Origin of the sequence: Lysinibacillus sp. NPDC096212 (assembly GCF_044763105.1) — a bacterium.
Lineage (GTDB): Bacteria > Bacillota > Bacilli > Bacillales_A > Planococcaceae > Lysinibacillus.
The window spans coordinates 1-45,809 of the sequence record NZ_JBIWFQ010000037.1 but is presented as its reverse complement, the minus strand read 5'-3'; the positions used below and the strand labels follow the sequence as shown (position 1 = coordinate 45,809).

Sequence of the window (45,809 nt, the reverse complement as noted above, 5' to 3'; positions counted from 1 at the left end):
GATCATTGACCAAACGTTTGATTAAATCCTTGATCGTTGGAATACGCTCGACAATGCGAATAATCAGTGATTGAATCATCGCACCATAGTTTAGTTCACGTGGGGCACCACGCAATGTCCTTTTTAAAAACAACTGAAAAATCGGTTGTACGTCGAAAGTGGCAAAAATCGCATCGAAACGACGGGAACTTTCCATTTCCAATAATTCTTGGATGTCAAATAGGCTCATTTGTTTTACAATAGTCATAGGGCATTCACCTCATTCAGTATGTTAGTTTCGTCGCTACCATTATACCGAATTTGGGGAGGTGCCCGTTTTTTATTGTTTCAGAACCCCCGATGCTAAAGGGATTAGAATTATGAAATTAACTCATTCAAATGAACAATTAATTTTTGTAGAGAATGATGCGAAATATACTAAATTATCAATAGAAGATTCGAAAAAATTATTTGATATACTACCAAGCGAAACTTGAAGAGGATCGATAAGGAGACTACAGCAGCAAATATCCACACACCAGTCATACAGGCAAAAGAATTACCAATTGATAAACAAACATAGCCGTGGAAAGATATAGAGATCCCGAAGAGATAAAACAAAATGAATACCTCATCAAAAAACAAAAAACGCGTTTAGACACTCCTTTCAGAAAGTCTAAATGCGTTTCATCGTTTATAATACTTTCTCTAAAAAATCTTTCGCACGCTGTGTAGATGGTGATGTGAAAAACTCTTCTGGTGATGCATCCTCAATTAACTTTCCGCCATCAAGGAATATTATACGGTCAGCTACCTCACGGGCAAAGCCCATCTCATGCGTTACGATTAACATCGTCATCCCAGTATCAGCAAGATTTTTCATAACAGCTAATACCTCTTTTACCATTTCAGGGTCAAGAGCTGAAGTAGGCTCATCAAATAAAATTACTTTCGGATCCATTGCAAGTGCTCGAGCAATGGCAACACGTTGCTTCTGCCCTCCTGATAGACGGCTTGGATATTCATTGCGCTTTTCAAATAGGCCTACCTTCGTTAGTAAATCTTCAGCCTTTTTGATCGCAGCTGCCTTATCCATTCCCTTCACATTAATCGGTGCGTATGTTAAATTTTCAAGTACCGTTTTATGAGGGAAAAGATGAAAATGCTGAAATACCATGCCGACTTCTTCACGGATTTTCATAATGTTCGTCCCTTTGTCCGTTAGAACGTCGCCAGCAATTGTAATCTTTCCGCTCGTTGGTTCTTCTAATAAATTTAAACAGCGCAGGAATGTTGATTTACCAGATCCTGATGGTCCAATAATAGCAATTACTTCTTGTTCTTTAATTTCTGTTGAAATACCTTTTAGTACTTCATTTTTTCCATATGATTTGTGTAAATCTTCAATTTTAATCACTTTTTCTCATTCCTTTCTCGATTCGTTTACCAAGGAACGTTAATACAAGTGTCATAATGTAATAGATTATACCTGCAAATAGTAAAGGCTCAAGATAGCGATATGTTGCTCCACCTACAATGTAAGCACGGCGCATAATATCAAGTGCACTAATAACCGTAACAACAGCTGTTTCTTTATTTAATGTAATAAACTCATTCACTAAAGATGGTAAAATATTTTTTATTGCTTGTGGGATAATAATATCCTTCATCATTTTTGCATATGGAATACCAAGTGCTTGTGCCGCTTCCATCTGTCCTTTATCTACCGCATTAATACCAGCGCGAATAATTTCAGAAATGTAAGCACCTGAGTTTAACCCAAATGCAATAATAGCCGTTGGAACTGGGTCAATTTGAATATCTAATAACTGTGGCACTGCATAGTAAATAATCATTAATTGTAGTACGAGCGGTGTGCCACGGAAGATCGATGTATAAAAATCTGCAAACCAACGCAAAACTTTCACTTTACCAATTTTGCATAACGCTAGTAATATACCAACTATAAAACCGATGATTGATGCACCGATTGCAATTTGAAGTGTAACACCTATCCCTTTTAATATGTAAGGGATAGAGGGAATGATTGCTGTAAAATCTAAATTCACAGTGCCCCCTCCTTTCTTGTGCTCTTTTTAAGAAATGAAAGTATAAGCGATAGCTCGAATAGAGCTATCGCAGTTCAACTTGCTTATTTAACTTTTAACCATTTATCTTCTAGCTCTTTAATTTTACCTTCATCAGCTAATTCTTTTAATGCTTTGTTAATTTTATCTTTAAGATCGCTACCTTTTTGAACAGCAATTGCCTTAAAGTCTTCAGGTTGCTCTTTTACTGGGAACGCTTCTAGTTTATCGTTCGTATCAAGGTAACCTTTTGCTACACCACTTTCTACAATCCCTGCATCTAAACGCTTAGACATCATGTCTTGAACAATTTCAGGAATTCGTGTACGTCCTTCAACTGTTGCATCTACTTCTTTAGCAATTTTGTTGCCTAATTTTTCTTGGATAGAAGCGTTTTGAACACCGATTTTTTTACCAACTAAATCAGCTTCTTTTTTAATTCCACTATCCTTTTTCACGATAAACACTTGCTCTGTTTGATTGTATTTATCAGAGAAATCTACAACTTTCTCACGTTCTTTATCAGGTGACATACCAGAAATAACAACATCCACTTTACCCGATTGTAGAGCTGGTACTAGACTATTAAAGTCAATATCTTGAACTTGCATTTCTGCACCAATCTTGTCACCAACTAATTTAATTAAATCAATATCAAAACCAATAATATCTTCACCCTTTGCAGCGTCAACATACTCAAATGGTGCATAATCAGATGAAGTACCTACTTTTAAAACTTGCTTTTCTTCTGTGCCTTCGCTTGCATTTGATTTTTTATCGCTTGCCTTATCATCTTTTGCGCCACATGCTGCTAATACGCCAATTACTAGAACAAGCATTAGCATGAAAATTTTGTTTTTCATATTCACGATCCCCTTTTTTTATGTTTTATTATCTATGAAAATCTAAGTTCTTGAAAATAATCAAATGGATATTTATTCACTTTAGAGAATAAAAAATCTATCTGCTAATAAGATATACCCTTTTGAAATAATAATCAAGCAAAACTAAAAATTTTCCGATAAAACATTATACACTTAATTTTCTGATAAATCAATCTACTTAGATTCCTCAGAAAAAATAAGCTCATCATTATAACGTATGGTTGATTTCCGTTCCGGCTGGGCCCTTTCCTTGGGGCGTCCGACGAGCCCCAAGGAGTCACCGCGCCTCCACTACAATCAACTTATGCATGGCGTACCAATACAATCTCCAACTTTTGGTAATGAATATATTTAAGCAGTTTTATTCAACAAAAGACCTCCCAAAATGGAGGTCAGCCACTTATTTTATTTTTCATCTGCAAAAAGCTTTTCCTTCAACTCATCCTCCCCGGACCCTTCCGCTAAAGGTACACGAGAGCGATACGCTGCACGACATATTAAATGCCCCGCTACAGGAGCTGTAACAAAAACAAAGCCAATTCCTAAAATTAAACGTACACTAACATACCCATCATGCACCCAAAAGTAAATAAATGCGCCTAATAGACATGTTAAGACCGATAATGTCGAACTTTTCGTTGCAGCATGTGAACGCGTGTATACGTCGGGTAAACGAATCATCCCAAATGCGCTAATAACACTGACAATGGAGCCAATCAATATAAGGATAACTGCCGCCCATTCAATCATTTGATTTACGTTCAACAATCACACCTCTTTCAATATATTTCGTAAATGCAATCGTGCCGATAAAAGCTAAAATACCCAATATTAAAATAGCTTCTAAATATGCCTTTGTTTTCAATATAATGGAGACGATAGCGATTGCTGAAAGTAAATTAACACCTATTGTATCAAGTGCTATGGCACGGTCGGGCAACGAAGGACCTCGAATCACACGAAACAGCGACAACGCAATCGATACACTGAATAATGCAAGAGCCAAAAGTAAAATTTTATCAATCATTAACGTGTCACCTCCATGATTGCTTGTTCAAATTTCCCTATTGAACGAATGACAGCTTCTTTCGATTGTTCAATATCCATTGCATGAATATAAAACAGATCTCCCTCTTCAGAAACTTCCATCACGACTGAACCTGGAGTCAGGGTGAGCAACAACGCAAGAGCTGTTATTTCCCAATCTCCTTTAAGCGCTGTTTTATACGTAAATATTCCAGGAGTAATAGTGAGCTTCGGCGTAGTAATTTGTCTTAATACGCTGTAACTCGATAATAGTAGCTCCCAATTAAAGAGCCATAATAATTTAATGATTGAGAACACACGTCTTAAATAAAATTGTGTGCCGTAAAAGCGGTGCATCGCATATAAGATCCCTATTCCGACGATAAACCCCATTAAAAATGTCGAAAACTGCGGTATAACTTCATCCTGTAACAAGAGCCAAAGTGTTGCGATAAATAAATTCAAGATAAATTGCATCGCCATTATTTATTCACCTCACCTTGCCATGTTGTGCCATCCAGCACTGCATCGATATAGATCGATGGCGTATAGAGCGTCTTTGCTGCATCTGTTACATACGGAGCCATCCATTCAGCTCCAATTCCTAAAGCAATTGTACAAGCTACCAACAATGTTAATGGTAAGACCATACGCTTTGGTAACGGCTTTTCATCCTCTAGACTAATAATCGTTTCACCAAAGAATGAGGAGAGAAATATTCGTAATAGTGAATACAAAACAATTAAACTAGATAAAAACCCTAGCCCTAGTAGAACAAAATTGCCTCCTTCAATAGCTCCTTGTCCAATTAAAACCTTACCTAAAAAGCCGCTCAATGGTGGTATCCCAGCAAGGGAACACATGACAATAAAGAATAACCAGCCAAATAGAGGGTAATTTCGAATAAGCCCACTCATTTTATCAATAACCGTTTCACCGGTAACATACATCATCATGCCAACTGCTAAAAACAGCATGGCCTTAGCTACCATATCGTGCATCAAATAGTATGTTACGCCCTGTAAGGCAGACTCCGTACCGATCGCTAGACCAGCTACTATAAAGCCAACACCAATAAGGACGTTATAAGCGGCAATTGTTCTTACATCTCGCCCTGCTAGTGCTCCCATACATCCAGCAATAATCGTTACTCCCGCCATAATTCCTAGCACCATATGAGTCACTTCAGTATTATTTGGGAAAAGTAATGTAAAAGTGCGGACGAGTGCATAAATTCCAACCTTTGTTAATAATGCTGCAAAAAGTGCTGCTATAGCTGTTGGAGGTACACTGTATGAGCCTGGAAGCCAGAAGAATAATAATAGGCCAGCCTTCAAGCTAAAGACAATTAAGAAAATCAGAGCCACAGTCGTGATCAGTGGGTCAGCTCCTAGCTCCATCACGCGGACAGAAATATGTGCCATATTCAACGTTCCAACGGTTCCATATAAAAAAGCTAGTGCCACTAGGAAAATCCAAGAGGCAACAATATTAATAAGGACATATTTTAATGCCTCTCGCAGCTGAACTTTCTCTCCACCTAAACTAATGAGCGCATAAGAAGCAAGTAACATCACCTCAAAGCACACAAACAAGTTAAAAATATCCCCTGTTAGAAATGAGCCATTCACACCCGCTACCATAAGTAGGACAAACGGGTAAAAATACATCTTTTCAAAGTTCTTACCGATTGTAAAAATGGCATATAACAGACAAATGGCTGCGACAATATTCGCCACTAATACAAGAAGCATTGCGAACGAATCAGCAACAAATAAAATGCCGAATGGTGGTGCCCAGCCACTAAAATCAATACGCATTACACCTTGTTTCTGAATCTCTTGTAATAAAATGACACTAATAAGGACAACAAAGCTTAATGTCAATAAACTAATGATTCGCTGTAAAAAAACATTGTCACGTAAAAACACAAGTAAAATGGCCGTAATAACCGGCACAATTAATGGTAAAACAATCATATTACTCATCCGGCGTACCTCTCAATTCATCAAAATTCGCCGAACCGTTCGTTTTATAAGCTCGGTAACCGAGAACAAGCACGAACGCCGTCACCGCAAAGCTAATCACGATTGCCGTTAAAATTAATGCTTGCGGCAGAGCGTCTGTGTAAGGACCTTCAGATTCCTCTAAAAGTGGTACATTCCCCTTCTTCAGTCCACCCATCGTTAAAATCAGTAAATGTGCCGCATGTGATAAGACCGCCGTTCCTAAAATCACACGTAATAACTGTTTCGAGAGGATTAAGTACGTCGCAACAGCTACTAATACACCAACTAACACTAGTATTAAAGACTCCATTGGCTACTCATCCTCACTTATACTTAGAATAATTGTGACTACAACTCCTACTACCGTTAAAGCCACACCTGCCTCGAAAATGGTTACAGTCGAAAAGCCCATCTTCCCGAAGATCGGTACATTTATATAACTATGTGTCTGCGTTAAAAACGGAACATCAAAAAATAATGAGCCGATTGCTGTGCCGGTCGCCAGTAATACGCCAAGCGCTGCAACTTTTTTAAAATCAAATGGCATCCCTTTATGCACTGTTTCAATGTCATACGCTAAATACAGTAGAACAATGCCAGAGGCTAGCACGAGACCACCTATAAAACCTCCACCCGGCGCATGATGCCCTGCAAAGAATAGATAAATACCAAGAGTTAAAATAATGAAGACGACTGTCTTTGTGACCGTACGTAAAATAACGTCATTTATTTTCATGATCCGCTTCCTCCTTTCGTGGCTTTAGCTTCGTTAATGTATACACCCCTAAGCCAGCAATCAGAAGAACGACAACTTCTAGCATCGTATCAAATGCACGGAAATCGCCTAATATGGTGTTGACGATATTTGAACCACCCGCCAGCTCGTAGGAATCATTGAAGTAAGTAGCTACTGGCTCAAAGTGATCGAAATGGACAACTGCTAAGCCTACTAATGTAACTGTGGCGCCAACGAAAATGGAGATAATCACCTTAGACCATTGCATTTTTTTGCGAGAGGCTTCAGGCATTAAATCAGGTAAATATTTAAAGCATAGAAGGAATAAAGCAGTTGTCACAGATTCAACGACTAATTGGGTTAATGCTAAATCAGGAGCACGGAAAATTACAAAGAAAAATGCGATTGAATAGCCAAGTACGCCATTCAACAACATGGCTGTTACGCGGCCTTTAGCGAAAATCATCCACACTGCAGCGAACATCATCACAAACACTAAAATGAGCTCATAAGTCTCAATTGTGGAATCTTTCGCAAAATTAAATGCAATAGCATCAGACCAAATAAAATATCCTGCAATTAGCGCAACAAAAAATACATAGATATAGACAAAATAATGCGTTAAATTACCTGTCATATAACGATTAGTAAGCTTCGCAGAACTATTTTCACTAAACTCAATCATACGATTGTAATACGTATTAAACGTATATCTTTGCGGGAATATCCGATACAAAGGCTTCCAGCTTTTTAACGTTTTAAATAAGATGATCCCCATAATAATGACACCAAAAGTCATTAACAATTCTGTATTAATGCCATGCCAAGCATGAATATGTGGTGTTAATTCACTAGTTGATGGGAATGTTGGATAAATACTTGCCATAGCAGGCTCTAAAATATAATGCCCTAGCACGTTTGGGAAAAAGAAAATCCCAACTACAAAGACGCACAGAATGATTGGCGAAAATAGCATACCTAACGGAGCTTCATGCGGTTTTTTATCCAACTTATCTAGCTGTAATTTTCCGAAAAACGTTCGACTGATCAAAATCATACAGTAAACAAATGTAAAGATACTTGCTACCCATGCCATTATTGGAAAGAGCAGTCCTAAATCAGCAATTGAAAATGCCTCTACATTGCGAATCGCTAGTACCGCTGTGAAAAACATTTCTTTACTTAAGAAGCCATTAAATGGAGGTAAACCGGCCATAGAAAATCCGCCAATGACTGCAATTGTAAAAGTTACCGGCATTATGGCCATTAATCCCCCAAGACGGCGAATATCACGTGTGCCTGCCTCATGATCGACAATACCGACCATCATGAATAGCGCACCTTTAAACGTGGAGTGATTAATAAGATGGAACAATGCCGCAAAGCTTGCCTGCGTATAAAGAACAGTATCTGCAGCATAACCGTAATAATGGCCTACTGATCCTAGCCCAAATAAACTCATAATCAATCCAAGCTGACTAATCGTTGAAAAGGCCAGCAATGCCTTTAAATCGGTCTGACGCACCGCATTAAACGAACCCCAGAACAACGTTATAAGGCCAATCACACTTACTAGCCAGAACCAAACAGCCTCTCCCCCAAATACTGGAGAAAAACGTGCGACTAAATATATACCGGCCTTTACCATTGTTGCTGAGTGTAAGTAAGCACTAACAGGTGTTGGCGCCTCCATTGCATCTGGTAACCAAATATGGAAAGGAAACTGCGCAGATTTTGTAAATGCACCGATTAGAATAAGGATTAACGCTGGGATAAACAGTGTATGATCTCGTATAACGCCTACATTAGCTACGATTTCACGGATACTAAATGTATCCGAAGCTACATAGAGCATCAAAAAGCCTGCTAACATTGAAAGGCCACCAAAAACGGTAATTGTCATAGCTTTCCTTGCACCAGCACGAGATGCTTTTCGATGATGCCAAAATGCAATTAACAGGAAAGATGACACACTTGTTAACTCCCAAAATGTGTATAAGACCATTAAATTATCTGAAAAGACGACGCCAAGCATAGCGCCCATGAATAGTAATAAATAGCAGTAAAAATGGTGAAGAGATTCTTTCGTTGATAAATAAAAAATAGAATATAAAATGACTAAACTACCCACACCCGTAATCAGCAAGCCAAAAATCATACTGAGTCCGTCGAGATAAGTTGTGAAATTTATATTAAAAGAGGGAATCCACTCATATGTATGAATAAACGTTTTACCCTCGGCAATTTGAGGAATGTAGCGCGCGAGTAAAAGAAACAAGATGAATGGAACGGATAAAACAAACCAGCCAAGATGTGCAACACGCCTTAGTCGCCTATAAAGTAGTGGAATAAGTGCAGCACAGACAATTGGTAAAAGAATCGCAAAGAGAACTGTAACCAAGTGAAAACCTCCTACTAACAATTTCGTTCAGCAACTGTTTGATATGGTGCGAAAAGCTGTGGATATGAGAAAACAACCGATAATAAAGTATTCCCAAATCTACTGAAGTTACTACTGTTTTATACTGTGCTTCACACACAAAAATCTATAACAATTGCTGGAGATCATTTGAAAAACTCACTGAAGATGAATAAAGCTAACTAACATATTAGAAATTCTCTTGAAATTTGATTCATGTAATAAAGTGTGTACTCCTTGAATTGGAAAGTAAGTGGTATGTGTTGAAGTGTCATCAATGATTTAATGAAAAGATCTAGTTCATTCAACATTCAGCACATATTTTATGCAGGCTTTTGGTGATTACACTGCATAAAACCAGGGGAATTTTTCAGGCTATGAGCTTTATTTACTGAGAAGCCTGAATAGCCAATAGCGTATTGCCTTAGAATCTTTTAGAAAATGGCATGACTTTTGGAAAGATTATATGTACACACTATCCATGTCACTATGGCGTACCAAGTCACTTGACTAACTATTTATCTAACTGCATAATAGTGTGGCATATAGAAGCAATTGGTTCAAATGCACGAAATGCATAATTCAAATAACTGTAAAGAATAGAGATATCCCTGTTTCCACAAGGTTTTCTCAATATATTATCATTAACTTTTATACGCTTTTTAGTATACAATATAAATGAGCATAATGCACTGTATCAGTATCGATTTTTGCTGTTTTAGACTAATTTTCTCAAAACCGACTGTAGAAATGACAAAATAACGACAAGATTAAGAGGTGTTAATTTTTATGAAGCATGTAAAAGGGCGTTTAGACGAAAGTATATTAGTTTGTGTCTACTATGGGCTTAATGGTGAGCGATTAATACGACGTGGTCATAAAATGGCTACAATGTTAGATTGTCCGCTCTATATTCTTTCGGTCGATTCGCAACCCCTTGATGCATTTGATGCAGAGAAATCTAGCTACATTGAGCAATGGAAAAAGTTATCTGATGAGCTTGAAATTGAAGAGTTCATATTACAAGATAATGAAAAGCGTCCCATACAAAAAGTTATTGCAGAAGTGGCAAAAAATTATGGGATTTCTCAAATTATCGTAGGTCAAAGTGCACAAAGTCGCTGGGAAGAGATTACAAAGGGTTCCTTCCTAAACGTTTTATTAAAAGAGGTTCCTTTTGTTGATTTTCATATCGTAGCTGTCCAACGTCCAACTGACGATGATGCGAACGATACATATGAAAAAGGTGTGCGTGCTTATTTAATCCAAGATCATGAAGACTTTAAAGTAGCATTTACATGTCCTAAATATGTATCCATTGAAGGTATATTCTTCAAAGAGATTGGTACTGACTTTGATAATGGTATTTTTAAATTCACTTACAATGATAAAATGCATGAAGTTCACATATCAGAGGGCTATATACTAGATAAGGAAAAACTTCCATCTGAATTTTTATCACCATTACGTCAATAATAAAAACGCGTTCCCTTGAGAACGCGTTTTAGCTTATCTATAAAATAATGAATATAAATTAAAGTGTAGCATTAATCAAAAGTTGATTTTCACTCCGAGTTGGCGCTTTCCGCGGGCTTGGAGGAAAATAGACTGTTTTCGATGCTCCTCTCAAAAATCACCATACAGCTTTATGCAATTAGGAGTAGCATTTTTATCTTTCACTCTTACCTGACCGTTACACCGCTGAAGCCGGTTTATCTTTAGGTAAGAAAAATGCTACTAGTAATAATAATGGTAGCAAAGAAACAACCATCATCGTAAAATCAATACCCCTATGATCCATTAATACACCAATGACCATCGCACCGATTGCACCCATTCCGAAAGCAAAACCAGTTGTTAAACCAGCCATTGTACCAATTTTTGTCGGGACAAGCTCCTGTGCATAGACAACTGTTACCGAGAAGCTAATCATAATAAGTGTACCGATAATCACTAAAAATATCATTGCTGCCCATAACGGTACATAAGGCAATGCTAAACAAAATGGCATCGGTACAACAACAGACAGTATAATAACGTTTTTTCTACCAATTCGATCTGATAATGAACCTCCGAAAAATGTGCCCACGACGCCAAAGGCCATAAAGGTGAAAATTAAAATTTGTCCAAGGCGAAGACTAACACCATAATGATCCATTAAATAAAATACATAAAAACTTGTAATATTAGTTGTATAAAATGATCTCGCAAAAATAATAGTAAATAGTAACGTCAACGCAATGCCTACTTGTTTCTTTGTTAATGGGGGCAAATTAGAAACTAATACTCGCTTTTTCTTTGCTATACGTTCTTGCTCCAACTGCTTTTTATACCACTTTGCAATTTTACTTAATAGTAGAATACCAATTGCTGCCACTACTAAGACAATTGCGGCACCACGTTGTCCAAAAATAGCAAAAATATAAGCACTAATTAGTGGTGCGAGCGCTTGTCCCGAATTACCTCCAACTTGATAAATCGATTGAGCAAGTCCTCTTTTTGAGCCTGCTGCCATAAATGAAACACGTGAACCCTCAGGATGGAAAATAGCTGAGCCAAACCCTAAAAATAATACTGCAATAATAATTATCCAATATTGTGATGTGAACGCTATAATAGCAATGCCTATGAATGAGCTTGCCATACCAATCGGTAGTGCGTAAGGCATCGGCTTTTTATCGCTAGCAAAACCAACAATTGGCTGTAATGCAGAAGCAAACATATTTAATGCGAACGAAATAAGACCTATTTGTGTGAAAGTTAGCCCTAAATCACTCTTCAATATCGGGAACATCGCTGGAATAACTGCTTGCATCGTATCATTGATAAGATGGGCAACAGCTATTGCAATCATAATTGGATAAACTGGATTATTTAAATTTTCTATTTTCTTATTCATGTCGCCACCTACTTTCCAATTTTATTCAATCTCCATTTATAAGAGATCGTCGCATACTATTAACCTTTTTGCACAAGCTATTCATTGAAATAGCAGTTTTAAGGGAGTTGATTTATGTATGAATATAGACGAATTTTTTAAAGCTGATTTTTGGGAAATGATACTTAGGTCCACACTTTCCTTCTTTGCGTTACTCATCGTAACCCGACTACTAGGAAAAAAACAGCTTGGACAACTTACATTCTTCCACTATACAACAGGTATCACATTTGGTTCCATTGCATCAGAAATAGCAGCACAGGCTGAGACACCCTTTTTAGATGGACTCATTGCCCTCATTTGGTGGAGCGTTTTAACATATTTAATGACCATCATTACCATTAAATCTAAAAAAGCTCGTGTAATTGTTGATGACAAGCCAACAATCCTCATTCAAAATGGAATTATTTTAGAGTCTGCCTTAAAGAAGAATCGTTTGCATATGGATGAATTAGCGATGATGCTAAGGGAACAAGCCGTATTCTCTGTACAAGATGTACAATATGCGTTACTTGAAACTACGGGTAAACTAAGTGTGCTACCAAGGCCTGCTGAACAACCAGCTACAAAACAAGATGTAAAGGCCGATGTCACACCACCAACCTATATACCAACAGAAGTAGCTTCAGATGGGAAAGTTATTTATGAAAACTTAGTTGAACTCCAATTAACTGAAGATTGGCTTATGAAAAAGCTGAAAAAGCAAAACGTCCAATCCGTAGAAGATGTTTATTTTGCTCAAGTTCAAGGAAACGGTTCCTTATATGTAAGCTTAAAGGATAAAGCAAGACGATCAAGCTCTTAACAGCTTGTCTCGTCTTGCTTAATCTATTTTTACAATATCTAATGGTGTAACAATGCCGATTAGTTTTTGATGGGGTTTCCCATGCTCCGTTATTAATAAAGCTTCAAAGCGGCGTCCCCGCTCTACGCCTTGTTTAAAAATATCTTCAGCTTCGTAAATGTTTATGTATCTACTTACAAATTTATAATTCACTCTATTCTTTTCATGCATTAATATATCATGTAAGGTCGGAATCTTCTTAGGTATTTGATCGCCTCCCATCATCGTAGCTAACCAGTTTGTAATTCCTACTGTCGTCACAAGCCCTTTAAATTGATCTTTATGATATACAGGGAACTGTGTAAATTTACGATGACGTATAACTTTTAACGCATGTTTCAGTGAATCCCTTTCCTGAAAAACTAGTACTTTTTTATGAAACATTTGACCAACTAATGTTGGCTTAGCAAGTGTTGCATCTATATATTCAATTCTTTCCACCACGTCTATATGTGGTTCAGCAATGACAAATTCTAACGACGTGCGATGATGAACAATGGCATTTCGTAAATCTGCATAAGAGCGCAAGTCGTCTTCGTATTTACGAACTAGTACATCCTTCTTCTTAGCTTGATCGATAAGACGATAAAAGGGCATAAAGTCCTTTGCACCAACAATATCTCTTAACCTATGATCTATCCGATTAAACGCCGTAAGAAAGCGATCGGAATTTTCTGTAGCCAATTTATCCACATCCTCCTACTTATATTTATATATGTATTTTCTGAGTTGTTCGACAAATCGCGGGTTATAGCTACATTATATTCCTAAGTTATGGATATTCCAAGAACAGTTCTTAGATAAAAAAGCATCAACTCGGTAGGAATTTACCAGGTTGATGCTCTTAAATATGATTAAACCATTAAAATAAAGTTACTTATGTGTAACGGAATAGCACTTCAACAGACATGAAATTCTTACTTTAACCATGTAGCTAAGTACCCTATAGTTTTCTATTAGCAAGGTATATTTCCTTTAAATTTTCGTCATCGATGCATTTTTCTTCATTGTCAAAATTCCTATACTCACACAAATTATTGAGATAACTAATGTTAGAGATAGACTCCACCAATAATCCGACATCTCCATTGTGCCTCTCATTAATTGAACGCCATATACCGGTAATTTCCACGGTGATATTGTCCAAAATGCTCCCACTAAAGAATCTAATATTTGCCCAATAAATATGACAGCGAATGCACATGTTGTTGCTACCACTGTTTTAAAGGCAGCACTCATCATTAATGTCACCGCTATCACTAAGAGTAGCCAAGAAAAATACGTGAAAAAACTTGCCACAAGTGGCCCTATCTCTAATGTTCCATAAAGCACGACCGTATAGTATATGCTCGCAGCGAAACCAGCTAAAATACTAACAAGGCCAACAGTACTCATGACGATAAATTTGCTCATAAAATAAGCGCTGAACGATATAGGACGGACATACAATAAAGTAGCCATTCCACTTGTTCTTTCTTTACTAATGGCTCCTACGAAAGTAGCCATTAATACGAGTAAACCTATCGTTTGAAACTGTCCAATGGAGGCTTGTATTAGGTCAACCGGCATTAATTCAGGCATCAACATTTCAAAGCCTTCTGGTACGTTACCAACAGCATTTAAAATATCCATCATATAATAGTTTGTTAGTGGATCGCTCATGCCGAGCAAAGCAAATACAAGAGGTATCCATAAAAACTTCCAGCTTCGCCAAGCTTCTCTGAATTCCTTTTGCAGAAGTACAGTAAATCCTCTCATATTTTTCTCGCCACCTTCATGAAAATCTCTTCAAGTGATGCTGTTTGTCGCTCCACTTTTCGTATTTTATAAGGATATCTACTCAAATGTTGAAGCAGATCCTGCATACTCGGTTGCTCATCAATAATTTCTATATATACATGATTGCCCTTTGTCTCTCCTCTAAGTTCAGATTGACTGGCAAAAAGTTGTGCCTCTTTTTCAGTGCTAAATTCTACAACATAATTTGGTTCATCGAAACGTTGTCGAACTTCACGTAATGTCCCCTGTTCTACTAGCTTTCCATCACGTAAAAATAATAATTGATCTGTCATCTCTTCGGCATCATTTAAAATATGTGTTGAATATAAAATAGTTGTTTCTTGCTGTAAGCCCTTCAATAAATCAAGAACTTCCCTACGACCTACTGGATCCAATGCAGACACAGGTTCATCCAATAACAGTAATTTAGGCTTATGAACAATTGCCTGGGAAATTCCAAGCCGTTGCTTCATGCCACCAGAAAACGTGGAAATTTTCTTATTTAAATCATTACCTAGACCTACAAACTCAAGTGTTTTTTGTGCTTCTACTTTTGCTTTTTTTGCTGGCACACCATTTAACTTTGCCGCCATTTCAGTAAACTCTAACGCACTTAACCAAGGATGGAATTGCGGATATTGTGGCAAGAAACCAATATTAGCTCTTACATCACCATCCAGCATTTTTACACTTCCGGAGGTTGGTTTTAATAAACCTGTTAACATCGATAATGTCGTAGTTTTACCAGCGCCATTAGGCCCAATTAAAGCTGTCGATGTGTTTTTTTCTAGTGTGAACTCGATTCCATCCACAACTACTCTCTCTGCAAATTGCTTTGTAAGTCCTGTTACCTGAAATAATATCGTCATGATTGCTTTCTCCCAACTATAAAGTATGCAATCGATCCAATATAACTAGTAAAAACAATAAGAAACACCCATAAAATTTTAGGCCCATTTGTTGCATGGACTTTACGTAAATCAACTAAAGCTACAATCATTAAAATAAATTGAACCACTATTAGTGGTGCTATGACTGCCCATGGAACTTTCGCTAACTCCTCCATCATACAGATTCACCTCATCTTTGTTATATTATCACTATAACAAAATCTGTTCTAATATGTATAGCACAAATTTATGTATCTACAGTTATAAACATTCCGGCTGAGCACTTTCCCGGGGCGTCCGATGAGCCGCATCGCTTGCGCTACAAGATCTCATCAATGATCCTGATTCCCAAGGAGTCACTCAGCCTTCACTCTGATCAATTTAACAAATATCATCCATATGTTTCTTCACCTAAATTGGGTATACATTAATTCGAATCAAAACCGTTAGGACCATCGACTGCTAACGCCATAGCTAAAGCGTAGAATGTGCGACGTGCTCCAGCACAGTTTGGAGATTCTTTATCAGTAGTTGTTAGGTCTGTAGCCGAGCTAACAGTCCCACCTGTATTTGAAGCATCAGCTAATATATCTAAGCGGGCTAAATCCCAAAGACCTGAACGACCGTGTGATGGGAAGGTACTTTGACCATGTAATGCTCGACCAACTTCAAGTTGGAGTTTAACTGCTTCCCCGATTTTATTATTTATACTTGCAAATCCTTGACCTGTGAATCCAGGATAAACATTGAACAATCCGACCATGGCTTGATTGATCCCCTCGCCCTTATTAGGTATTTGCCACGGATTTTTAATCAACTCGGATGAACCTAACATAGCATTTTCCGGAATGTACATACCCCAATATTTAGCTTGGCTAAACAAATTATTAATTAAAGTGTTTTTGATAGTTGAATAGTTTGTAAAAATATCTTGGTAGGTATTAATCATCTGAGCGACCATAATTCCAGAATCCGAATCAGAATTTGGAACAAGATTGTACCATGATGAAACTGTTGGATTTTCAATCAAGCTTGCAAAGATTTGTAAGAATGTCATTGCAAATGTATTATATGCTGGAGAATCAAATCGAGATCGCAGCATATTATTCGTTAAGTTTACTTCGGAATATCCATGAACCGGAAGAACTCTTTTAGCAGTTAATGCATCGTTAAAAGGCTCTTGTTGAAAACACCCTTTAGAATCATTAGCAACTGACGTATTTGAACCCCAATGGGTATAGCTAAGAACATCTCTGATAGCATTTTTCAAGTTATAGGCAGGATTTAATGAAGCTCCAGTCTTATTCACTTTTACATCATAAACATGTGCCGCCATCCATAAAGCAATTGTATTTAGCGATTCGTTAAGAATAAATCGCTGGTTTTTAGTGTTGAAATAGGAATGGTGATCTATATAATCTCTACCACTTGTTCCTGGTTGAATAGCAGCAAAAGAAACTTGTCCTGAGCTGTCAAGAACTGTTGGCATCTCTAAGTATTTTTTTTGAGGATCGGTGGATAAATCTGCGGTAGTTATCCAATATCCTATTTGACCCGAATATGGTCCAGTAGCAAAACGGTACGCTTTTTCTGAATCATTGTATGTCCAAGCAGACGGAGTCCGATGATACATTAAAGCATGGTATTCTATAGAACTTAATACTTCATTAGCAAAATAGTCTCGGTATCGCACTAACAACTCATCTACATTAAAAAGTGATACATCACTTTGAGATTCATCCAACTTCTTAAGCATTGCTACACCAAGATAAAGAAAGCCTGCTAATGGATTGATTGACGGGAAATTATATGTTCTTTCCAAAAGCTTAGGAATAACCGTATTAACCATTTCCTTGTAAACTGCATCACGCTCTCCAACCAATGCCTTTTGTTGAGCGAACTGGGCGCAGAACATCATTAATTGCCCAACACCTTGTTGATATGTGGAAGCATCACCTGTACCATTTAATAAATGATTTTGGAAAAATTTCCGCACTCGTGGATATCGACCTTTATCCTTCTTATAAGGATGGTTTAAAGATTCCTGCTCGTTAGACAATAGAAAAGCTTCTGTAAAGGCTTGAGCCTCTTGTAAGGGTGTAAATGTAGTCAATTGATTCACTCCTAAATTTGTATTTTCAACTTACAAACATTAAAGTGAAAAATATTTCCAAAAATAAACCAATTTATTATTTTTTGTGCTGATCCCCATTATGGGATTGATTTTCGTTTCGACTGGGCGCTTTCCTGAGGGGCGTCTTCTTCTTTCAGCGGATGTTTGGGCACCCGCTGAAAGAAGTTAATTTTTATCGATTAAGTTTCATGTTTTATCACCCAACTTTTAATTTTTATCAACATTCACCCTTCAAAGAGCTAACTAAAAAAGAAGATGTACCAAAGTTGAAATAACCTTTTGGTACATCTTCTCATTTATTTGTATAGCTTCTGCAACGCATCTGCCATTTTTGGACGAATTGTTACTTGTGGGCGGGCGTTCTTTACGGCCACTTCCGCTTCCTCTAGAGAATTGGCTATGCCAAGCTCCATTAATACAGCAGTGGCAGCCACTCCTGCGCGACCTCCCCCGCTTCCGCAATGGAAGTACACTTTCTGCCCATTCTCATAGGCAGAAACAATTTCTTTCGCAACTTTTTGAATAGATGGTGCTACTTCTATGTCCTCATCAGCAATTGGCATATGCTTGTACGCATATGAAGCCGCTTCTTGCTCCTCATTAGATAAGCCATTTACTCGAACATCAATGACGATATCAACCGTTTCTTGTTCAAAAGCTAAATCTGCATCTTTCGCACCGCCAAAGAATAATCGATCCTTCACTAATACATCGTAATTTTTCTCCATTGTATGCACGCTCCAAACGACTATTTAAGTAAATGCTTAATATCATCATAAAATGGAAGAGCCGTTAATGCCCCTGCTTTAGTAGCTGCTAAAGCACCAAGCTTATTACCAAAGCTTACACAACGAACAAGTTCCTCTTCCGTTGTAGGTAAACCATTATAATGAACATCGCGTAATACACCAGCCATAAATGCATCTCCGGCACCTGTAGTATCTACTGGCACAACCTTTTCTGTCGGTACATGGATAACCTCACCATTTAATACCGCATATGTGCCATTTTCCCCTACTGTTACTAAAATAATAGGCACTAAATAACTGTTTAATTGCTCAATGCCCTCTTCCAAGCTAGTTGTTTCTGTCAGGAAAAATAATTCTTCATCAGTTACCTTTAAAATATCTACGTGCTCAAAAAATGACGTGATCGTTTCGCGGCAAACTTGCTCACTGCTCCAGCGTAGAGGACGAATATTCGCATCCATTGCGATAATTGCCCCTTTTTCCTTCGCCATCTCTACAGCAGCGTGTGTTGTATCAAGGGCTGTAGGATGGAACATTGTACCTGAGCAAACAGTTAAAGCAGATGCATGTTTAAAAGCTGCTTCATTTAATTGTGTTGCTTCTACTTGTAAATCTGGCGTCTCATCGACATAATCTTTAAAAATTCGCTCACATGCTTCTGTTAAATGTACATAGACACCGCTAACACGCTTCGTAGGGTTAAATACTGCATAATCCAGGCTTACCCCTTCTTGCGCAAGGCCATCTCGAACAAACTGAGAGCCTTCGTCGTCTCCTGTGATCGTAATTAATGCAGATGGAGCCCCGATACGGCTAATTCCCGCAGCAACATTTACCGTTGCACCACCCATATATTTAGTAAAAGATGTGTTTGTTACATCATCTGCGATATAGTCAATAAAAGCATCTCCATAAACTAAAATATAATCCTTATCTTCCTTTGTCATTGTTGTCCTCCCGAAACTCTAGTCATTATAGATTAACACGAAATCTGATATCGTATAAAGTTTTAAACTTTCGGAAAAATAGTATCAGAATATCACCATTTTCTCAAAAACTTGAGTCATGCTCTATCTTTGTTATACTTGCCTATAGAAAGGTGGGGATTTTGACAATGAGTATTACAATTCGACAAGCGCAACCACAGGATGCCCATGCCGTTGTACCATTAATTATTGATGCGATTGGTGATATTGCCAACCGTTTAACAGGTGAACAAACAGCGAAAGCCGTTGAACAAGAACTTACTGGACTATTCAAGCGTGAGGACAATCGACATTCCTATTTAAATACTTTTGTTGCTATTGAGAATGAGCAAGTATTAGGAACTCTTGTTTACTATAATGGTGTCGAAGCCATTCATATGGATGCAAATCTCGTAAAATGGCTTGAAGAAAAAAATGCGCCATCCATCATCATCGATAAAGAAGCTCATGAAGATGAATATTATATTGATACTATTTGTGTAGCACCAGAAGCTCGTGGTAAAGGGATAGGAACATTATTACTACAATTTGCCATAGAGGAAACACAAAAACGAGGCTATACAAAATTATCATTAAATGTTGAAACGGAAAAAGAAGACGCTCGTCGCCTTTATGAACGCATGGGCTTTGTCATTACAGAGCCATGGTCCATAATTGATGAACCCTTTCATCATATGGTGAAGCAATTTTAGGAAGTGAAACAAAAAACATGAAGAAAAATTTATTTTATCCTCTTTTAATTGTCATTGCTTCTAGTAGCTACGGTGTACTATCGACAATTGTCAAAGTAGCTATGCAGCAAGGCTTTACAACAGGAGAGGCAGTATCAAGTCAATATATTATTGGCTTTATGCTTGTTGCAACTATTTTTATAGTGACACAAAGACAATTACCGAAGCTTTCTAAAAAGGGACTGCTTATTTTGGTGTGCGCCGGGATATTTACCGGAACTACAGGAATTATATACGGCGAATCATTAAAGTATCTACCAGCCTCTCTTGCAGTAGTAATGCTCTTCCAATTCACGTGGATCGGCTTATTAATAGATTGCGCGCTTCATAAACGCTTACCAAGTCGGGCTGAAGTGATTTCCATCATTGTATTATTTGCTGGAACTATTTTAGCTGCTGGCGTACTAAATGTAGATTTAAGTGGTATTGCTATTCAAGGCTGGCTACTAGGTTTTGCTGCTGCCTTTACTTTTGCTTGCTTTATCCAATTTAACTCTCGTCACGTGGAAGGTATTACAACTACATCACGCGTGTTGATTGTTTCCTTTGTCGCTCTGATCATGATTAGTATTTTCCTAAACCCTGAAGTACTTTGGAACGGCAAATTATTCGCCGGGGGATTATGGAAATTTGGACTAGCATTGGGGCTATTCGGTATTATTTTGCCGATTTATTTATTCTCTATAGCTGTTCCGAAAGTGGGAGGAGCTCTTGCCTCTATTTTAAGTGCTATGGAGCTGCCTGTTGCCGTAACCGTTTCAGTTATTGTTCTACATGAACCATTAACTTCTTTACAAATAGCGGGTATTATTTTAGTTATTTTAGGTATGATGTTACCGACAATACTTTCGCAACGACGACAAAAGAAAAAATCTTTAGAGCCTATTAGTAAGTAAATACTTTAATCTACATTAGAAAGGGAGATGTATCATTTTTTGATATATCTCCCTTGTTTCATTATTAACTTTTATAAACCAAGTGCTAGATACATAAACGCCGTAATCTGCGCGCGTGTTAAGCTTTCGTTTAGTCTAAAATTGTCGTTTTCATCGCCTAGTACAATGTTATGTACACCCTTAATTTAAAGTTGATAACAGAGATAAAGTCATAACCAATAAAAAAACGCTAAAAATAATAATACGCTCTCTTCTAAATATGAAACATAAAAAGAATATAATAAACGTCAATTTATAAGTTACCTCTAAATAGAAGCTTTGAAAGACAAAATTGAAAGCCATAGTCAGTAAAGCGATCATCAGTAAAAATTCTTTTGGGCGTTTAAAAAAACGCTTTATTCCATGTTCTCGTATTTTCCAAGTTCCAAATAAATGTGATGTATCTACCAATGGAAATGAATCATCATTTTGTTCATATTTTACATATATAGGTTGTAAGTAAGGAGCTCTCCCGTTAAGGGATTGCTGTCCCCAACAAAAAGGATCCCCATTAATGAGAATGGGATTTAAAGTAAAGGCTTCTTCATCATTCTTATATTTTGGTAGTAACTCTATTTCCGTATCTTTAGAAAAAACCACTCGTTGTCCTTCAGTTTCACCAAAATATTTTTTCCAATGTAACGTCTTTAAAGAACTATCAAAAAACCTAAATGGTTGTTTCTTTTGTATGTAGGCCATACTTGTATCGACTGAAATCCAACCTTCATCTTCTATAAAAAACTCGTTCCAAACATGGGCATTCATTTTCCCATATGCCCAGCTTCCAACTACTGTCCTTGCTGGTATTTTTAATGCTCTACATAGTGCGGTAAAAAGAAATGAAAATTCCCCACAATCACCTTCTTTTGCTTCGAGAAACGAGTGAACACCCCTACTACTCGGGGGATAAATATAGCGATAATTTTCTACTATATAATGAAAAATAGCACGCGCTTTTTCATGATCACTTTTCTGTTGGCTAGTTATTTCTTTTGCTAATTTTGTAGTTTCTGTATTTATTGGTGAAAGAATAGTATTTCTTAAATAAAAATTTCTTTCCTCATCCGTCATTGTCTTCTTTTCATTCTTAGTACTATATAATTCTATTTCATAATTAAGATGTAAGCTCTGATCTTTGTTTAAAATATAGTACCCTAGTTTCTCTCCTGTTGGAATATTTGTAACTTGATCGGGCTTCACATTATTCTCGTTAAATTGAATAGCAGGAGGCATAATCATCCAAGGTTCTAGCTTTTCACACAGTTCATTTCTATAAAAAAAATCAACTGTCACAGTTTTACCCATAGTTTTTATCCTCTTTCATTCATATATTAAAGTTAGAAATTCAGTAAAATATTGTTATTATTTAAATTAATTAACAATATTCACCTTAACCTTATATAAAGCAGAAATCAAATATTGCCTACATAACTAGGAATCAATATAGATATCTAAAAGTTTTTGTCTAGGATACCCCCAGCAAGCACATAAACAATTCGAACAGTTTTTAAAATCGTAGCATTCATTTCAAAATCACCAAAATCAACTTTTGTTCACTTTTGTAATAATCTATCCTCAAAACTCTTAAACTTGAAACTCTCCGCTACTTTAAAGAGTTTCCAACTTTAGTGAAGCACTATTGCTATCTAGTATTTACATAGTTATGATGAATCTAATTATAATTTTTTAATTATTCTAACATTAATGTCGGGTTTTAGTATTATACTGATAGTATGTAAGTTTTTCACTATAGGGAGGAGGAAGATTATGCAGAGAACACGTATCTTCGGTTTTTTACTTGTGCTGATGGTTATCGTCTTAGCTGCTTGTAGTAGTGACAAGGCTGCTACAAAAGATAGCGGCAAAACGTCCAGTTCTGAAAAGACCGATGTAGCGGCTACGCCATCTGGAAAGCTTGTTATTTATACAGGACGCGATGAAGAGATGGTGCAAAAAGTAATCGATCAGTTTAATGAAAAGTATCCGGACATTGAAGTGGAATTTTTAACGATGGGCGCACAGCAAATTTTAGAACGCCTACGTGGTGAAAAAGCAAATCCTCAAGCTGATTTTTGGTGGGGCGGTACGCAATCTGCACTAACTGTAGGCGCCAATGAAGGTTTGCTTCAAGCTTGGAAGCCTAGCTTTAACGACTCCATTGATGCGGCTTATAAAGATCAAGATGGTCGTTGGTTTGGTGAAATGTTACTGCCAGAAGTCATTATGATTAACAAGGATGTATTAACGAAAGAAACGGGTCCACAAGATTGGGATGATTTATTAGATCCAAAGTGGAAAGATAAAATTTTAATTCGTGGTGTGTTAGCATCTGGGACGATGCGTACTATTTATTCATCTATGATTTTACGTCAAGGTGCAGATTCGCCTGAGAAGGGCTACGATTGGTTATTAAAATTAGATGCCAACACGAAGGAATATACACAAGATCCAAATGCACTTTATTTAAAGATGACACGACAAGAAGGCAGTATTTCTTTATGGAATTTACAAGATATTTTATTAAAGAAATATACGACTGATTATCCGTTTGATTATATTTATCCGAAAAGTGGTGCACCGATTTTAGTTGATGGTGTTGCTGTTGTCAATAATGCCAAAAACTTAGAAAATGCAAAGCTCTTCGTAGAGTTCTTATTTGAAAAAGGAATGGTCACTCAGCTAGCAAACGATTACTATCAAATTCCTACTCGCTCCGATATCGATAAAGCCGCAATGCCTGAGTGGTATAAAGAATTAGACTTAAAAACGTTTGATATAGACTGGAAACTCATGACTGATAAAGAAGCTGAATGGATGGAGCATTGGGATAATAATATTAAAGGGCGCGGAAAAAAGTGATCGAGAATTAAAAAGTTGTGAACCTGTCCTATGTTGCTAACAGGTTACTCACAAAAAATCAGGAATGATATTTGTTAAAACGTATGTCATGCATATAAGTTGATTGGAGTGGAGACTGGGCGACTCCTTGGGGATCAGCGATAGAGGAACGAAGGCTAAAACCATCACATCCTGTGATAACGCCTTCGTGACCAACATCGTGTTGGCCCGAGACCCTGTAGCGAAGCGAAGCTGCTCATCGGACGCCCCCAGGAAGCTCTGCTCTGCGCGAAAGCGAAGCGTCAGCGGCAAATGTTTTATCTGTGCGAAAGCGAAGCGTCAGCAACAAAGCGCCCAGTCGGAACGGAAATCAACCCCACGTTATGGTGATGAGCCTTTTAATATCATAAGACATCTATGAATATTGTTCATATCTTTAAGCCTCGAGTATATTTTTGCTCGAGGCTTCATGTAACTAATTTTCTAACGGGAAAGGAGCATTTCAGTTGAAAAGTGTCAAAATAAAAAATGTCTCTAAGAAGTTCGGTCACATTCATGGCGTAAAAGATTTAGATCTTCATATTAAAGCTGGTGAATTTTTCACCTTCCTCGGCCCAAGTGGTTGTGGGAAAACGACTACATTAAGGATGATAGCCGGCTTTTATTACCCAACAGAAGGGAAAATTCTTTTTGATGATTTTGATGTGACAAGACTTCAACCTAATAAACGGAATATCGGTATGGTGTTTCAAAATTATGCCCTCTTTCCACATATGACGGTAGATGAAAATATTGCCTTTGGCTTACAAGTACGAAAATTTTCGAAGTCGGAGATCAAACAAAAGGTTGACCGTATTAGAGGGCTCGTTCATTTGTCGCAATATGGTAATCGGAAAATTAATGAATTATCTGGTGGGCAGCAGCAACGGGTTGCATTGGCAAGAGCACTTGTGATAGAGCCCGATATTTTATTGTTAGACGAGCCATTGTCGAATTTAGATGCTAAATTACGCGAAGAAACGCGCGTTGAAATAAAACGTATTCAATCCGAGCTCGGTGTTACAACCATCTATGTTACGCATGATCAAATGGAAGCTATGTCCATGTCAGATCGGATAATGGTCATGGAAAATGGGAACGTCAGACAAGTCGGTACTCCGCAAGAAATTTATAATCGACCTTCTAACCGCTTCGTCGCAGATTTTATTGGTGAGACAAACTTAATTGAGGCGATAATTGATGCTGTTAATGGTGACGATGTACAAGTAAAAACAGCAAGTGGACTTGTTTTGACTGGGCGAAAGCAACAAAGCTCCCCCACTTTAACGCATATGATTGGAGACAAAGTGTTTATTTCTATTCGTCCTGAATCTATTAGTCAAGGTACTGGTGAAAACACATTAACAGGTAAAATCACTTTTGTTGAATTTACAGGAATTAGTGTCAACTATATTGTAGAATGTCTAGATTTTTCACTAAAAGTAATGATTATCAATATGAACGGTCAATTGAAAAAAATTGGCGAAGACATCACCTTAAATATAGCCCAAGATTCACTGTATTTTTTGGGAGAATAGGAGGGTAACAACATGGAAAAAACACACCTCAATCCTTCTGAAGGAAATGCATGGACACGACTAACTAGGTCAAATTGGTTTGTCTATATTTTAGTTGCACCTTTATTTTTAGTGTTGTTTGCCTATGTAGTATACCCGTTCTATCAAACTTTTACAGAAAGCTTTTCTGGTGATGATGCACTATCTAATTATAAAAATTTCTTTAGTATAGCTAGCCCAGCAAATATAGAGGCATTGTGGACTAGTATTTATATATCCGTTATCAGTGTTATTTGCTGTGCAATCGTCGGTGTAGCTATGGCATTTTTATTGGAACGCTATGATTTCCCAGGCAGACGGATACTCTCTGTTTTAGTATTGGTACCCATGGCTCTTCCGCCGTTAGTAGGTGTGCTGTCCTTTACATTTTTGTATGGTGAGAGTGGTATATTCCCACGTGCGTTTCAGCACCTTTTCGGTTTAGAGCAAGTTCCATTTTCATTAAAAGGCATATGGGGGGTTATCATAGTACATACATTCACGATGTACACTTACTTCTACTTAACCGCCTCAGCAGCTATAAAAGGTCTTGATCCAGCTTTAGAAGAAGCCGCAACAAGCTTAGGTGCCGGGCGTGTTCGAGTATGGATAAAAGTTATTCTGCCCATGTTAACACCCTCGATTGTTGCCTCATCCTTACTCGTATTTATGATTTCTATGGCATCCTACACTGCACCTTTAATGTTCGGTGTTGAACGCACGATGACCATGCAAATCTATTTATCACGTACGAATGGGAATTTAGATATGGCAGCGACACAATCTATGATTTTATCCTTTGTGTCCATTACCTTTTTAATTATTATGCGCTGGTATCAAAACCGCCGAAATTACCAAAATCTCAGCAAGGGTATTAGTGTTCATCGATCTGAAGTGTCTTCAAGACGTATGAAAGTTATGGCGACTATTGCGTCTTTCATAGGTACATTAATTTTAATTTTGCCGATTTTAGTGCTTATATTAATTTCATTTTCCGTTGATGGTGCATGGAAAACGCAAATTCTCCCAACAGACTATACATTGGATCATTATCACGCTCTTTTTACAGATGAACGGACGTGGCGACCGATTTGGAATTCTGTTCGAATGGGGATTGTTGCCACAATCGGCAATATCATTTTCGGTGTTGCGGCAGCCTATGCTATGGTACGGTTAAATTTTAAAGGTAAAACATTACTCGATATTTTAATCATGGTTCCTTGGGCATTACCAGGTACGGTTGTAGCTGTCAATTTGATTGCAGCCTTTAGTACGGAAAATATCTTTTCCTTTAATCAAGTTCTTATCGGGACGTTCTGGATTTTGCCGTTAGCTTATTTTATTAGACATTTACCTCTTGTTTTCCGATCAACATCGGCATCACTTGTGCAATTAGATCAATCTATCGAAGAAGCATCCCGAAGTTTAGGTGCAACATGGTGGTATTCATTTAGACGTATTGTATTACCGCTTACATTTACGGGCATTTTGGCAGGTACATTACTAGCACTTGTTCAAAGCTTTGGCGAATTCGTAGCGTCTATTCTTCTTTACAGTACATCAACGATCCCATTATCAGTGGCGATATTCCAAAAATTGTATTCTTTTAAATTTGGTACTGCTTGTGCATATGGTGTCTTACAAATTTGTTTAATTTTAATTGTACTTATTATTTCCGAGAAGTTATCTAAAGGCAGTGCTGGTTCGGCCATATAACTGCCAATCTACTAGGAGGCAATAACTATGTTTGAAGATTTCCGCAACAAGACCCAGCGAGAAGATGGGATGATCTTCCCTTCTAATATTTATCGTAAAATTGTCTTGCAACCAGCTTACGATGAAGCTAAGAAAAATTTTTTAACAATTATGTTGCAAATCAATATTGCACACTTAAAAATGTTAGAAGAACAGGGTCTGGTCAAAAAAGAAGAAGCTAAAGAAATTGGTACTGCTTTAAAAAAACTAGACTTGAACTATTATCGTATAGAGGATTATAGCCCGCGATATGAGGACTTGTTTTTCCGCATCGAAAATAAATTAATAGAGCTTGCTGGTGATGTTGCAGGGAATCTTCACATTGGTAGAAGTCGTAATGATATGGGCATTGCCATCTATCGCATGACTTTAAGAAAAAAATTGTTGTTGCTTATGCAAGAATTACTGACATTACGGGATGATTTAATCGCAGCTGCTGAGGAGCACGTTGATACGATTATGATTGGCTATACACATACGCAGCAGGCACAGCCAACAACCTTTGCGCATTATTTGAAAGCTGTCATCGATCAACTTGAACGAGACTTTGAACGTTTACAACATGTCTATAAAACGGTGAACCGCAGTAGCATGGGGGCTGCGGCATTAACGACAACAGGCTTCAATATTAATCGAGAGCGCATGCGTGAGTTATTGGCATTCGATGATATTATCGAAAATGCGTGGGATGCTGTTGCTGGTGCCGATTATATTGCAGAGGCAGCGAGTATCGTGCAACTTGCGGCACTTAATCTTGGCCGCACATCCCAAGATTTCTTACTATGGGCTACACAGGAATTCAATGCATTTACGCTAGCAAGCCCGTACGTGCAAGTTAGCTCTATCATGCCACAAAAGCGCAATCCTGTTTCGATCGAGCATACACGTTCATTGCTATCAGCAGTTGTTGGTGATGCTAGTACAGTATTACAAATGGTACATAATACACCTTTTGGAGATATCGTAGACACAGAGGATGATATGCAACCTTATTTATGGCGCGCCATCGACCGTTTAATAGGTATTTACAAACTATTTGGTTCACTTGTTGTCACGATGGATGTAAACAAGAAAAAACTAAGAAATCGAGCAGAAAACAGCTTTGCCAATGTGACAGAGCTCGCCGATACGTTTGTGCGCACTGAAGGGATTTCCTTCCGCCAAGCACATAGTATTGTTAGTAAATGTATTAAAGTATTGCTCTCTCATGGGGAGGAATCTCTAGCAAGCCTTACATGGGGTCTTGCCAATACACAATCTAAATTAATTACTGGTAAACCATTAAAAATTTCCGAGGAAGATTTTTATAGAACATTAAAACCAGAAACTTTCGTCGGTGTACGTACATTATTTGGTGGTCCAGCGCCCGTAACGATGAAAGAATCTCTTGAACGCTCCAAGGCAAATTCTCATAACCTTAAAGAGTGGGTTAGTTTGAAAGAGTCTATGATTATTGAGGCAGAAAAACAATTAACAGTAATAATCGAGGAATGGAATCAATGATGGAATGGCTACTTATAATTGACGGTGGTGCTACAAAAACGGCATGTGCGCTCGTACATGCCGAGTCTGGTGAAATAAAATATACAACATCAACAAGTGGCTCGAATTATCAAGCAATCGGTGCTGCATCTACTACAGAAATATTGCAAGCATTATTAGCAAATGTGCAGGACTTTTTACAACAGCATGATGATTCAAATATTGCTGTTGCTACCTTTGCAATGGCTGGGATTGATTCTCCCAAAGATCATGAAACCGTATCAGCAATCGTTCATAGTGCACTATCTACATTACAGTTAAAGATAGATACGCTTATTATAGAAAATGATGCACAAGCCACTTTACTTGGTGTTACTGCTGGACAGGCAGCCGCATTACTCATTGCTGGAACAGGAGCCATTGCGTACGCATTTGATGGTACACAAATAGTACGTGCAGGTGGTTGGGGGCATCGTGCAGGAGATGAAGGCAGTGGCTATTGGTTAGGACAAGAGGTTATACGCGCCATTTTCCGCATGGAAGACGGGCGTGGTGAGCCGACCCTATTAAAAAGTCCTGTCTATGATTACTTACGAATCCAAGATGTTACAGAGCTAGCTTCATGGCTATTCCGACCATCCTACACGAACGCGCAGCTTGCAAAAATGGGTGCATTTTTGGCAGATGCCGTGACTAAAAAGGATTCATGTGCCATTCAAATATCAAAGCGTGGTGCTCAAGAATTAGTACTCCTTGCACGCGCTGTGTTGAAAAAAATTGACTATAAGGGCGATACATTCAACCTTTATTGTAATGGTGGTGCCATTAAGCATAATCCATTAATTTTCAAAACTTTTTCATATGAAATGAAATCGATGTATCCACAAATTGAGATTTCTCTATGTCAGCATCAGCCTATCCTTTATCTTATAGAGCGAACAAAAATGGCCTATGACAGTTTGTAATGTCATAGGCTCTTCATGTTGTTGAAAAACTATTATTCAATTAAGGTGTCTATTTAAACAAAGTACTATTCTTCTGCAAAACGAGGGGTTGATTTCCGTTCCGACTGGGCGCTTTGTTGCTGACGCTTCGCTTTCGCACAGTTAATACATTTGTTGCTGACGCTTCGCTTTCGCACAGTTAAAACATTTGTTGCTGACGCTTCGCTTTCGCACAGAGCAAAGCTTCCTAGGGGCGTCCGATGAGCCGCTTGGGCCAACACGATGTTGGTCACGAAGGCGTTATCACAGGACGTGATGGTTTTAGCCTTCGTTCCTCTATTGCTGATCCCCAAGGAGTCGCCCAGCCTCCACTCCAATCAACCACTCCACATAAAATGTAACTTCTGGCATGTCATTCACATCTTTTTCGTTCTAACATTAAAGTGCCATTTTTTTCAGTTCATTTGTCGTGAAATATAAATAGCTGTCCTTCACAAATAAATCTTTCGTTTCTTCCCTATTTAACATTTGTTCTCCGCTTCCATCTGGACGAATCTTCGTTAAATACGCTCCGTGTGAATAATTACTAAAATATAGCCAGCCATCTGCATAAACGAGGTACTGTGCACGCGAATTAGAGACGCGTTTCGATTTACCTGTTTTTAAATCAAGGACATACAATTTATTATCATCAGCAACATTACTATAAAATATTTGTTGCCCTACTTGTGCAGCGAAATCTACATTGTGAAAGTAGTTATACGTCGTACTCGTTGCTTTCGGGTAGTCGTTAGCAATCCACGTATGATCCTTTGCCATCGTTCGATCATCCACTAAAAAGTATTGATAGCGAACCGCCCCTTTACGATCAGGCACCGGGTCATTCCATGTTGTATCGAGGTGATACCATTGACCATCCAGCTTTACTAAATTCCAAGCATGTCCCTCCTGTCCGACATAGCCTACGATATATTTTGTTTCTATACCTAGCTTTTGTAACATCGAATGAGCGAGCAATGCATAGCCCTGACAAACGCCGCCATGTTCTGCAAGCACTGTATAAGCGCTGTGTGGACTTGAATTCGTTTGATCCGTATAGGCGGTACTGGCGACGATATAATCATTGACCGCCCTAACCTTCTCTACTTCACTTAACGATTTCTCATTGATAGAGGCTACAATCTCTTGCACATTCATTTCAACGAATGCTGCCTGTTCTGGTGTCATTAAATAGCTTTGCTCTCCAAAGATTTTGGCTGTTTTTCTTCCATATTCAAAACGAATTGAATGTTTACTAATATGTCCATATACATAATCATCTCGTTTTATAGCATTTTCATAGGCTTCTTCCACTAGCTGTTCAATTCTTTGTGTATCGCCTTTATATTGAATCTCAAACGTAGGTGAAAAACTACTATAGTACGCATACATCGCATCAGCCATTTCCTTTGCATTTGTTACAACTAACTTTGCTTCAGGTTTTTTGGCTACAGGCGCTGTAACGGCTCCTTCTTCTGGCTTTTCTTCTATAGGTGTGGCCGTTTCAATGGAGGCATTCTCTGAAAGTTTAGCAGTAACATCTATGATTTTGTCCTTTGTTGAAAGAAGCATCGTTTCTATTTCATCATTATTTGACCAAGTTATTACTTGTTGCACAACTGCTTTACCAGCCGTATAAATAGGGTCAATAAAAATAATTAAAATTACGATAATGGCTAATTTTTTCCACAAAATCCTCACCTCCAAACGTTATCCTGTTTTCATTATATACAAAAAAAGCACAAAGGACTCACTTGGAAGTCCTTTTGTGCTTTCATTTTATTAATAGATAAGTATTTGAAGTTTATTTTATTTTAAACTTCTGTTCTTTGCCATTAACATTATAAACTAAATAATTATCATTAATTCTTAAATCAGAAACTGCTTGCTTCACGAGCACCTCAGTTTTTAATGTTTTAAGATTTAATTTTGTTAAGTAGCCACTGTTACTGTAATCACTGAAATATAAAAAGTTATCTGCTCCTGTAATATACAAGGCACGTCTATCAATGACCTTTGTTTTCTTACCGCTTGCTAAATCAAGCGTATACAATTTATCTTTGTCTGCCGTATTGCTAAAGTACAGTGTATTATTAACCTGATATGCAAAATGAACATTTTGCATATAGCTATAATTTGTACTTGTTGCAGCAGGATAATTTGATGCTATCCATTTATGATCTTTCTTAAGCTGTGCATCCGTTACTAAAAAATAATCGTACGAAGAAGCACCGAAACGATTTGGTAATGGATCATTCCATGTTGTATCTAAATGATACCATTTACCATCAACCTTCACTAAATTCCATGCATGTGCCTCGTTACCATTAACAGTACCCACAACATATTTTACATCGAACCCAGCTTGTTCTAACATTTTATAAGTTGTTAACGCGTAGCCCTGACATACAGCTTGTCCTTCCATTAACAATGCATAAGCACTATGGGGACTAGCCTTTGTTTTAGTACCATATGCTGTATTTGACACAATATAATCATTAATCGCTTTTACTTTTTCGAATTCTGTTTTCATTGAAGGCTTAATAATCGTTTTTAATATTTGATCTACCTTTTTTTGTACGGCCGCTTCTTGTGTTTGGTTAGTCAAATACTTCACTTTAAATGTCACATTGCCCGTTGAGTCTGCAGAAATAGCAGTACTTTCCATATGACCACTCGCATAGACTGCTTGCTCCTGTGCTTTTTCAAAGGACTCCATAAAATTCTTTTTGAAATCAGTCATTGATCCACTATATGTAATTTTAATTTCGGGAGCGAAATTATTTAATTGCTTTACGATTTCTGTTGTGAATTGATCCCAAGTTGTTACTTTTGTATCAGCTACTACATTATAAGCAAACACAGAGGAAGTATTTACTGAGCGAGCGTCTGCATTTTGAGCATAGGCAGCTGTTGGACTTAACATCAGTAATGCTGCTCCGCTTATCAACCATTTCTTCACAATAAATCACCTTCCATTTGTTATATTCTTGTAATCAGAATAACAGATAAAGGAACTATAAATCTATCGGACAAGTTCACTATCCGTGACTTTCAACTGTATACATAACACACGAATCATAGGTATAAATTCCCTAAAATAAAATATAAGTATCGAATTAAACTATATTTTTGTAAAAAAATAAAAACTCACTTGTTTTTAAGTGAGTTTTCTATATATTAATGATCTTTTTTATAGGGTAGGCTTCTCTTTATTTAACGACTTTTCACTACTAAATTGACTGCTTCTTGAATAGCTTCATTCATTTTCTCGCCATCACCTTCAGCATTTTGTACACATTCTAAAAGATTCGTACTAACAATAACACCAACTGTACGATCTACTGCTGAGCGTACTGCCGATAATTGAGTAATGACTGCCTTACAGTCCTTTTCTTCTTCCATCATTTTTAAAATTCCACGTAGCTGACCTTCCATCCGTTTCACACGATTTTTCACTTGATCTGAATATTCCATCATCATAGCTCCTTCTTTCTATACTCGCTACGTTCTTGAGTAATTATTATTCTTTATCCTAGCTGTAACTATTTTTTCCTTGGTTTTAAATAATTCATAAGCATTTTAGAAATAATTGATCCTGCATTTGTTATTTCATCATACTGTATAACTGTATTTTTCTTTATTCGTAGCTGACCTATCTCTACTTCAAAAATTGGACATTTTCTTTTAAGTGCAGCAACTAACATATTTGTGTCGTAGTCATATCGTTCACCTTTTACTTTTATTAGCCATGGTAGCTCCTTTATAGAAATAAACCGTAAACCTGTTTGTGTATCCATTAATTTTCTATGATAAAGGATTTCAAAAAACAAACTTGTTGTTCGATTACCCCAATATGATAAAAACGTGCTGTCCGAAGAATGGAAGTTACGTACTCCTAACACAATTCCTTCAGAAAATACCTTTGTCATTGTTAAAACTAGCTTTACATCTTGTAACGTATGTTGGCCATGAGCACCTACTGTAATAACACCTTGAAACATCCCCCTTTGCTCCATTACATAGATAAAGGCTGTTTTCAGTGCGCCTCCCTTACCAATATTATTGCCATGTTCTAGTACTCGACAGCAGTCAATCTTTTGTAACGCTTCAAATACATCTGCATATTTTTGATCGCTGCCATCATTGACAATAATAACTTGGCTAATGGTGGTGGCTAATAATTGATGGACATAGGTTATAAGTGACTGTTGTGGATTATAGGCTGGTATAATTACTGCAATATTTTTCATCATTTCTATCCCCCGGATAACATGAAACTTTGACATATGCACTCGCTAGTAATCGTTACTGAATTTCAACGAATCTCCTTATAACAAATAGTATCATGTATCGAGGACAATTCAACAATAACGGTATTTTCCCGATATATGAAAAAAGAGGATATCTTCGTAGCGTATGGTTGATTTCCGTTCCGACTGGGCGCTTTGTAGCTGACGCGTTGCTTTCGCTACAGAAAACATTTGTTGTTGCTGTCGCTTTGCTTTCGCACAGAGCAAAGCTTCCTGGGGGCGTCCGATGAGCCGCTTAGGCCAACACGATGTTGGTCACGAAGGCGTTATCACAGGATGTGATGTTCTTAGCCTTCGTTCCTCTATTTGCTCGCTCCATGGTCTCGGGCCAACAGATGTTTTTTGCGCGAAAGCGTAGTGCTAACGTAGCGTCAGCAAAGTGTTTTTGTCTGTGCGAAAGCGTAGTGCAACGTAGTGACAGCAACAGCACCGATGTTGCTCACGAAGGCGTTATCACAGGATGTGATGGTTTTAGCCTTCGTTCCCCTATCACTAATCCCAAAGGAGTCGCCCAGTCTCCACTTCAATCAACTAATATACACGGTATACGTTTTAACAAATTAAACATCCAGATTTCGTGATGAGCAGAAAAAGAATAATGTTATGAAAGTGGTGAGTTCTATCGTCATACAATATGAAATTCTCCAAGATCAATGTACAAAATTAAAAGCTTTATACTTGGTTAAATTGGCTAATAATTTACAGGATGCTAGCTCGCTCGCCATTGCAAAGCCAGCTATATCTCTTCAAAAATCACTCCTTGTACTAGAGGAAATTCTATATGAACTTTATAAGCTGGAAATGCATACCGAACCGAAGCTAAAAAATATTCGATCATTACTCAATAATCGTAGCTTTGTTGCAAAAATCCATCCACGTCGCATTTATTTATTAATGAATCTTGTAAGCAAAATGACTTCTAGTAATAGAAGTGAAGTTGTGGAGGCTAAGGCAGCAAAAATTGTTCTTGATTATATAAGTGATATTGTAGAATGGTTTATCGATCGCTATGACCGTACCTTAAAGGCAAAGTTAATGCGCCAAGGCTCCAGCTTTGAAGATATAACTTCAGCTTTTGATATTAATACGCTACTTCAAGATGACCAATCATCCGAGGCCTATAAAACCGCCGCAGACTGGTTTGAGCTTGCCGCAAAACAAGGGAATGCAAGTGCTCAATATAATTTAGGCGCTCTTTATAATCAAGGGCGTGGCGTTAAGAAGGATTATGCAGTTGCAAAAATGTGGTATGAACGCGCTGCTGCGCAAAAGGATGCAAACGCGCTTTATAGCTTAGGCGTGCTCTATCATTTAGGTCACGGTGTTGTACAAAATTATGAGGAAGCCGCTCATTATTATAAAGCTGCTGCAGATTTAGAAAACGCAGATGCACAGTACAATCTAGGGGTCCTATACAATCAAGGACTCGGTATGCCACTAAACTTTGCCGAGGCAGCAAAATGGTACATGCTAGCAGCCAATCAAGGGAATACAAGCGCTCAAAATAATCTTGGGTTCCTTTATCACAATGGAACTGGTGTCGAGCAAAGCTATGAGGAAGCTATAACCTATTTTGAAATGGCTGCATTGGCTGGTGATGCAAGTGCTCAGTATAATCTTGGTTATATGTACCTTAAAGGTCGAGGCATCTCGCAAAATTTTGAAGAAGCTGCGCAATGGTTCCATTTAGCTGCACTTCAAGACCATACAAATGCAGAATTTCAATTGGCTATGCTATATAACACTGGACAAGGTATTCCTCAAGATCATCTAGAGGCTATAAAATGGTTTAAGCTCGCAGCACATAAAGGACACTTGAATGCCCAATACTGTCTCGGTGTGCTCTATGTTAAAGAAAACGATATAACTTTAGCTGAAAAATGGTTGCAGTTAGCCGCTAACAACGGACATATAAGTGCTGGCTTTGAGCTTGGACGTATTTATGTATACCACCTCCAGCAACCAGAGAAGGCTCTCTCTTACTTCAAAGTGGCTGCTGAAAAGGGTTATGCTGATGCTCAGTACGAGCTCGGATTATTATATGAAGCTGAATTGAATTATGATGAAGCAGTAAAATGGTGGAGGGCCGCTACTGATCAGTCCCATATTCAGTCTGAATATCAATTGGGGTTATTATATGAGCATGGATTGGGGATCGAACAGGACTTAGAAGAGGCACGACGCTGCTATCGACTAGCAGCCATCCAAGGACATTCAGGTGCTCAATATCAACTTGGTAATTTATTTGATAAGGGCAAAGGTGTCGAACAGGATTATACTGAGGCTGCAAAATGGATTGAACAAGCTGCCACTAAGGGTCACGCCAAAGCACAGTATCAATTAGCTCAAATGCACAGTCATGGACAAGGGGTACCGAAGGATTTTGCGAAAGCAGCCCAACTGTATCGACTGGCTGCCAATCAAGGGCATCAAAAGGCACAATTCCAGCTCGGTATGCTTTATAAAAAAGGGCATGGTGTTGCACAGGATTATACCGAGGCAACAAAATGGCTTAAGAAGTCTCTTGAAAATTTAAAATAAAGGGATTATAAGCATAACGTGGGGTTAGGCGCTTTCTTCGAGGCGTCAGATGAGCCGCGTAGGGCAACAGGGTGTTTTTTGCGCGAAAGCGTAGTGCTAACGAAGCGTCAGCAGCACGAGGTTGGTCACGAAGGCGTTATCACAGGACGTGATGGTTTTAGCCTTCGTTCCCCTATGGGCTCGCTCCAATCAACCTATCCACATGACATACGTTTTAACAGAATGTCATCCAACTTTTAGTTTTATCGATAAACTTTCATGTTTTATCAACCAACTTCTGAATTTTATCGAAATTCACCTTTCAAAGAGTAAAAAAAAGATTCACACACAAAACTGTTCTTCATAAAAAATACCGTGTCACCTCATTAAAGACAGTGACACGGTATGTTTTTTAGATTTTCATTTCTTCTTTTTGATTTACCATAAATGTTACAACGATGAATAAAGCAAAGCTAATTAATAGTGTTGTTCCACCTACTATAAAGAAAATCATTGTAAACGTTCTGCTAAAATTAAATGGATTCAAATTGTAGAACCACATTCCTAGTGTTAAGCCAAAAACACCGAGAATTGCAGTCCAACCATGAGCTGTTACTAATTTTTTTGATTTCACTTTAAAGGCACGATAGAAAATCCCCCATGCAAACATACTTAACCAACCTACGAGCAAAATATGTGCATGTATCGGTCTATATTCATAACTACCTGAACCAGACATATGTGAGCCTAGATACGTTCCCAATAAGGCAAAAATCGCAGCAAGACGAATAAGGCGCATACTCCATTTTTGTTCCATACGATAACCCCTCCTAAGCTTTTTCAACTTAGTCAGCAGTTTATCTCGTGAACATGAACTTTACATGAACTCCTCATTACAATTTTGGTAAGTGAACACGTACCTTTGTGCCGGAATTTATAACACTGTCTATATGAACCGTTCCTCCATGTAGCTCTGCAATTTGCTTCACGATGGCTAGTCCAAGACCAGTACCTTGCTTTGTTCTGGACGCATCTACTCGATAAAAGCGATCAAATACCTTTTGTAGTTGCTCGGCAGTCATTCCTATGCCGCTATCCTCAATAAGCACTTCAACTGAGGTTGAGGATTCTTGTAAGTGAATATGAATTTCTCCACCTTCGACATTGTATTTAATGGCATTCGTCAATAAATTATCCCACACATTTTGTAATAGCCCTGCATCGCCATCATATGTTACTGGTTCAAGCTGATACGATAATTGTACATTAGCGTCTTCAAGCTGCCAGCGATATTTTCTTACGGTTTCCTTTAATTGCTCATCTAAACGATAAGGTTCACGCTTTAACAACCTTGTAGATTGATCGAGTGATGTTAGTAAAAGTAATTGCTTCGTTAATGTCGACATACGCTTCGTTTCTAACTCAATAATCGTTGTATATTCTTGCCTTTCCTTGTCGGTCAGCAAAGGATTCTTTAATAAATCTACATAGCCTTGAATATTCAACAATGGCGACTGAAAATCATGGGATACATTACTTATAAACTCTTTACGTATTCGATCATTTTCCTGTAATTTTTCGGTCATAACATTAAAGCTAACTGCTAATTGTCCAATCTCATCTGCTCGATCTATCTCCAGTAGCGTATCGAATTTTTCATGTGCAAGCTGATGTGTTGCCTCTGTTAGTTGTGTAATTGGGCGGATTAGAGCCTTAGCAAAAAGTAGCATTGCCAATAGACTAAGTACTGTCATCGTAAGCATAAGTCCACCAAGTATCGTATGCACTTCAGAGAACAACAAGCGTATGTCAGGTCTAATGAACAGTGCATACTGCTTATTTTCATAAGTAAATGGCACACCTATCGTATTAATTAACTCATTCGCAAAAAAGCCTGTCACAAAAGTCTCTTTTGGAAAGTCACGCATACCATGATAAATTTCCCCGTTTAAAACACGCTTGACTGTATTAGATGGTAATGTTTTATCACGATACTCACCGCCGAAGAAATGCCCTTCGCCATCAGTTGTTACATAAATTTGATAACCTATTTTACCAAGAGTCGTTAAATAATTATCTAAATCGTTAGGCTTTGAAGACTCAATATATTTCGCAATATCCTGCGCAATTTTCACATTTTTAGCATCGTTTTTTTCCTTCACAACTTGATGATAATACGTATTTGTCGCTAAAAAGCCGATACATAAGCTGCCGATCATAACGAGCATCGTCGTGACAACAAATCTACTATATAACGTTTTTATCATGCAATAACCTCAACCTTATATCCAACACCACGCACTGTTGTAATCTCAACACCTGATTTATAACGATAAAGACGCTCACGAATCCGCTTCACATGCGTATTTAAAGTCTGCTCATCTCCATCGTAATCATAGCCCCACACCTGCTCCATAATAAAGCTACGTGTAAATACCTGATTCGGACGAGATGCTAGTAATGCTAAAAGTTCAAATTCCTTTAAAGGTAGAACAAGTGTATCTTCCCCGATGACAACCTCAAAACTTCGACGATCAATAACGAGTCTACCCACCTGGATGGTTACCTGATTTTTCTTATCGAGTCTACGCAATATCGCGGCTATGCGAAACAGCAATTCTTTAGGTTCAAAAGGCTTTACAACATAGTCGTCTGAGCCTGCCAAAAACCCTCGTTCCTTGTCCTCTAGCTCGTCTTTTGCTGTTAATAACAATACGGGGATATCGTACTCCTGGCTCAATGTCTCGGTTAATGTAAAACCATCCATTCCCGGCATCATAACATCTACAACAGCCAAATCAGGCAAGCTTCCTTCAAGTAGTTTAAGAGCCTGTTGTCCGTTTTCCGCCTGTATCACCTGATAGCCCTCTCTTGTCAGATAAATATTCACTAGACGTAAAATATGTACATCATCATCTACAACGAGAATTTTCATTCAGGTCAACCTCCATCCAACTTGTTTCCTGTAGCAAAAAATCCGCTCCATTCCGCGGACGATCTGCAAGCTTTGGGTTCCTTGCTGTCCATGCCGAAGTGTAGCGAATTTTTTCTATAACAACTTTCATTTATATTATAACGAAAAGAAAGAAATCAACAGCAGTATAAGTAACGGCAAACCAATTACGATATAACCACGTGGATTTGCAAAATTCATCGTCCAACCGACCCCAAAGCGTTTCTCTACAAAAACGGAAGGATCTTGACGATTCACATAAATTAATCCGCCCTTCCAATAGCGATCCTCATCAACATCCATTACTTCCGAAACGACATTGTCTCCATAGTTCACCCTCAGCCGGCGTTTTTTCCATGCGTAAACAAGGGCTGAGCCAAGAACAAGCAATAAGAACAAAATAAATACCGGTAGTAGACTTCTTCCTGTAGTCACTGAAGGATAGATGTTGCTTAGCTGTAATACTGTAAATAATACTGTAAAGGCATAGCTTAATAACATAATGCTCCAACTCATAAACTTTCGGCTTTTTAACTGATCTTCCAATGATTCTTCCTTACGATTAACAGCTAACTTGATTGCTGAACGCTTTATAGAATCTACAGTTCCCCACATCATACATTGTATCATCAGCATAACAAGCGGTAGTGAAACCGCAGTAAAATATGTTTTGCTTCTCCAAGAATCCGCTTCACCGCTAGGTCCCCAATGTACAGCAATGTGATCTGGTATTTGGTCATAATGGCGGAATGTAAAGATAATTAGAAACACCGTAACACCAAAAGGGATTACATAAAATGGCCACGGAAGCATTTCATCACGACTACGTGCCGTTAAGTCAACTGCACGAACTTGTTTTATATTTAAGCCCCATTGCTCTTCCTTTTTAAGCTTTAAAACTTTTTGATGGTTTATCCAATAAAATGTCATACTGATTGCAAGCATTGCAAATAAGCACCCTAGCAGTAAAATACTTTGCATGAACTCAGATTGAGCAAAGTAATAATAGCTAACAATCATCATCATTAATAACATGACACCAGATATTCCAACGAATTGAGCATAATGCTTTTTCATATTACGTAATGCGGGATGTTTTACATTTTGTTCAGGTACAGTAACGCCAAAAATGATTGTCTCACGTACTATATATGGAACAAATACTTGTAGAACTAATGTTATGATGTAGACGGTTGAAAAAACGCTAAGTAGCATGTACTACACCCCTTCTGCAGGTATTTGCAAATCAGAAAATACCTTTTTCATCATGTGCTCGATTTGTTCAGCTGTTGCCCCGAGCACCATTCCTTCTACCACAACAGGCTTTAAGTTTTTTTCAATTTGTTGTAATTGTTCAGGAGTTAACGCTCGTTCTTCTGTTGAACGAATAATAGCACCTGATTTAGCTCTAATAGTAATGATCCCCTTTTCCTCTAGCTCATGATAGCTTTTATTAACCGTATGCATATTTACGCCCAAATCAGCCGCTAAACTACGTACAGATGGTAGAGTATCTCCTGGCTTCATTTCTCCTCTTGCAATACCTTCAATAATTTGCCGTGTTACCTGTTCATAGATTGGTACATCAGATTGTGGCTCTATTTGAATAAACATTACTATCATCTCCATAATTGTTATATAGCTAATATAACAAATAATCATTCTTTATGCATAATGAAGGAGACCAATTGAACAATCGAAAAAAGGAGATGTCTCATCATTAATTTGAGACATCCCCTTTCAACTATAGCTATTTTGTAACTATTGCTTATGCAATATAAATTTCATCAACTACCGGTGTCGGCCCAGGAACATTTTTTAGAAGATAAAAAAATGCCTTACAAGCTCCCCATCTAAGCTCGTAAGACATCCTTCACCCCATTTAAATCTCTTTTTATTAATAGACCCCTTTTTGTAACCGTGTTCATTTTTCAGTAAGGAACGGGGGAACAGACCCCGCCCGTTACATTAGTGGAATAAGGTGGACTCCATTCGAGTTCAGTCCACAACAATTTAGGAAAGTTTGGATATGTTCGTTTAGTAGACTCGTATCTCAAATTAATTATGCCGAGGCGTAATTACGTGATTAAGCTAATTTCTCGTAACCTGGAAGCGTCAAGAATTCCGCAAATTCGTCTTGTTCAATTAAAGATTTAAACAGCTCAGCAGCTTCTTCATAGCGGCCACTGTTATAGGCTTGTTCCCCAACAGCCTCTTTAATTTTCACAAGCTCTTCCTCCAAGGTTACTAGTACAAATGCCAATGTAATACCACGGCCATCATCCAAGACACCTTTTGGATGGCGAATCCATTGCCATACTTGTGTACGAGAGATTTCTGCAGTTGCAGCATCCTCCATTAAGTTGTTAATAGGTGCAGCTCCGTTGCCTCGTAGCCAAGAAGCAATGTACTGAACGCCTACACTACAGTTAATACGAAGACCTTCAAGTGTAATTGTACCTTTTGGAACAGCTACTAGATCTTCTGCTGTAACATTTACATCCTCACGCTTTTTATGGATTTGGTTTGGTGTCGTCATAATCGCATCAAACTGTTCCATAGCCGTTGCAACCATACCCGGGTGCGCTACCCAAGTACCATCGTGGCCATCTGTTGCCTCGCGACGTTTATCTTCTGCAACCTTTGCAAAAGCTACAGCATTCGCGTCGTCATCCCCTTTAACAGGGATTTGTGCCGCCATACCGCCCATCGCAGGAGCATTTCGTTTATGACATGTTTGAATACATAAAGACGTATATGCCTTCATGAATGGTACAGTCATTGTCACTTGCCCACGGTCCGGTAAAATTACATCAGGTTGATTGCGCAGACGTTTGATATAGCTGAAAATGTAATCCCAGCGTCCACAATTCAGACCAGCTGAATGTTCACGTAATTCATATAAAATTTCATCCATTTCAAATGCTGCTAAAATTGTTTCGATTAATACAGTAGCCTTAATTGTCCCTTGTGGAATTCCGATATAATCTTGTGCAAACACAAAGACATCATTCCATAAGCGTGCCTCCAAATGGCTTTCAAGCTTCGGTAAGTAGAAATAAGGTCCTGTACCTTGTGCCAAAGCATTTTTAGCATTGTGGAATAAATACAGACCGAAATCAAAGAAACTACCAGAGATCGGTTCGCCATCCACTAGTACATGCTTTTCAAGTAAATGAAGACCACGTGGACGAACTAATAACACAGCTGTGTTTTCGTTTAATTTATACGTTTTACCATTTGATGCTTGTGTAAATTCAATTGTCTTATTAATAGCATCACGCATATTAATTTGACCGCCAATCATGTTTTCCCATGTCGGAGCAGATGCATCCTCAAAGCAAGCCATAAACATTCTTGCACCAGAGTTTAATGCATTAATAACCATTTTACGGTCAACAGGTCCTGTAATTTCTACACGACGGTCTTGCAAATCTGCTGGAAGTGGTGCAATTGTCCAATCTCCCTCACGGATATGCTTCGTGTCTGGTAAGAAGTCGAGTTTCTCACCTGCATCAAGAAGCTTTTGGCGTTCTTGACGGGCCTCTAACAGCTCTTTTCGACGAGCATCAAATTTCTCGTGCAGGGCAAGAACAAACTCAAGGGCTTCTGGTGTTAAAATTTCTTTTGTTTGCTCGTTTTGTTCCCCAACAATTTTAAGCTTACCTGTTGTTGCTTGTTCCATCAGTTATTCCCCCATCTTTGCGAATTTAAGTAGTCCCCCCGCTTTAGGAGGAGCGGAGGAGACTAATCTATGATTATGAATTTAGGAATACGCGTACTTTATGAAACTTAAACGAATTGTTCTGTTTCTGTAGAACCAGCCATTGCTGTTGTAGAAGAAGTACCACCAGAGATAGCTTGAGATACATCATCAAAGTAACCAGTACCTACTTCACGTTGGTGACGTGTAGCTGTGTAGCCTTTTGATTCTGATGCAAACTCTGCTTGTTGTAGCTTAGAGTATGCGGCCATACCATTATCTTTATAATCATGCGCAAGCTCAAACATAGAATGGTTTAATGCGTGGAAACCAGCTAATGTTACGAATTGGAATTTATATCCTAATTTACCTAGCTCGCGTTGGTATTCTGCGATTTCTTCTTCTGATAGATTTGCTTTCCAGTTGAAAGAAGGTGAGCAGTTGTATGCTAGCAATTTACCTGGGAATTTAGCATGAATAGCTGCCGCAAATTCACGAGCTTCCTCAAGTGATGGTTTAGAAGTTTCACACCAAATCAAATCTGCATATGGCGCGTAAGCTAAACCACGAGCAATCGCTTGTTTGATGCCTGGTTTTGTACGGAAGAAGCCTTCTGGAGTACGTTCACCAGTAATAAACTCAGCATCACGTGGATCGATATCAGATGTTACCATATCAGCAGCATCAGCATCTGTACGAGCGATTAAAATTGTATCAACACCCATTACATCTGTTGCAAGACGAGCAGCAATTAAGTTACGAACAGCATTTTGTGTTGGAAGTAACACTTTCCCACCTAAGTGACCGCACTTTTTCTCAGAAGCTAATTGGTCTTCTAAGTGAACACCAGCAGCTCCAGCTTCAATCATTCCTTTTACAAGCTCAAATACGTTTAGAGGACCCCCGAAACCAGCCTCAGCATCTGCTACGATTGGAGCGAACCAATCAAATTGATCTACACGTCCTTCAGCATGATCGATTTGGTCTGCACGTTGTAAAGCTTGGTTAATACGCTTAACTACTGCAGGAACAGAGTTTGCTGGATATAAGGATTGGTCAGGGTACATTTGACCAGAAAGGTTAGCATCAGCAGCTACTTGCCAGCCCGATAAGTAGATTGCTTTTAATCCTGCTTTTACTTGCTGTACAGCTTGATTACCAGTCAATGCACCTAATGCATTAATGAATGGTTCTTCGTGTAAAGAGTTCCAAAGTCGAGCCGCACCTTTAGTTGCTAAAGTTTGTTCAAGTACAACAGAGCCCTGTAGCTTAATAACCTCTTCAGCTGAATATGCGCGTTCAATACCAGCCCAACGAGGGTTCTCTGCCCATTGTTTTTCTAATGCTTGGATTTTTTCTTGACGTGTTGACATATTGAAATTCCACCTTCCCCTTTGTATACAATATACTCTGTTAAAAAACTTTTAATCCGCTGTTCCATAACAGGTTTATTTGTTATAAATTAATATATAACAGTATATCTGAATTTTCATTATTTTTAGATAAAATACCAAATTTTAATGATGAAACCGCTTTTTTTGGCGACGAAATTTGGTAAACTGTTTACAAACAAGGGGGATATTCACAATGAACAATGAGCTTAATTCTTTGCCAAAAGATATTTCACAACAGTTTATTTCAATGTTAAAAGACTGGGTTCCAGCCAATTCATCCATTGCAATTGCTGCTGAAAACTCCTATATCTATTTTCATTCTGGACATCAAAACATTAACTTAGAAATTGGTCAACAAGTTCAGTCTGGTAGCATTGCCGAGCAAGTACTACGTACGGGGAAACGAACAGATGCCGTTTTAGAGAATTCCTTATTCGAAACACCGTATTATGGGATAGGTTATCCTATAAACATATTAGATGTGCCTGCAGCACTTGTTGTAGTATTACCTTCAACCTTTACCGAAAAGAAATTGGAGCCCTTTCAATTTTTAACTGGAAAGCAAGAAGAGGAATGGAATCCTGTTGCAATTGAAAAAATCTCTCATATTGAAAGCCTGCAGAAAAAAACGTGGTTTTATGTGGAGGGGGAACAATTTAAAACAAGTATTACTCTTAAAGAACTTCAAATGCGTCTACCGTCATCTTTTATTCGCATTCACAGGTCTTATATTGTTAATATTCATTTCATAAAAAAAATGGCTCGTGATCTTACTTCTAATTTTATTGTCACTTTAAAGGATGGCAGTGAATTACCCGTTAGCCAATCTTATTTAAATAATCTTCGAATCGCCCTTGAATTTTAGATTTTGCCTTGCGTAATTGTTGTTGTGGCTGTCACTTCGCTTTCGCACAGAAAACATTTGTTGCTGTCGCTTCGCTTTCGCACAGAAAACATTTGTTGATTGAAAATAAAAGGCTGTCTTATACATTTGTTGTATAAGACAGCCTAAAAAATAAAAAAGTCTGAGAATAAATTCTCAGACTTTAGATTGCCTAGCGACGTCCTACTCTCACAGGGGGAAGCCCCCAACTACCATCGGCGCTAAAGAGCTTAACTTCCGTGTTCGGTATGGGAACGGGTGTGA

At 38.1% G+C, this 45,809-nt stretch carries 44 protein-coding genes, 1 rRNA gene and 1 pseudogene; 14 read left to right on the top strand and 32 right to left on the bottom strand.

Annotated features, from left to right (window positions below; genetic code table 11):
- The 11 genes and pseudogenes from ACIQ7T_RS25110 to ACIQ7T_RS25060 all read right to left on the bottom strand — a co-directional run.
- Positions 1–247, bottom strand: a pseudogene (locus ACIQ7T_RS25110) (IS5/IS1182 family transposase); the annotation flags it as partial.
- Between the two features lie 426 nt (positions 248–673).
- Positions 674–1,396, bottom strand: a complete 723-nt coding sequence (locus ACIQ7T_RS25105) for an amino acid ABC transporter ATP-binding protein (protein ID WP_370079596.1) — start codon at positions 1,394–1,396, stop codon at positions 674–676.
- Positions 1,389–2,048: an amino acid ABC transporter permease gene (locus ACIQ7T_RS25100; protein ID WP_370079594.1), complete on the bottom strand. Its 660-nt coding sequence runs from the start codon at positions 2,046–2,048 to the stop codon at positions 1,389–1,391. The genes ACIQ7T_RS25105 and ACIQ7T_RS25100 overlap by 8 nt, the downstream gene beginning before the upstream one ends.
- 83 nt (positions 2,049–2,131) lie before the next feature.
- Entirely contained in the window at positions 2,132–2,929 is a 798-nt protein-coding gene (locus tag ACIQ7T_RS25095; RefSeq protein ID WP_370079592.1) for a transporter substrate-binding domain-containing protein, read from the bottom strand.
- A 426-nt stretch (positions 2,930–3,355) separates the two neighbouring features.
- Positions 3,356–3,715 (bottom strand): Na+/H+ antiporter subunit G, encoded by a 360-nt coding sequence (locus ACIQ7T_RS25090; RefSeq protein WP_079562765.1) that lies wholly within the window; start codon positions 3,713–3,715, stop codon positions 3,356–3,358.
- Positions 3,693–3,977 (bottom strand): Na(+)/H(+) antiporter subunit F1, encoded by a 285-nt coding sequence (locus ACIQ7T_RS25085; protein WP_079562764.1) that lies wholly within the window; start codon positions 3,975–3,977, stop codon positions 3,693–3,695. Before ACIQ7T_RS25085 ends, ACIQ7T_RS25090 begins: the two co-directional genes overlap by 23 nt.
- A complete protein-coding gene (locus ACIQ7T_RS25080) occupies positions 3,977–4,459 on the bottom strand; it encodes a Na+/H+ antiporter subunit E (RefSeq protein ID WP_386844898.1) in 483 nt (160 codons plus the stop codon). The genes ACIQ7T_RS25085 and ACIQ7T_RS25080 overlap by 1 nt, the downstream gene beginning before the upstream one ends.
- Positions 4,459–5,964, bottom strand: a complete 1,506-nt coding sequence (locus ACIQ7T_RS25075; protein WP_370079587.1) for a Na+/H+ antiporter subunit D — start codon at positions 5,962–5,964, stop codon at positions 4,459–4,461. Before ACIQ7T_RS25075 ends, ACIQ7T_RS25080 begins: the two co-directional genes overlap by 1 nt.
- Positions 5,957–6,295: a Na(+)/H(+) antiporter subunit C gene (locus tag ACIQ7T_RS25070; protein ID WP_079562761.1), complete on the bottom strand. Its 339-nt coding sequence runs from the start codon at positions 6,293–6,295 to the stop codon at positions 5,957–5,959. Before ACIQ7T_RS25070 ends, ACIQ7T_RS25075 begins: the two co-directional genes overlap by 8 nt.
- Before the next feature lie 3 nt (positions 6,296–6,298).
- Positions 6,299–6,721, bottom strand: coding sequence for a Na(+)/H(+) antiporter subunit B (locus tag ACIQ7T_RS25065; RefSeq protein ID WP_349661496.1), 423 nt, complete (start codon positions 6,719–6,721; stop codon positions 6,299–6,301).
- Positions 6,708–9,122, bottom strand: coding sequence for a Na+/H+ antiporter subunit A (locus ACIQ7T_RS25060; RefSeq protein ID WP_402874546.1), 2,415 nt, complete (start codon positions 9,120–9,122; stop codon positions 6,708–6,710). Before ACIQ7T_RS25060 ends, ACIQ7T_RS25065 begins: the two co-directional genes overlap by 14 nt.
- A gap of 807 nt (positions 9,123–9,929) precedes the next feature.
- On the opposite strand from ACIQ7T_RS25060, the gene ACIQ7T_RS25055 reads away from it, so the two are divergent.
- Positions 9,930–10,616 carry a histidine kinase gene (locus ACIQ7T_RS25055; RefSeq protein WP_402874543.1) on the top strand — a complete coding sequence of 229 codons (687 nt, stop codon included), beginning with the start codon at positions 9,930–9,932 and terminating at the stop codon, positions 10,614–10,616.
- Positions 10,617–10,833: 217 nt separating this feature from the next.
- Here the strand turns inward: ACIQ7T_RS25055 and ACIQ7T_RS25050 are convergent, their stop codons facing one another.
- A complete protein-coding gene (locus ACIQ7T_RS25050; protein WP_402874540.1) occupies positions 10,834–12,039 on the bottom strand; it encodes an MFS transporter in 1,206 nt (401 codons plus the stop codon).
- 118 nt (positions 12,040–12,157) lie between these two features.
- On the opposite strand from ACIQ7T_RS25050, the gene ACIQ7T_RS25045 reads away from it, so the two are divergent.
- Entirely contained in the window at positions 12,158–12,883 is a 726-nt protein-coding gene (locus ACIQ7T_RS25045; RefSeq protein ID WP_370079579.1) for a DUF421 domain-containing protein, read from the top strand.
- Between the two features lie 18 nt (positions 12,884–12,901).
- Here the strand turns inward: ACIQ7T_RS25045 and ACIQ7T_RS25040 are convergent, their stop codons facing one another.
- From ACIQ7T_RS25040 to ACIQ7T_RS25010, 7 genes are all read right to left on the bottom strand, one after another.
- Positions 12,902–13,615, bottom strand: coding sequence for a CBS domain-containing protein (locus ACIQ7T_RS25040; RefSeq protein ID WP_370079577.1), 714 nt, complete (start codon positions 13,613–13,615; stop codon positions 12,902–12,904).
- Between the two features lie 282 nt (positions 13,616–13,897).
- Positions 13,898–14,680 (bottom strand): ABC transporter permease, encoded by a 783-nt coding sequence (locus ACIQ7T_RS25035; RefSeq protein ID WP_370079576.1) that lies wholly within the window; start codon positions 14,678–14,680, stop codon positions 13,898–13,900.
- Complete coding sequence (locus tag ACIQ7T_RS25030; protein ID WP_402874535.1) at positions 14,677–15,570, bottom strand: ABC transporter ATP-binding protein; 894 nt, start codon at positions 15,568–15,570, stop codon at positions 14,677–14,679. The genes ACIQ7T_RS25035 and ACIQ7T_RS25030 overlap by 4 nt, the downstream gene beginning before the upstream one ends.
- Positions 15,567–15,770: a PLDc N-terminal domain-containing protein gene (locus ACIQ7T_RS25025; RefSeq protein ID WP_370079572.1), complete on the bottom strand. Its 204-nt coding sequence runs from the start codon at positions 15,768–15,770 to the stop codon at positions 15,567–15,569. Before ACIQ7T_RS25025 ends, ACIQ7T_RS25030 begins: the two co-directional genes overlap by 4 nt.
- A 248-nt stretch (positions 15,771–16,018) precedes the next feature.
- A complete protein-coding gene (locus ACIQ7T_RS25020; protein ID WP_402874532.1) occupies positions 16,019–17,704 on the bottom strand; it encodes a hypothetical protein in 1,686 nt (561 codons plus the stop codon).
- 317 nt (positions 17,705–18,021) lie between these two features.
- Complete coding sequence (locus ACIQ7T_RS25015) at positions 18,022–18,453, bottom strand: protein-tyrosine phosphatase family protein (RefSeq protein ID WP_402874529.1); 432 nt, start codon at positions 18,451–18,453, stop codon at positions 18,022–18,024.
- A gap of 20 nt (positions 18,454–18,473) precedes the next feature.
- On the bottom strand, positions 18,474–19,421 hold the full coding sequence (locus tag ACIQ7T_RS25010) for a carbohydrate kinase family protein (RefSeq protein WP_402874526.1): 948 nt from the start codon (positions 19,419–19,421) through the stop codon (positions 18,474–18,476).
- A 167-nt stretch (positions 19,422–19,588) separates the two neighbouring features.
- On the opposite strand from ACIQ7T_RS25010, the gene ACIQ7T_RS25005 reads away from it, so the two are divergent.
- Both ACIQ7T_RS25005 and ACIQ7T_RS25000 read left to right on the top strand, forming a co-directional pair.
- The gene (locus ACIQ7T_RS25005; protein WP_402874523.1) at positions 19,589–20,152 is read left to right on the top strand and encodes a GNAT family N-acetyltransferase; all 564 of its coding nucleotides are present in this window, start codon (positions 19,589–19,591) and stop codon (positions 20,150–20,152) included.
- A gap of 17 nt (positions 20,153–20,169) precedes the next feature.
- Positions 20,170–21,087 carry an EamA family transporter gene (locus ACIQ7T_RS25000; protein WP_402874520.1) on the top strand — a complete coding sequence of 306 codons (918 nt, stop codon included), beginning with the start codon at positions 20,170–20,172 and terminating at the stop codon, positions 21,085–21,087.
- Between the two features lie 180 nt (positions 21,088–21,267).
- Here ACIQ7T_RS25000 and ACIQ7T_RS24995 read toward each other — a convergent pair whose 3' ends face one another.
- Positions 21,268–22,431 carry a transglutaminase-like domain-containing protein gene (locus ACIQ7T_RS24995; protein ID WP_402874517.1) on the bottom strand — a complete coding sequence of 388 codons (1,164 nt, stop codon included), beginning with the start codon at positions 22,429–22,431 and terminating at the stop codon, positions 21,268–21,270.
- A 462-nt stretch (positions 22,432–22,893) separates the two neighbouring features.
- Between ACIQ7T_RS24995 and ACIQ7T_RS24990 the strand changes: the two genes are divergently transcribed.
- The 6 genes from ACIQ7T_RS24990 (at position 22,894) to ACIQ7T_RS24965 (ending at position 30,141) form a co-directional block, all read left to right on the top strand.
- Complete coding sequence (locus ACIQ7T_RS24990) at positions 22,894–23,985, top strand: extracellular solute-binding protein (RefSeq protein ID WP_402874514.1); 1,092 nt, start codon at positions 22,894–22,896, stop codon at positions 23,983–23,985.
- Positions 23,986–24,470: 485 nt separating this feature from the next.
- Positions 24,471–25,541 (top strand): ABC transporter ATP-binding protein, encoded by a 1,071-nt coding sequence (locus tag ACIQ7T_RS24985; RefSeq protein ID WP_402874511.1) that lies wholly within the window; start codon positions 24,471–24,473, stop codon positions 25,539–25,541.
- Positions 25,542–25,553: 12 nt separating this feature from the next.
- Positions 25,554–27,275, top strand: a complete 1,722-nt coding sequence (locus ACIQ7T_RS24980) for an ABC transporter permease (RefSeq protein ID WP_370079554.1) — start codon at positions 25,554–25,556, stop codon at positions 27,273–27,275.
- A 27-nt stretch (positions 27,276–27,302) separates the two neighbouring features.
- Positions 27,303–28,817, top strand: coding sequence for an argininosuccinate lyase (gene argH / locus ACIQ7T_RS24975; protein WP_402874508.1), 1,515 nt, complete (start codon positions 27,303–27,305; stop codon positions 28,815–28,817).
- The gene (locus tag ACIQ7T_RS24970; protein WP_402874505.1) at positions 28,814–29,761 is read left to right on the top strand and encodes an N-acetylglucosamine kinase; all 948 of its coding nucleotides are present in this window, start codon (positions 28,814–28,816) and stop codon (positions 29,759–29,761) included. Before argH ends, ACIQ7T_RS24970 begins: the two co-directional genes overlap by 4 nt.
- 239 nt (positions 29,762–30,000) lie before the next feature.
- On the top strand, positions 30,001–30,141 hold the full coding sequence (locus tag ACIQ7T_RS24965; protein WP_402874502.1) for a hypothetical protein: 141 nt from the start codon (positions 30,001–30,003) through the stop codon (positions 30,139–30,141).
- Between the two features lie 37 nt (positions 30,142–30,178).
- Here ACIQ7T_RS24965 and ACIQ7T_RS24960 read toward each other — a convergent pair whose 3' ends face one another.
- The 4 genes from ACIQ7T_RS24960 to ACIQ7T_RS24945 all read right to left on the bottom strand — a co-directional run bounded on the left by ACIQ7T_RS24960 (position 30,179) and on the right by ACIQ7T_RS24945 (position 34,035).
- A complete protein-coding gene (locus tag ACIQ7T_RS24960; protein ID WP_402874499.1) occupies positions 30,179–31,480 on the bottom strand; it encodes a transglutaminase domain-containing protein in 1,302 nt (433 codons plus the stop codon).
- Between the two features lie 103 nt (positions 31,481–31,583).
- On the bottom strand, positions 31,584–32,741 hold the full coding sequence (locus ACIQ7T_RS24955) for a transglutaminase domain-containing protein (protein ID WP_402874496.1): 1,158 nt from the start codon (positions 32,739–32,741) through the stop codon (positions 31,584–31,586).
- 254 nt (positions 32,742–32,995) lie between these two features.
- Positions 32,996–33,256, bottom strand: coding sequence for a metal-sensitive transcriptional regulator (locus ACIQ7T_RS24950; RefSeq protein ID WP_004233098.1), 261 nt, complete (start codon positions 33,254–33,256; stop codon positions 32,996–32,998).
- A gap of 68 nt (positions 33,257–33,324) precedes the next feature.
- Complete coding sequence (locus ACIQ7T_RS24945; RefSeq protein ID WP_402874493.1) at positions 33,325–34,035, bottom strand: glycosyltransferase family 2 protein; 711 nt, start codon at positions 34,033–34,035, stop codon at positions 33,325–33,327.
- A gap of 283 nt (positions 34,036–34,318) precedes the next feature.
- Here ACIQ7T_RS24945 and ACIQ7T_RS24940 point away from each other — a divergent pair, with 283 nt between their 5' ends.
- From ACIQ7T_RS24940 to ACIQ7T_RS24930, 3 genes are all read left to right on the top strand, one after another.
- On the top strand, positions 34,319–34,450 hold the full coding sequence (locus ACIQ7T_RS24940; RefSeq protein ID WP_402874490.1) for a hypothetical protein: 132 nt from the start codon (positions 34,319–34,321) through the stop codon (positions 34,448–34,450).
- 245 nt (positions 34,451–34,695) lie between these two features.
- A complete protein-coding gene (locus ACIQ7T_RS24935; protein ID WP_402874487.1) occupies positions 34,696–36,633 on the top strand; it encodes a tetratricopeptide repeat protein in 1,938 nt (645 codons plus the stop codon).
- A 78-nt stretch (positions 36,634–36,711) separates the two neighbouring features.
- Entirely contained in the window at positions 36,712–36,873 is a 162-nt protein-coding gene (locus ACIQ7T_RS24930; protein ID WP_402874484.1) for a hypothetical protein, read from the top strand.
- 151 nt (positions 36,874–37,024) lie between these two features.
- Here ACIQ7T_RS24930 and ACIQ7T_RS24925 read toward each other — a convergent pair whose 3' ends face one another.
- From ACIQ7T_RS24925 to aceA, 7 genes are all read right to left on the bottom strand, one after another.
- Positions 37,025–37,429, bottom strand: a complete 405-nt coding sequence (locus tag ACIQ7T_RS24925) for a hypothetical protein (protein ID WP_370079538.1) — start codon at positions 37,427–37,429, stop codon at positions 37,025–37,027.
- 76 nt (positions 37,430–37,505) lie between these two features.
- A complete protein-coding gene (locus ACIQ7T_RS24920; RefSeq protein ID WP_402874554.1) occupies positions 37,506–38,876 on the bottom strand; it encodes a sensor histidine kinase in 1,371 nt (456 codons plus the stop codon).
- On the bottom strand, positions 38,876–39,547 hold the full coding sequence (locus ACIQ7T_RS24915; RefSeq protein WP_402874481.1) for a response regulator transcription factor: 672 nt from the start codon (positions 39,545–39,547) through the stop codon (positions 38,876–38,878). The genes ACIQ7T_RS24920 and ACIQ7T_RS24915 overlap by 1 nt, the downstream gene beginning before the upstream one ends.
- Before the next feature lie 135 nt (positions 39,548–39,682).
- Positions 39,683–40,780 carry a DUF1648 domain-containing protein gene (locus ACIQ7T_RS24910; RefSeq protein ID WP_370079535.1) on the bottom strand — a complete coding sequence of 366 codons (1,098 nt, stop codon included), beginning with the start codon at positions 40,778–40,780 and terminating at the stop codon, positions 39,683–39,685.
- Between the two features lie 3 nt (positions 40,781–40,783).
- A complete protein-coding gene (locus ACIQ7T_RS24905; RefSeq protein ID WP_370079533.1) occupies positions 40,784–41,179 on the bottom strand; it encodes a GntR family transcriptional regulator in 396 nt (131 codons plus the stop codon).
- Between the two features lie 472 nt (positions 41,180–41,651).
- On the bottom strand, positions 41,652–43,250 hold the full coding sequence (aceB, locus tag ACIQ7T_RS24900; protein WP_402874478.1) for a malate synthase A: 1,599 nt from the start codon (positions 43,248–43,250) through the stop codon (positions 41,652–41,654).
- Between the two features lie 107 nt (positions 43,251–43,357).
- Positions 43,358–44,641 carry an isocitrate lyase gene (gene aceA, locus ACIQ7T_RS24895; protein WP_402874475.1) on the bottom strand — a complete coding sequence of 428 codons (1,284 nt, stop codon included), beginning with the start codon at positions 44,639–44,641 and terminating at the stop codon, positions 43,358–43,360.
- A 214-nt stretch (positions 44,642–44,855) separates the two neighbouring features.
- On the opposite strand from aceA, the gene ACIQ7T_RS24890 reads away from it, so the two are divergent.
- Positions 44,856–45,527, top strand: coding sequence for a LytTR family DNA-binding domain-containing protein (locus tag ACIQ7T_RS24890; protein WP_402874472.1), 672 nt, complete (start codon positions 44,856–44,858; stop codon positions 45,525–45,527).
- Positions 45,528–45,715: 188 nt separating this feature from the next.
- Here the strand turns inward: ACIQ7T_RS24890 and rrf are convergent.
- A 5S ribosomal RNA gene (gene rrf / locus ACIQ7T_RS24885) occupies positions 45,716–45,809 on the bottom strand; the annotation flags it as partial.

Excerpts from the sequence above, each read along its gene's own strand:
- ACIQ7T_RS25095 (WP_370079592.1), bottom strand. The coding sequence starts at position 2,929 with ATGAAAAACAAAATTTTCATGCTAATGCTTGTTCTAGTAATTGGCGTA.
- ACIQ7T_RS25085 (WP_079562764.1), bottom strand. The coding sequence starts at position 3,977 with ATGATTGATAAAATTTTACTTTTGGCTCTTGCATTATTCAGTGTATCG.
- ACIQ7T_RS25080 (WP_386844898.1), bottom strand. The coding sequence starts at position 4,459 with ATGGCGATGCAATTTATCTTGAATTTATTTATCGCAACACTTTGGCTC.
- ACIQ7T_RS25075 (WP_370079587.1), bottom strand. The coding sequence starts at position 5,964 with ATGAGTAATATGATTGTTTTACCATTAATTGTGCCGGTTATTACGGCC.
- ACIQ7T_RS25070 (WP_079562761.1), bottom strand. The coding sequence starts at position 6,295 with ATGGAGTCTTTAATACTAGTGTTAGTTGGTGTATTAGTAGCTGTTGCG.
- ACIQ7T_RS25065 (WP_349661496.1), bottom strand. The coding sequence starts at position 6,721 with ATGAAAATAAATGACGTTATTTTACGTACGGTCACAAAGACAGTCGTC.
- ACIQ7T_RS25055 (WP_402874543.1), top strand. The coding sequence starts at position 9,930 with ATGAAGCATGTAAAAGGGCGTTTAGACGAAAGTATATTAGTTTGTGTC.
- ACIQ7T_RS25050 (WP_402874540.1), bottom strand. The coding sequence starts at position 12,039 with ATGAATAAGAAAATAGAAAATTTAAATAATCCAGTTTATCCAATTATG.
- ACIQ7T_RS25045 (WP_370079579.1), top strand. The coding sequence starts at position 12,158 with ATGAATATAGACGAATTTTTTAAAGCTGATTTTTGGGAAATGATACTT.
- ACIQ7T_RS25035 (WP_370079576.1), bottom strand. The coding sequence starts at position 14,680 with ATGAGAGGATTTACTGTACTTCTGCAAAAGGAATTCAGAGAAGCTTGG.
- ACIQ7T_RS25030 (WP_402874535.1), bottom strand. The coding sequence starts at position 15,570 with ATGACGATATTATTTCAGGTAACAGGACTTACAAAGCAATTTGCAGAG.
- ACIQ7T_RS25025 (WP_370079572.1), bottom strand. The coding sequence starts at position 15,770 with ATGATGGAGGAGTTAGCGAAAGTTCCATGGGCAGTCATAGCACCACTA.
- ACIQ7T_RS25015 (WP_402874529.1), bottom strand. The coding sequence starts at position 18,453 with ATGGAGAAAAATTACGATGTATTAGTGAAGGATCGATTATTCTTTGGC.
- ACIQ7T_RS25010 (WP_402874526.1), bottom strand. The coding sequence starts at position 19,421 with ATGACAAAGGAAGATAAGGATTATATTTTAGTTTATGGAGATGCTTTT.
- ACIQ7T_RS25005 (WP_402874523.1), top strand. The coding sequence starts at position 19,589 with ATGAGTATTACAATTCGACAAGCGCAACCACAGGATGCCCATGCCGTT.
- ACIQ7T_RS25000 (WP_402874520.1), top strand. The coding sequence starts at position 20,170 with ATGAAGAAAAATTTATTTTATCCTCTTTTAATTGTCATTGCTTCTAGT.
- ACIQ7T_RS24995 (WP_402874517.1), bottom strand. The coding sequence starts at position 22,431 with ATGGGTAAAACTGTGACAGTTGATTTTTTTTATAGAAATGAACTGTGT.
- ACIQ7T_RS24990 (WP_402874514.1), top strand. The coding sequence starts at position 22,894 with ATGCAGAGAACACGTATCTTCGGTTTTTTACTTGTGCTGATGGTTATC.
- ACIQ7T_RS24980 (WP_370079554.1), top strand. The coding sequence starts at position 25,554 with ATGGAAAAAACACACCTCAATCCTTCTGAAGGAAATGCATGGACACGA.
- argH (WP_402874508.1), top strand. The coding sequence starts at position 27,303 with ATGTTTGAAGATTTCCGCAACAAGACCCAGCGAGAAGATGGGATGATC.
- ACIQ7T_RS24970 (WP_402874505.1), top strand. The coding sequence starts at position 28,814 with ATGATGGAATGGCTACTTATAATTGACGGTGGTGCTACAAAAACGGCA.
- ACIQ7T_RS24965 (WP_402874502.1), top strand. The coding sequence starts at position 30,001 with ATGAGCCGCTTGGGCCAACACGATGTTGGTCACGAAGGCGTTATCACA.
- ACIQ7T_RS24950 (WP_004233098.1), bottom strand. The coding sequence starts at position 33,256 with ATGGAATATTCAGATCAAGTGAAAAATCGTGTGAAACGGATGGAAGGT.
- ACIQ7T_RS24945 (WP_402874493.1), bottom strand. The coding sequence starts at position 34,035 with ATGATGAAAAATATTGCAGTAATTATACCAGCCTATAATCCACAACAG.
- ACIQ7T_RS24940 (WP_402874490.1), top strand. The coding sequence starts at position 34,319 with ATGAGCCGCTTAGGCCAACACGATGTTGGTCACGAAGGCGTTATCACA.
- ACIQ7T_RS24935 (WP_402874487.1), top strand. The coding sequence starts at position 34,696 with ATGAAAGTGGTGAGTTCTATCGTCATACAATATGAAATTCTCCAAGAT.
- ACIQ7T_RS24925 (WP_370079538.1), bottom strand. The coding sequence starts at position 37,429 with ATGGAACAAAAATGGAGTATGCGCCTTATTCGTCTTGCTGCGATTTTT.
- ACIQ7T_RS24915 (WP_402874481.1), bottom strand. The coding sequence starts at position 39,547 with ATGAAAATTCTCGTTGTAGATGATGATGTACATATTTTACGTCTAGTG.
- ACIQ7T_RS24910 (WP_370079535.1), bottom strand. The coding sequence starts at position 40,780 with ATGCTACTTAGCGTTTTTTCAACCGTCTACATCATAACATTAGTTCTA.
- ACIQ7T_RS24905 (WP_370079533.1), bottom strand. The coding sequence starts at position 41,179 with ATGTTTATTCAAATAGAGCCACAATCTGATGTACCAATCTATGAACAG.
- aceB (WP_402874478.1), bottom strand. The coding sequence starts at position 43,250 with ATGGAACAAGCAACAACAGGTAAGCTTAAAATTGTTGGGGAACAAAAC.
- aceA (WP_402874475.1), bottom strand. The coding sequence starts at position 44,641 with ATGTCAACACGTCAAGAAAAAATCCAAGCATTAGAAAAACAATGGGCA.
- ACIQ7T_RS24890 (WP_402874472.1), top strand. The coding sequence starts at position 44,856 with ATGAACAATGAGCTTAATTCTTTGCCAAAAGATATTTCACAACAGTTT.